59 protein-coding genes, 1 tRNA gene and 2 pseudogenes (1 of these 62 cut by a window edge) are annotated in these 53,764 nt (G+C 63.9%); 37 read left to right on the top strand and 25 right to left on the bottom strand.

All coding sequences use genetic code 11. The annotated features are described in order from the left end of the window. The 3 genes from NKJ18_RS13965 to NKJ18_RS13955 all read right to left on the bottom strand — a co-directional run. Positions 1–303: the 5' portion of an antibiotic biosynthesis monooxygenase family protein gene (locus tag NKJ18_RS13965; RefSeq protein WP_352758449.1), read on the bottom strand. Its footprint begins 42 nt before the window's first position; only the first 303 of its 345 coding nucleotides appear in the window; the start codon lies at positions 301–303; the stop codon falls past the left edge of the window. Then, on the bottom strand, positions 300–656 hold the full coding sequence (locus NKJ18_RS13960) for an NIPSNAP family protein (RefSeq protein WP_023692959.1): 357 nt from the start codon (positions 654–656) through the stop codon (positions 300–302). Before NKJ18_RS13960 ends, NKJ18_RS13965 begins: the two co-directional genes overlap by 4 nt. 85 nt (positions 657–741) lie before the next feature. Next, positions 742–945, bottom strand: coding sequence for a hypothetical protein (locus tag NKJ18_RS13955; protein WP_352758447.1), 204 nt, complete (start codon positions 943–945; stop codon positions 742–744). Positions 946–1,014: 69 nt separating this feature from the next. Here NKJ18_RS13955 and NKJ18_RS13950 point away from each other — a divergent pair, with 69 nt between their 5' ends. Continuing rightward, positions 1,015–1,719, top strand: coding sequence for an ArsR/SmtB family transcription factor (locus NKJ18_RS13950; RefSeq protein ID WP_352758446.1), 705 nt, complete (start codon positions 1,015–1,017; stop codon positions 1,717–1,719). Between the two features lie 232 nt (positions 1,720–1,951). Here the strand turns inward: NKJ18_RS13950 and ligD are convergent, their stop codons facing one another. Together ligD and ku are read right to left on the bottom strand one after the other, a co-directional pair. Beyond that, a complete protein-coding gene (gene ligD / locus NKJ18_RS13945) occupies positions 1,952–4,462 on the bottom strand; it encodes a DNA ligase D (protein ID WP_352758444.1) in 2,511 nt (836 codons plus the stop codon). A gap of 11 nt (positions 4,463–4,473) precedes the next feature. Beyond that, on the bottom strand, positions 4,474–5,340 hold the full coding sequence (gene ku, locus NKJ18_RS13940; protein ID WP_352758442.1) for a non-homologous end joining protein Ku: 867 nt from the start codon (positions 5,338–5,340) through the stop codon (positions 4,474–4,476). A gap of 346 nt (positions 5,341–5,686) precedes the next feature. Here ku and NKJ18_RS13935 point away from each other — a divergent pair, with 346 nt between their 5' ends. Beyond that, positions 5,687–5,836, top strand: coding sequence for a hypothetical protein (locus NKJ18_RS13935; protein ID WP_196813601.1), 150 nt, complete (start codon positions 5,687–5,689; stop codon positions 5,834–5,836). Positions 5,837–6,015: 179 nt separating this feature from the next. After that, on the top strand, positions 6,016–6,441 hold the full coding sequence (locus NKJ18_RS13930; protein ID WP_031199395.1) for a thiol-disulfide oxidoreductase DCC family protein: 426 nt from the start codon (positions 6,016–6,018) through the stop codon (positions 6,439–6,441). A gap of 279 nt (positions 6,442–6,720) precedes the next feature. On the opposite strand, the gene NKJ18_RS13925 is transcribed toward NKJ18_RS13930, so the two are convergent. Continuing rightward, positions 6,721–7,182: a RidA family protein gene (locus NKJ18_RS13925; protein WP_023687546.1), complete on the bottom strand. Its 462-nt coding sequence runs from the start codon at positions 7,180–7,182 to the stop codon at positions 6,721–6,723. A 235-nt stretch (positions 7,183–7,417) separates the two neighbouring features. Here NKJ18_RS13925 and NKJ18_RS13920 point away from each other — a divergent pair, with 235 nt between their 5' ends. Next, the gene (locus tag NKJ18_RS13920; RefSeq protein ID WP_023681239.1) at positions 7,418–7,786 is read left to right on the top strand and encodes a YciI family protein; all 369 of its coding nucleotides are present in this window, start codon (positions 7,418–7,420) and stop codon (positions 7,784–7,786) included. 7 nt (positions 7,787–7,793) lie between these two features. Continuing rightward, a complete protein-coding gene (locus NKJ18_RS13915) occupies positions 7,794–9,038 on the top strand; it encodes an RNA polymerase sigma factor (RefSeq protein WP_352500166.1) in 1,245 nt (414 codons plus the stop codon). A gap of 9 nt (positions 9,039–9,047) precedes the next feature. Here the strand turns inward: NKJ18_RS13915 and NKJ18_RS13910 are convergent, their stop codons facing one another. From NKJ18_RS13910 to NKJ18_RS13900, 3 genes are all read right to left on the bottom strand, one after another. Further along, positions 9,048–9,674 carry a glutathione S-transferase family protein gene (locus NKJ18_RS13910; RefSeq protein WP_352758439.1) on the bottom strand — a complete coding sequence of 209 codons (627 nt, stop codon included), beginning with the start codon at positions 9,672–9,674 and terminating at the stop codon, positions 9,048–9,050. Positions 9,675–9,873: 199 nt separating this feature from the next. Continuing rightward, positions 9,874–10,848, bottom strand: coding sequence for a cysteine synthase A (gene cysK / locus NKJ18_RS13905; RefSeq protein WP_023672045.1), 975 nt, complete (start codon positions 10,846–10,848; stop codon positions 9,874–9,876). Positions 10,849–11,025: 177 nt separating this feature from the next. Further along, positions 11,026–11,643, bottom strand: coding sequence for a LysE family translocator (locus NKJ18_RS13900; protein ID WP_352758438.1), 618 nt, complete (start codon positions 11,641–11,643; stop codon positions 11,026–11,028). Between the two features lie 177 nt (positions 11,644–11,820). On the opposite strand from NKJ18_RS13900, the gene NKJ18_RS13895 reads away from it, so the two are divergent. After that, positions 11,821–12,726, top strand: coding sequence for a hypothetical protein (locus NKJ18_RS13895; protein ID WP_352758437.1), 906 nt, complete (start codon positions 11,821–11,823; stop codon positions 12,724–12,726). A 24-nt stretch (positions 12,727–12,750) separates the two neighbouring features. On the opposite strand, the gene NKJ18_RS13890 is transcribed toward NKJ18_RS13895, so the two are convergent. The 3 genes from NKJ18_RS13890 to hrcA all read right to left on the bottom strand — a co-directional run bounded on the left by NKJ18_RS13890 (position 12,751) and on the right by hrcA (position 15,529). Next, entirely contained in the window at positions 12,751–14,100 is a 1,350-nt protein-coding gene (locus tag NKJ18_RS13890; RefSeq protein WP_352758435.1) for a PQQ-dependent sugar dehydrogenase, read from the bottom strand. Between the two features lie 106 nt (positions 14,101–14,206). Next, complete coding sequence (locus tag NKJ18_RS13885) at positions 14,207–14,407, bottom strand: hypothetical protein (RefSeq protein ID WP_023672050.1); 201 nt, start codon at positions 14,405–14,407, stop codon at positions 14,207–14,209. A gap of 36 nt (positions 14,408–14,443) precedes the next feature. Beyond that, the gene (gene hrcA, locus NKJ18_RS13880; RefSeq protein ID WP_023681233.1) at positions 14,444–15,529 is read right to left on the bottom strand and encodes a heat-inducible transcriptional repressor HrcA; all 1,086 of its coding nucleotides are present in this window, start codon (positions 15,527–15,529) and stop codon (positions 14,444–14,446) included. A 148-nt stretch (positions 15,530–15,677) separates the two neighbouring features. On the opposite strand from hrcA, the gene rph reads away from it, so the two are divergent. The 7 genes and pseudogenes from rph to NKJ18_RS13845 all read left to right on the top strand — a co-directional run. Continuing rightward, positions 15,678–16,394, top strand: a complete 717-nt coding sequence (gene rph / locus NKJ18_RS13875; protein ID WP_023672052.1) for a ribonuclease PH — start codon at positions 15,678–15,680, stop codon at positions 16,392–16,394. A 190-nt stretch (positions 16,395–16,584) separates the two neighbouring features. Next, complete coding sequence (locus tag NKJ18_RS13870; protein WP_023672054.1) at positions 16,585–16,995, top strand: VOC family protein; 411 nt, start codon at positions 16,585–16,587, stop codon at positions 16,993–16,995. Further along, positions 16,995–17,642, top strand: a complete 648-nt coding sequence (gene rdgB, locus NKJ18_RS13865) for an RdgB/HAM1 family non-canonical purine NTP pyrophosphatase (RefSeq protein WP_023692946.1) — start codon at positions 16,995–16,997, stop codon at positions 17,640–17,642. The genes NKJ18_RS13870 and rdgB overlap by 1 nt, the downstream gene beginning before the upstream one ends. Continuing rightward, positions 17,642–18,799 carry a radical SAM family heme chaperone HemW gene (gene hemW / locus NKJ18_RS13860; protein WP_023681230.1) on the top strand — a complete coding sequence of 386 codons (1,158 nt, stop codon included), beginning with the start codon at positions 17,642–17,644 and terminating at the stop codon, positions 18,797–18,799. The genes rdgB and hemW overlap by 1 nt, the downstream gene beginning before the upstream one ends. 68 nt (positions 18,800–18,867) lie before the next feature. Then, complete coding sequence (locus tag NKJ18_RS13855; protein ID WP_023672057.1) at positions 18,868–19,239, top strand: hypothetical protein; 372 nt, start codon at positions 18,868–18,870, stop codon at positions 19,237–19,239. A gap of 3 nt (positions 19,240–19,242) precedes the next feature. Beyond that, positions 19,243–19,548, top strand: coding sequence for a low molecular weight protein tyrosine phosphatase family protein (locus NKJ18_RS13850; protein WP_031197422.1), 306 nt, complete (start codon positions 19,243–19,245; stop codon positions 19,546–19,548). 205 nt (positions 19,549–19,753) lie between these two features. Continuing rightward, positions 19,754–19,888: pseudogene (locus NKJ18_RS13845) on the top strand (EamA family transporter); the annotation flags it as partial. Between the two features lie 79 nt (positions 19,889–19,967). Here NKJ18_RS13845 and NKJ18_RS13840 read toward each other — a convergent pair. Further along, complete coding sequence (locus tag NKJ18_RS13840) at positions 19,968–20,153, bottom strand: hypothetical protein (protein ID WP_023687558.1); 186 nt, start codon at positions 20,151–20,153, stop codon at positions 19,968–19,970. Positions 20,154–20,326: 173 nt separating this feature from the next. Between NKJ18_RS13840 and rsmI the strand changes: the two genes are divergently transcribed. Continuing rightward, the gene (rsmI, locus tag NKJ18_RS13835; protein ID WP_023816139.1) at positions 20,327–21,235 is read left to right on the top strand and encodes a 16S rRNA (cytidine(1402)-2'-O)-methyltransferase; all 909 of its coding nucleotides are present in this window, start codon (positions 20,327–20,329) and stop codon (positions 21,233–21,235) included. Further along, positions 21,228–21,605, top strand: coding sequence for a YraN family protein (locus NKJ18_RS13830; RefSeq protein ID WP_023745884.1), 378 nt, complete (start codon positions 21,228–21,230; stop codon positions 21,603–21,605). Before rsmI ends, NKJ18_RS13830 begins: the two co-directional genes overlap by 8 nt. Before the next feature lie 175 nt (positions 21,606–21,780). Here the strand turns inward: NKJ18_RS13830 and NKJ18_RS13825 are convergent, their stop codons facing one another. After that, positions 21,781–22,587, bottom strand: a complete 807-nt coding sequence (locus NKJ18_RS13825; RefSeq protein WP_023745885.1) for an undecaprenyl-diphosphate phosphatase — start codon at positions 22,585–22,587, stop codon at positions 21,781–21,783. Positions 22,588–22,756: 169 nt separating this feature from the next. On the opposite strand from NKJ18_RS13825, the gene NKJ18_RS13820 reads away from it, so the two are divergent. From NKJ18_RS13820 to NKJ18_RS13780, 9 genes are all read left to right on the top strand, one after another. Beyond that, positions 22,757–23,449: a glutathione S-transferase family protein gene (locus NKJ18_RS13820; protein ID WP_023672063.1), complete on the top strand. Its 693-nt coding sequence runs from the start codon at positions 22,757–22,759 to the stop codon at positions 23,447–23,449. Further along, on the top strand, positions 23,430–24,584 hold the full coding sequence (queG, locus tag NKJ18_RS13815) for a tRNA epoxyqueuosine(34) reductase QueG (RefSeq protein WP_023710341.1): 1,155 nt from the start codon (positions 23,430–23,432) through the stop codon (positions 24,582–24,584). Before NKJ18_RS13820 ends, queG begins: the two co-directional genes overlap by 20 nt. Next, positions 24,581–25,510 carry an SDR family oxidoreductase gene (locus NKJ18_RS13810; RefSeq protein ID WP_023710340.1) on the top strand — a complete coding sequence of 310 codons (930 nt, stop codon included), beginning with the start codon at positions 24,581–24,583 and terminating at the stop codon, positions 25,508–25,510. Before queG ends, NKJ18_RS13810 begins: the two co-directional genes overlap by 4 nt. A gap of 46 nt (positions 25,511–25,556) precedes the next feature. After that, positions 25,557–26,639 carry a penicillin-insensitive murein endopeptidase gene (gene mepA / locus NKJ18_RS13805; RefSeq protein WP_502906162.1) on the top strand — a complete coding sequence of 361 codons (1,083 nt, stop codon included), beginning with the start codon at positions 25,557–25,559 and terminating at the stop codon, positions 26,637–26,639. 152 nt (positions 26,640–26,791) lie between these two features. Continuing rightward, complete coding sequence (locus NKJ18_RS13800; protein WP_023710339.1) at positions 26,792–27,811, top strand: glucokinase; 1,020 nt, start codon at positions 26,792–26,794, stop codon at positions 27,809–27,811. Positions 27,812–28,090: 279 nt separating this feature from the next. Next, positions 28,091–29,950, top strand: coding sequence for an ABC transporter ATP-binding protein (locus NKJ18_RS13795; RefSeq protein ID WP_023681221.1), 1,860 nt, complete (start codon positions 28,091–28,093; stop codon positions 29,948–29,950). Continuing rightward, positions 29,947–30,768: a 4-hydroxy-tetrahydrodipicolinate reductase gene (gene dapB / locus NKJ18_RS13790; RefSeq protein ID WP_352758431.1), complete on the top strand. Its 822-nt coding sequence runs from the start codon at positions 29,947–29,949 to the stop codon at positions 30,766–30,768. Before NKJ18_RS13795 ends, dapB begins: the two co-directional genes overlap by 4 nt. A gap of 27 nt (positions 30,769–30,795) precedes the next feature. Then, positions 30,796–31,416, top strand: coding sequence for a 2,3-bisphosphoglycerate-dependent phosphoglycerate mutase (locus NKJ18_RS13785; protein ID WP_352758429.1), 621 nt, complete (start codon positions 30,796–30,798; stop codon positions 31,414–31,416). A gap of 299 nt (positions 31,417–31,715) precedes the next feature. Next, positions 31,716–31,800 (top strand) — tRNA-Leu (locus NKJ18_RS13780). A 102-nt stretch (positions 31,801–31,902) separates the two neighbouring features. Here NKJ18_RS13780 and NKJ18_RS13775 read toward each other — a convergent pair. The 3 genes from NKJ18_RS13775 to NKJ18_RS13765 all read right to left on the bottom strand — a co-directional run bounded on the left by NKJ18_RS13775 (position 31,903) and on the right by NKJ18_RS13765 (position 33,035). Next, positions 31,903–32,247 carry a low affinity iron permease family protein gene (locus NKJ18_RS13775; RefSeq protein WP_023672069.1) on the bottom strand — a complete coding sequence of 115 codons (345 nt, stop codon included), beginning with the start codon at positions 32,245–32,247 and terminating at the stop codon, positions 31,903–31,905. A gap of 200 nt (positions 32,248–32,447) precedes the next feature. Then, the gene (locus tag NKJ18_RS13770; RefSeq protein ID WP_023672071.1) at positions 32,448–32,756 is read right to left on the bottom strand and encodes a DUF1236 domain-containing protein; all 309 of its coding nucleotides are present in this window, start codon (positions 32,754–32,756) and stop codon (positions 32,448–32,450) included. A gap of 48 nt (positions 32,757–32,804) precedes the next feature. Beyond that, on the bottom strand, positions 32,805–33,035 hold the full coding sequence (locus NKJ18_RS13765; protein WP_033001362.1) for a hypothetical protein: 231 nt from the start codon (positions 33,033–33,035) through the stop codon (positions 32,805–32,807). A 206-nt stretch (positions 33,036–33,241) separates the two neighbouring features. Here NKJ18_RS13765 and NKJ18_RS13760 point away from each other — a divergent pair, with 206 nt between their 5' ends. The 6 genes from NKJ18_RS13760 to NKJ18_RS13735 all read left to right on the top strand — a co-directional run bounded on the left by NKJ18_RS13760 (position 33,242) and on the right by NKJ18_RS13735 (position 40,063). Continuing rightward, positions 33,242–33,541 (top strand): DUF1236 domain-containing protein, encoded by a 300-nt coding sequence (locus NKJ18_RS13760; RefSeq protein WP_023698077.1) that lies wholly within the window; start codon positions 33,242–33,244, stop codon positions 33,539–33,541. A gap of 74 nt (positions 33,542–33,615) precedes the next feature. Next, on the top strand, positions 33,616–33,822 hold the full coding sequence (locus NKJ18_RS13755) for a hypothetical protein (protein WP_023698078.1): 207 nt from the start codon (positions 33,616–33,618) through the stop codon (positions 33,820–33,822). Positions 33,823–33,839: 17 nt separating this feature from the next. Further along, positions 33,840–34,109: a hypothetical protein gene (locus tag NKJ18_RS13750; protein ID WP_156933261.1), complete on the top strand. Its 270-nt coding sequence runs from the start codon at positions 33,840–33,842 to the stop codon at positions 34,107–34,109. A gap of 554 nt (positions 34,110–34,663) precedes the next feature. Then, complete coding sequence (locus NKJ18_RS13745; RefSeq protein ID WP_352758428.1) at positions 34,664–37,855, top strand: amino acid permease; 3,192 nt, start codon at positions 34,664–34,666, stop codon at positions 37,853–37,855. A gap of 235 nt (positions 37,856–38,090) precedes the next feature. Further along, positions 38,091–39,758 (top strand): FAD-dependent oxidoreductase, encoded by a 1,668-nt coding sequence (locus NKJ18_RS13740; protein ID WP_352758427.1) that lies wholly within the window; start codon positions 38,091–38,093, stop codon positions 39,756–39,758. Beyond that, complete coding sequence (locus NKJ18_RS13735; RefSeq protein WP_023672079.1) at positions 39,758–40,063, top strand: UBP-type zinc finger domain-containing protein; 306 nt, start codon at positions 39,758–39,760, stop codon at positions 40,061–40,063. The genes NKJ18_RS13740 and NKJ18_RS13735 overlap by 1 nt, the downstream gene beginning before the upstream one ends. A gap of 29 nt (positions 40,064–40,092) precedes the next feature. Here NKJ18_RS13735 and NKJ18_RS13730 read toward each other — a convergent pair whose 3' ends face one another. From NKJ18_RS13730 to NKJ18_RS13705, 6 genes are all read right to left on the bottom strand, one after another. Beyond that, positions 40,093–40,284, bottom strand: coding sequence for a hypothetical protein (locus NKJ18_RS13730; protein WP_196814107.1), 192 nt, complete (start codon positions 40,282–40,284; stop codon positions 40,093–40,095). A 131-nt stretch (positions 40,285–40,415) separates the two neighbouring features. Next, positions 40,416–41,597 carry a trans-sulfuration enzyme family protein gene (locus tag NKJ18_RS13725; RefSeq protein WP_023706950.1) on the bottom strand — a complete coding sequence of 394 codons (1,182 nt, stop codon included), beginning with the start codon at positions 41,595–41,597 and terminating at the stop codon, positions 40,416–40,418. Further along, positions 41,594–43,027: a pyridoxal-phosphate dependent enzyme gene (locus tag NKJ18_RS13720; RefSeq protein ID WP_352758425.1), complete on the bottom strand. Its 1,434-nt coding sequence runs from the start codon at positions 43,025–43,027 to the stop codon at positions 41,594–41,596. Before NKJ18_RS13720 ends, NKJ18_RS13725 begins: the two co-directional genes overlap by 4 nt. A 225-nt stretch (positions 43,028–43,252) precedes the next feature. After that, positions 43,253–44,620: an FAD/NAD(P)-binding protein gene (locus NKJ18_RS13715; protein ID WP_352443641.1), complete on the bottom strand. Its 1,368-nt coding sequence runs from the start codon at positions 44,618–44,620 to the stop codon at positions 43,253–43,255. Between the two features lie 16 nt (positions 44,621–44,636). Then, entirely contained in the window at positions 44,637–45,113 is a 477-nt protein-coding gene (locus NKJ18_RS13710; RefSeq protein WP_023687576.1) for an RrF2 family transcriptional regulator, read from the bottom strand. Positions 45,114–45,529: 416 nt separating this feature from the next. Further along, on the bottom strand, positions 45,530–45,691 hold the full coding sequence (locus tag NKJ18_RS13705; RefSeq protein WP_023681206.1) for a hypothetical protein: 162 nt from the start codon (positions 45,689–45,691) through the stop codon (positions 45,530–45,532). A gap of 231 nt (positions 45,692–45,922) precedes the next feature. Here NKJ18_RS13705 and tauA point away from each other — a divergent pair, with 231 nt between their 5' ends. The 3 genes from tauA to NKJ18_RS13690 all read left to right on the top strand — a co-directional run bounded on the left by tauA (position 45,923) and on the right by NKJ18_RS13690 (position 48,746). Continuing rightward, positions 45,923–46,936, top strand: coding sequence for a taurine ABC transporter substrate-binding protein (tauA, locus tag NKJ18_RS13700; protein ID WP_023710332.1), 1,014 nt, complete (start codon positions 45,923–45,925; stop codon positions 46,934–46,936). Between the two features lie 161 nt (positions 46,937–47,097). Next, a complete protein-coding gene (locus tag NKJ18_RS13695; protein ID WP_023755920.1) occupies positions 47,098–47,889 on the top strand; it encodes a taurine ABC transporter ATP-binding protein in 792 nt (263 codons plus the stop codon). After that, positions 47,886–48,746, top strand: coding sequence for an ABC transporter permease subunit (locus NKJ18_RS13690; protein ID WP_352758424.1), 861 nt, complete (start codon positions 47,886–47,888; stop codon positions 48,744–48,746). Before NKJ18_RS13695 ends, NKJ18_RS13690 begins: the two co-directional genes overlap by 4 nt. Positions 48,747–49,114: 368 nt before the next feature. On the opposite strand, the gene NKJ18_RS13685 is transcribed toward NKJ18_RS13690, so the two are convergent. Beyond that, positions 49,115–49,432: a GIY-YIG nuclease family protein gene (locus tag NKJ18_RS13685; RefSeq protein WP_352758422.1), complete on the bottom strand. Its 318-nt coding sequence runs from the start codon at positions 49,430–49,432 to the stop codon at positions 49,115–49,117. 283 nt (positions 49,433–49,715) lie between these two features. On the opposite strand from NKJ18_RS13685, the pseudogene NKJ18_RS13680 reads away from it, so the two are divergent. From NKJ18_RS13680 to NKJ18_RS13665, 4 genes and pseudogenes are all read left to right on the top strand, one after another. Continuing rightward, positions 49,716–50,668: pseudogene (locus tag NKJ18_RS13680) on the top strand (sulfonate ABC transporter substrate-binding protein). Between the two features lie 70 nt (positions 50,669–50,738). Then, a complete protein-coding gene (ssuD, locus tag NKJ18_RS13675; RefSeq protein WP_352758421.1) occupies positions 50,739–51,908 on the top strand; it encodes an FMNH2-dependent alkanesulfonate monooxygenase in 1,170 nt (389 codons plus the stop codon). Continuing rightward, a complete protein-coding gene (locus NKJ18_RS13670; RefSeq protein ID WP_023672093.1) occupies positions 51,905–52,681 on the top strand; it encodes an ABC transporter permease subunit in 777 nt (258 codons plus the stop codon). Before ssuD ends, NKJ18_RS13670 begins: the two co-directional genes overlap by 4 nt. A gap of 7 nt (positions 52,682–52,688) precedes the next feature. Next, positions 52,689–53,492, top strand: coding sequence for an ATP-binding cassette domain-containing protein (locus NKJ18_RS13665; protein ID WP_023672094.1), 804 nt, complete (start codon positions 52,689–52,691; stop codon positions 53,490–53,492). Positions 53,493–53,566: 74 nt separating this feature from the next. Here the strand turns inward: NKJ18_RS13665 and NKJ18_RS13660 are convergent. Then, positions 53,567–53,764, bottom strand: a 198-nt coding sequence (locus tag NKJ18_RS13660; RefSeq protein ID WP_352557142.1) for a transposase, incomplete at its 5' end; no start/stop codon positions are given.

Raw genomic sequence — 53,764 nt, 5'->3', positions numbered from 1 at the left:
CTCCGTCAGCCCATAGTCCCGCAGCACATGCGCAATGCGCAGCCGGTAGCCGGCAAAGATTCCGCCACGGCCGGCCTTTTGCGCCTGCCGGTGCTCTTCCGTGTTGCGCCAGGCTTTCACCGCTTCCTCGTCGCGCCAGAAGGACAGCGACAGCACCCGGTTGGGATCGCCCAGGCTCTGAAAGCGCTCGATCGAGATGAAACCGTCTATGCCGTCGAGCAGCGGCCGCAGTTCCGCAGCGATGCCGAGATAGGCATCGCGCTTTCCCTCACCCGGTTGCACCTCGAAGATGACAGCGATCATATCTCCTCCTTGACCGCGGTCTGGAACAGCTGCCGCGGTCCATGCGGCCCCGACACCAGCTTCAGGAAGATGCGGTCCTCTTTCAAGATGAACTTTTCGCGGCGGGCGAATTCGTAATTGGCCTTGCCCGCCGGATCCGCGGCGAGACGGGCGCGATATGCTTCGTAGGCGGCGAGGCTGTCGATGCTGTAGGCGGCGTAGGCGGTGGTGGCCGAGCCCTCATGCGGGGCGTAGTAGCCGATCAGATCGGCGCCGCAGCGCGGGATCGCCTGGCCCCAGGCCTTGGCATATTGCTCGAAGGCCGGCTTGCCGAACGGGTCGATCTCATAGCGGATGAAGCAGGTGATGGTCATCGTGATCTCCTTGGGTTTCGCATCGATAGTTCGAGCGGCGTCGAAACGTTGTGCCGCAGGGTCTGCTAAGCAAAAGCGCTGGCGGTCAGGCCTGCCAGAAGGATTTTGCGCATTCGCGGCGCACATCCTCACGGGTCAGGTCGAGATCGCGCAGCAGATGGTCGTCGACCTCCGCGAGGTCTAGCCGCTGCAGATGGCGGTCGTACCAGCGGGCGAGAAGCCGCCGTTGCAGCCAGGTGACGAACGGGAACGGCCGGCGGCTGGCGAGTGGGGCGGAAGCGGTTGGCATCGGCGTTCTCCTTGATCCCGCCCGACAATAATGCTTATCTGACGAGAATGCTTCGATGGAGGCCTAACTATGCGTGAAGGACCCGACATTGCCCGCATCGCCAGCCTGGTCGGCGATCCGGCGCGGGCAAACATGCTGAATGCGCTGATGGGCGGCACGGCTTTGACGGCGAGCGAACTGGCGCTGGAGGCCGGCGTCTCGCTGCCGACGGCGTCCTCGCATCTGTCGAAACTGATGGAGGGCGGGCTTTTAACTTTGGCCAGCCAGGGACGGCATCGCTATTACGGCCTCGCCGGGCCGCAGGTTGCCGGCATGATCGAGGCGATCACCGGGGTGGCCGAAGCGGTCGGCCCCAAGCGGGTGCGGCCCGGCCCGCGCGACGGCGCCATGCGCGTGGCCCGCGTCTGCTACGACCACCTCGCCGGCGAGCAGGCGGTGGCGATGCTGGACCGGTTCGTCGCGCGCGGCATCCTGTTGCGCGACGACAATGAGATCAGGCTCGGGGAGACCAGGCCGGGGGAGATCCGGCTGGGGCCGTCGGCCGCATCGCATTTTTCCGCCATCGGCGTCGATGTCGGCGCCAAGGCGCGCCGGCCGGTCTGCCGCGCCTGCCTCGACTGGAGCGTGCGCCGCTCGCATCTTGCGGGAACGCTGGGCGCGGCTATTCTGGACAAGATCCTGGCGGAGAAATGGGCAAGACGGGAGAAGGACAGCCGCGCGGTGGTGTTTTCACCGCCGGGGAAGCAGGCGTTCGAGCGGGTGTTTTTGGCCTAGAGGTTCGGCGGCGCTAATTGGGCGACGCTGGCGGGACAGCACCCCCCTCTGGCCTGCCGGACATCTCCCCCTCAAGGGGGGAGATTAGGCGCTCAACAGCTTTCGCCAATCTCCAACGTTGCAACAATGAACGAAACCTCGAAGCTGCCCAATCTCCCCCCTTGCGGGGGAGATGTCCGGCAGGACTGAGGGGGGTGGGAAGGATCGCTACGTTTGCGAATGTGCCGATGGCTCACCCCCGCTTCAACACCTTCCCCTGCTTGAAGAAATCCGCCCACGGATCGGCCTGCGCTAGTTCCTTCAGCGTCGTCTTGCCCCCGATCGGGAAGGAATTCGGCGCCAACCCTTTTTCAACCTCCGCCCAGGTCACCGGGATCGACACCGTCGCGCCCTTCTTGGCGCGGGAAGAGTAGGGCGCGACCGTGGTCGAGCCCCTGCCATTGCGCAGATAGTCGACGAAGATTTTTCCGGTGCGCGCCTTTTTCGACAGCGTCGCCGTGTAGCGGTCGGGCGCGGCCTGCTCCAGCGCCTTGGCGAAATCATGGGAGAAGGTTTTGACTTCCTCCCAATCCGCCGAGGGTTTCAGCGGCACCAGCACGTGATAGCCTTTGCCGCCTGACGGCTTGACGAAGTTCGGCAGCGACAGATCGTCGAGCTTGCCTCTGATGTCGAGTGCGGCCTCGCGCACCGCCTTGACGTCGACGCCTTCATCGGGATCGAGATCGAAGATGATCTGATCCGGCTTTTCCAGCTCCTCGATCTTGCAGCCCCAGATGTGGACCTCGACCACGCCATACTGGACCAAGGCGGCAAGGCCGTCGAAATCGCGGATGAACAGGATTTCCTCGCCATCGGTTGGATCCTTCATCCGGGCGATCTTGTCGCTCATGCCGGCCGAAGCATGTTTCTGGAAGAAGCGCGGACCGCCGATGCCATCCGGCGCCCGGACCAGGCTGAGCGGCCGATTGACGACGAACTGCTCCATGCGCGGCCAGACCAGCGCGTAGTGCTCAAGCAAAGCCTGCTTGGATATTTTTTCCTCGGGCCACAGCAGCTTGTCGGGATGGGATAGTTTTACGCTGGTCGTGATCGTCGCGGGCGCCTTAGCCCCGGCGGCCTTGCCGGTGCCGCCTGCCGCCGGCTTTGCCTTGTTCGCCGCCTTCGATGGCTTTTCCTGCACGACTTCCTCCGCCGGCTTGTCCTCGCGCAGTCCCTGGAACGACGCGTGGCGTATTATACGGTCCGAGGTCCAGCTGCGGAACTCCACTTCGCCGACAAGTTCGGGCCTGACCCAGACCAGGCCCTTGCCCTTTGGCACCGCAGCGGCAAACGGCGAGGCGTCTGCCTTCAGCGCATCGAGTTTTTTCTTCAAATCGGTGGCGCTCCTGGCTGTGAAGCCCGTGCCGACGCGGCCGGCATAGTGGAGCTTGCCGCCCTCGTGGTAGCCGACCAGCAGCGAACGCAGGCCGCGGCCGCTCTTGTCCGAGGGCAGATACCCGCCGATGACGAATTCCTGGCGGGCCGTGCATTTCGACTTCACCCAGCTTGGGCCACGGCCGCTGCGGTAGGGCGCATCGGCGCGCTTGGAGACGATGCCTTCAAGGCCCATGCGGCAGGCGTGCTGCAGCATGATCTTGCCCGGTTCCGCGAAATGGTCGCTGAAGCGAACAGCGGCATTTTCGGCCGTCTCGCCGAGCAGCTCCTGCAGCGCCTGCTTGCGCTCGACCAGCGGCTCGCGGCGCAAATCCTTACCGTCAAGCCGCATCAGGTCGAACACATAGTAGGTGAAGCGGTTGGTTCGATTGGCGGAGAGATCCTGCTGCAGCAGCGAGAAGGACGAAACGCCGCTGTCGGCGAGCACAACGATCTCGCCATCGATGATGGCGTCGCTGCATTTCAGCTGGGCCAGTTCCGCGACGATCTCGGGGCCGAATTTCTCCGTCCAGTCGAGGCCGGTGCGGGTCAGCAGCCGCACCTCCGTGCCGGCGATCTGCGCCTGCATGCGGTACCCGTCGAACTTCACCTCATGCAGCCAGTCCTCGCCGGGCGGCGCCTCGCGCTCCAGCGTCGCCAGCTGCGGCTCGACGAAGTCGAGGCGCTTGCCGGCTTTCGCCTTGCTGGATGCCGCAGGCTTGTTGGAGTGCCAGACCTTCGGCTTCTTGCCGTCGGCGGTCTTGCCTTCCGCGACCTCTTCGATGGTCAGGCCGGACTTCACCGATTTCGGTGCGTCCTTCAGGATATCGTCGCCGGGGCGGGCGGCGGCATCGTCGGATTTGATCAGCAGCCAGTTGTCGCGCTTTTCGCCCGGGCGGGGTCTTAATCTGACCAGATGCCACCGCCCATTCAGCTTCTGGCCGTTGAGTTCGAAGTCGATATGGCCCTTCTTCATCGCCTTGGCCGGGTCGATCTCTGGCGTCCATGTGCCTTCGTCCCAGACGATGACGGTGCCGCCGCCATACTCGCCCTTGGGAATGGTGCCCTCGAAGCCGGCATAGTCGATCGGGTGGTCCTCGACATGCACGGCCAGCCGCTTTTCGTGCGGGTCGAGGCTCGGGCCCCTCGTCACCGCCCAGCTCCACAACACGCCGTCATGCTCGAGGCGGAAATCATAGTGCAGCCTGGTCGCATCGTGCTTCTGGACGACGAAGATGCCGCCGGGCTGCTTGCCGCGCGCGACCTTGCCCGCCGGCTCGGCCGTCTTCTTGAAATCGCGCTTGGACTGATATTGTTCGAGGTTGGCCACGGCGCCGACCCTCAAGCCGACTTGCGCTTGGGCGCAGAAGCTTTCACCTTGCCGCTTTTTGCCGCCGGCTTGGCCTTCTTCGCCGGGCCTTCCGCCTGGCCGCCATCGGACAGGCTCTTCTTCAGCGCGTCGAACAGATTGACGACATTGGACGGCTTGGGCGCGGCCTGCGCTTTCGGCGCCTTCTTGCCGGCCTTCTTGGCGCGGATCAGTTCGAGCAGCGCGTCCTCATACTTGTCCTCGAATGTCGACGGATCGAACTTCCCCTTCTTCTTGTCGATGATGCGTTCGGCCATATCGGTCATCTCCTGGTCGGTCTTCACCGCCTTGATGTCGCCGAAGATGCTCTCCGGCTCCCGCACCGTGTTGCCGTAGCGCAAGGTGGTCAGCACCATGCCTTTGCCGCGCGGCTCGATGACCACGGGCCGCTCGCGGCTATAGAGCACGACGCGCGCCAGCCCGGCCATCTTCTTGTCCGCCATGGCATCGCGAATGACGGCAAAGGCCTCCTCCGACACCTTGTCGGCGGGCGTGACATAATAGGGCGTGTCGAGATAGATCTGCTCTATCGAGGCTTTGTCGACGAAGCCGTCCAGCGCCATCGTGTGCGAGGACTCGATCTGCACCGCTTCGATCTCTTCGTCCTCGATATGGACGAACTCACCGGGGCTCACCTCATAGCCCCTGATCTCGTCGCCATCGCCCAGCGGCTTGCCGGTTTCAGAATCGACATAGATGCGCTTGACCGTGTTGCCGGTCTTGCGGTTGAGCACCCGGAACGAAACTTTTTCGGCGTGGGTGACGACGTTGGTCAGTTCGACAGCGCAGGTGACCAGCGACAGTTTCAGATAGCCCTTCCAGGCGGGGCGAGGTGCCATGGCGAACTCCTGCGCGATGCGGTTCAAGCGAGAACGGGCAAGGCCCGTTCCGGTTCCGGGCGCGCAGCCAGGGGCATTTCGGCAGCGAGCATGGAAATTTCGAGAGGCTCGCCAAATCTGAAACAGAACCGCGCTCAAGCGACATCCATACGAAACATATGTGATGCAAAAGTCACAATGCCGGAAATGGCGACGAACCACACCGAAAGACCCCCAAAACAGCCGCATTCCGGCCACGAAGCATGGGGTTTTCGACCAAAGATTAACATCGTGTTCACCGACTATTCACGCCTCGACGCTATGATCCCCGCAATCGGACGGGACATCCGAAAATCGGGACAGGGACTTGAGTAAAATGAAATTCTGGGGCCACATCGCCGGCTATGCCGCCGCCATCCGTGAGTTCATCGCGCCGACCTATCGGCCGGAGCGCTACTACATGCGCGGCCCGGGTCCGGCCTGCGCCCGTCGCGGCAGCTCGCTCGGCGCGCATTGATCATGACATTCGAAACGCGTCACGACAGCCGGATCTGCAGACCGGAGGCCGATCCCCGCGCAACCACCTATCGCGCCGAGCGCCCCGCGCTGGCCGCGAGAAGCCGTGCGACAACGCCGCGGCTTTGATCCCGCTGCCGGCGGGCTTAGTGTCTGAAGACACAAGCTGCCGGACGTCCCGTGACTTCTTCTCCTGAACCCTTCGATGCCAGCCAGCCATTGATCGTTTTCGACGGCGTCTGCGTGCTGTGCTCGGGCTTCGTACGCACGGTGGTCGGGCTCGACCGCAAAAACCGCTTCCGCTTCGCCACGGCGCAGTCGCCCTTCGGCGAGGCGCTGTTCCAGAGATACGGGCTGCGCACCGACAGCTACGAGACCAATCTGGTCCTTGTCGGCGGCGCTCCCTTCATGCGGCTGGACAGTTTCATCGCGGTGATGGCCGAACTCGGCTGGCCGTGGCGGGCGGCGAAGGCCCTGCTGCTCATCCCGCGCCCCTTGCGTGACTGGCTCTACGAACGCATCGCCAAAAACCGCTACGCCATGTTCGGCCGCAAGGACAGTTGCGAGATCCTGTCCGCCGCGATACGTGCGCGCGTGATCGGCTAATCGCCTGTCACCCAAAAGTGACCTCGGTTCCGGGAAAACGACATACGCAAAAAGAGCGGCGCCATGAGGCTTCTGGTCGTTGGCGGCTATGGCATTTCGGCGGCCGCATCGTGCAATTGCTGGAGAGCGAGCCACGCCTGATCCTGCTCGTCGCCGGGCGCTCACTGGCCAAAGCCGAGGCCTGGTGCAAAACCCGCACCGGCGCGGCGCCGCCGCTCGTGCCGACGCGCTTCGATCGCAACGGCGACGTCGCGCAAGGCCGGCCTGTTCGTTCGCGCCTCAGTCCGGCAGCGCCGCGACGGCGACGATCTCGATGACGATGTCTGCCTGGGCAAGCGCTGCGACGCCGATTACCTCCGAAGGCGGCGGATTGTTGTCGCTGCAATGCTTCGGACAATGCTCGGCGAAAAACGCGTCCAGCACGTCGAGACGAAAATTAGGCGAGCTGAGGACGCCGCCGTCGGGAAATGGCCCTTTGACGAAAAAGGTCAGCCTGATGAGATGGTCGAGCCCGCTGCCAAGTTCTTCCAGATCCGATTTGATGTTGCCGAGAACTTCCCGCCACTGCGCCGCGGCATCGCCGGCGAAGCCGCCACCCTTCTTGCCGGCCGGATCGTAGTCAGCCGATGTCGCGGTGTTGCCGCAGAGATAGACGGTGCCTTTCGCACCGCTGACGACCGTGCCTTTGCCCCATGGCATCAACCGGCCGTTCTTGAATTTCTTGTGGGTCACGAGTTCCATTCTCTTCTCCCACGCCTCGTGTGACGTGCCCGCCAACGACAGAGGATAGTGCTGTGCGGAGCCACGGCCAGTCCGCTGCCGGTCATCCGCCAGCAGACGAAGGAACATCTGGTCCTTGCGAAATCTCCTGGCGGAGGCGAAAGTTTTTTCTGAAGCCTGTCGAAATCGGCCGCCGCCGCGCGACATACGTCTGGCCCCGCTAGGACGCGGCCTTCGAAACCACGGGAGAAGACCCATGCGATACATGCTTTTGATCAACAGCGACGAAGCCGCGCAGGCGAACACGCCAATCGAGAAGGCTCAGCAGATGAGCGCAGCATATGCCGCCTATACCGAAGCGTTGAAGAAATCCGGCGCATGGCTCGCCGGCGAACGGTTGCGCCCGACCCAGGCGACCACCTCGGTGCGGATCACAGACGGCAAGACCAACGTGATCGACGGCCCCTATGCCGACACCAAGGAGCAGCTTGCCGGCTTCTACATGATCGAGGCGGCCGATATCGATACCGCCATCGACTGGGCGGCGCGCTGTCCGGCGGCGAGCGCCGGCACGGTCGAGTTGCGGCCGATCTGGGAAATGGCCGACTACATGCCCAAGAAATGAAACCGTGATGGACAATCGCCCGGAGATCGCGCGGGCGGCGGCCGAAGCGGCCGCCCGGCAGAGTTACGGCAAGCTGGTCGCCTACCTTGCTGCGCGCACCCGCGACGTAGCCGGCACCGAGGACGCGCTGGCCGAGGCCTTTGCCGCGGCCCTTGAGCGCTGGCCACAGACCGGCGTGCCCGAGAAGCCGGAAGCATGGCTGCTGGCCGTGGCGCGCCGGCGGCGCGTCGACGCGGTGCGCCGTCGGCTGACCAGCGAGGCGAGCCGCGACCATCTCAAGCTGATGGCCGAGGAGATGGAGGCGAGCATGGAAGACGAAGACCTTCCCGACGAACGTCTCAGGCTGATGTTTGCCTGTGCGCATCCGGCGATCGAAGCCAGCGTGCGGGCGCCGCTGATCCTGCAGACGGTTCTGGGTTTCGACGCGGCGACGATCGCCTCGGCCTTCCTGGTTTCGCCGGCGACGATGGGCCAGCGTCTGGTGCGCGCCAAGAGCCGCATCCGCGAGATCGGCATTCCGTTCCGCGTGCCGGATCGCGCCGAACTCGGCGAGCGGCTGGGAACGGTGCTGGAAGCGATCTACGCGGCTTTCGCCGAAGGCTGGACCGACCCGGCAGGGACCGAGACGAGAGCGCGCAATCTGGCGACCGAAGGCATCTGGCTCGGGCGGCTGGTGGCATCGCTGATGCCGGACGAACCGGAAGCGCTCGGCCTGCTGGCGCTGATGCTGTTTGCCGAGGCGCGCCGCCCGGCGCGGCGCGATGCGGCTGGAGATTATGTGCCGCTCGCCGAACAGGATTGCCGTCTTTGGGATCACGCGCTGATCGACGAAGCCGAGGCGCTGCTGGGCCACGCCGCCACCATGGGCGTCATCGGCCGCTACCAGCTCGAAGCGGCGGTACAATCGGTGCATGCGACGCGGCGACGGACCGGCCAAACCGATTGGGCGGCGATCCGTAACTTCTACGATGCGCTGTCGGCGATATCAGGTTCGCCGGTGATTTCGATCAACCGCGCCGTGGCGATTGCCGAGGGCGAAGGGGCGGCGGCAGGACTGGCGGCGCTCTACGTGCTGGGCGACGACAAGCGGCTCAACGACTACCAGCCCTACTGGGCCGCCCGCGCCGGCCTGCTGGCCAGGCTCGGCAATGCGGCGCAAGCGGTCGTGGCCTATGACCGGGCGATCGGCCTTGAACGCGACCCGGCCGTGCGCCGCTTCCTGCAGGCGAAACGGGCGATCCTGCGAAATTGAAGCGTTCGTTCAGGCCGGCCACATTTCATGTGTGGTGTTGAGCCGTTTCATCAGCGGATGCGCGCGCAGCGCCGACCATAAGCGTTCGATGTTCGGCCAGTCGGCTCGCGCCTTGTCCATATCGGGGTGCCAGGCCACCAGCATGACGAGGTAGATGTCGGCCAGCGACATCGCGTCGCCGACCAGCCAGCCGCGCCCCTCGAGGGCTGCATCGACAATGGCGAAGCCGCGGTCCATCTCGGCAATGGCTGCCTGCTTGACGGCTTTCTTGCCGTCGGCATCGGCGGTGTAGCGATGGGCATAGTAGAGGCGCAGGATGGCGGGGTAGAGCACCGATGACATGAACGCCATCCAGCGCAGGAAACCGGCGCGATCCGGCGATCCGGCGGCCGGCGCCAGACCCGCCTCCGGATGGCGCTCGGCAAGCAGGATGCAGATCGCCGCCGATTCGGTTATCGATTGACCGTTGGGCAAGGTCAGCACCGGAACCTGGTTCAACCGGCTGATGTCGAGGAAAGCCGGGTCCGGCGGATCCTTCTTGGGCACATCGATCTGGTCGAATTGCGCGTTTGCCAGCGCCAATGCGGCCTCGACGACAAAACCGCCGCTGCCTGGGCGCGTGTAAAGCTTGTACATGTGATTCTCCCCCTGCCCGCGCGAAGCAGGCCGGGGCGATTTGACCCTGAAGCCGCCTCCCGCTCAAGCCGGTGGCGGACGCCACGGCCGGGTTTTCTGCGGTCCAGCCATGAGACTTCCGATGTCGGAGGGACAGCACCCCCGATGCCCGGCAGGGCAGAGGGGGGTGCGAAGGATCGCCGCCTATCCAGTTAAGACGTTAAGCCCCCAGCCCGTCGAACAGGATCGTCGACAGATAGCGCTCGGCGAAGGACGGGATGATCACCACCAGGTTCTTGCCCTTGTTCTCCGGCCGCGACCCGACGGCGATGGCGGCCTGCAGGGCAGCGCCCGACGAGATGCCGACCGGCACGCCTTCAAGGCGGGCGACGAGGCGGGCGTTGGCGACCGAATCCTCGTTGGAGACCTTGACGATCTCGTCATAGATCGAGGTGTCGAGGATCTTGGGCGCAAAGCCGGCGCCGATGCCTTGGATCTTGTGCGGGCCGGGCTGGCCGCCCGACAGCACCGGCGAGGCCTCCGGCTCGACGGCGACGACATGCACCGAGGGCTTGCGTTGCTTCAGCACCTGGCCGACGCCGGTGATCGTGCCGCCGGTACCGATGCCGGCGACGAAGATGTCGACCCCGCCATCGGTGTCGTTCCAGATCTCCTCGGCGGTGGTGCGGCGGTGGATCTCCGGGTTGGCCGGGTTTTCGAACTGCTGCGGGATGACGGCGTCAGGCAGGGTGGCGGCCAGTTCGTCAGCCTTGGCGATGGCGCCCTTCATGCCTTTCGGCCCTTCCGTCAGCACCAGTTCGGCGCCGAGCAGCGCCAGCATCTTGCGGCGCTCCACCGACATGGTTTCGGGCATGGTCAGGATCAGCTTGTAGCCCTTGGCGGCGGCGGCGAAGGCGAGCGCGATGCCGGTATTCCCCGAGGTCGGCTCGATCAGCGTCGTCTTGCCGGGTTTGATCCGGCCCGACGCTTCCAGCGCCTCGATCATGGAAACGCCGATGCGGTCCTTGACCGAGGCGATCGGATTGAAGAATTCGAGCTTGGCAAGAAGGTTGGCAACGACGCCCTTCTCCTTGGCGAACTTGTCGAGCCGCACCAGCGGCGTGTCGCCGATCGTCTCGGTGATCGAGTTGTAGACACGGCCGCGGCCGGGCACGCGCGCGGAAGGCTTGTTCATTGGTTTCGCTCCCAAATCAGATCAGGCAATTGGCGTCGGCGGACAGAATAAGGCTTTCGTCCGCGCAAGATAGGCTGCCGGCCGAAAATATCGAGTGGGCCGCTTGCTGAAAACGCTTGCCTTCCGAAGCCGCATTTCCGGATGGACCGATCGGCGGAATGAATTGCCTGAACCGATCTACTGACGTGCGGCAATGGCTGCGGCCGCGCCCACCATGAAGCCGGCGGCGGTGCGGTTCAGCGCCTTCAGCGCGCGCGGCGATTTCAGGAACCAGCGCGCCTTGGCGGCCAGCGCCAGATAGGGCACAAGCACCACGAAGAGCACGATAACGGTGAGCGCGACCAGGATGCCGTAGTCGGCGAGCGTGATGGTCTTCAGGTCGACGATGGTTGGCGTGATGGCGAGGTAGAAGATCATCGTCTTCGGGTTGCCCAGCGTGACGGTGAGGCCGGCAAGGAAGCTCGATACCAGGCCGCCCTTGCCTTTCCTGGCCTCGACAGTCTCGGGCGTGATCCCGGCCGTCCAGAAACGCCAGCCGAGGAAGGCGAGATAGGCGACGCCCAGCCATTTGATGGCGAGAAACACCATGCCGAAGATTTGCGCGACAAAGGCAAGGCCGAGCACCACCGCGGTGAGATAAATGAGGTCGCCGAGCATCAGGCCGAACGACATCGCCAGCGACGAGCGGAAGCCGGATCCGAGCGCCCGCGCCACAAGCGCGGTGACGCCGGGGCCGGGAATGGCGGCGGCGATGCCCAGCGCAGCACTATAGGCAAGGAAGCCGGTGAGGGTCATGACGGTCGCACCTCCTGAGCCGCTCTGATGCCATGAAAGCCTGCAACGGCAAAACGGATTCGATTGCGCCAAGCAGGACATGAAAGCCGGTCATCCTCGCCTGAAAGCGAGAGATGGTTCACTTACGCCCCGAAGGCGGTCGGCTATCTCGCATGGCTCCGAACGGCAGGAGCACCCATGTTAGCCAAAAGACTTCACATCCAGCTCATGAAGTGGATGCCCAACAACTATTCCGAAGCACGCGGTCACGTCCACGAGCTGGAATGGTATCTGTGGTTCGAGGGGCGTCAGGCTTTCAGCCTGTTCGACAAGGGCGATAGCGATGTCGTTCCGCAGACTGGATATTTTACCGACAGCCGGAACCCTGGCGCCTACCCCGTTCGTCCGATGATCTATCCGCTGGTAGTCAACAACCGGTTCAAGGTGCGACTGGTGGCGATGGAGCGTGACGGACCGCAAAAGATAGACCCCGACGACACCGCCAAAGGCGAATTCTACATCGACCTCGACACCAAATATCCGCCGGTCTCCGACTGGCGCATCATCGCTGCCGATCCGCGCAGTACCGACCTCAACGTGGAAGCGTCGTTCCAGCTGCAATGGCTGGACTATGTCGATACCGCCGAGATTGCCGAGGATGGCCCGCCACGCATCATCGACAAGTCCAACTATCCCTATCCGTGGGGCGCCAATGTGATGGTGTTCGAGCACTGGCTCGGGCTTGGCCGCAAGGCGCCGCTCAAACTCATCGACCCGAACCGCGCATCGCGCCGCGAATACTGGATGATCAATGGCAATGCGGCCCGGCGCATGGTGCAGGACCTCTATCGCTTCAACGTCAACCAGCTTGGCGTCGCCAACGACACCATCAGCAGTGTTTACGTGCCGAAGCTCAATGCCGGCCACGTCACGGTGACGCTTTACGAACACGATTTCAGCGACGGCCGCTTCGCGCAAGGGGCGAAGAAGTCCTTCGGCTCGGTCGGCCTCTTCAATCTCAGGGATACCGGTTTCGATGACCGCGTCTCATCGGCCGAGGTGATCCATACCTATCCCAAGGTGATCCATCGGGACGTGCATTAGGGCCGGATTGCGCTGTTCGCCGGCTCAGGATGGGCCATCGACATGGGTGATGCGCCAGATGGTGCCGTTGCCATCCTCGGTTACGATAAGCGCGCCGTCCTTGGCCACCGCGACGCCGACCGGCCGGCCCCAGACGGCGTCGTCGGAGAGGACGAAGCCGGTGATGAAATCCTGGTACTCGCTGGTCGGCTTGCCGTCGCTGAATCTCAGCCGCACCACCTTGTAGCCGGTCCTCATACCACGGTTCCAGGAGCCGTGCAGGGCGACGAAAGCATCGCCCTTGTACTCGGCCGTAAAATTGTCGCCGTCATAGAAGGCGATGTTGAGCGGCGCCGAATGCGCCTGCATCAGCACGTCGGGCACGGCGACCGAGCCGGCGAGGTCTGGGCGCGCGCCCTCGTGACGCGGGTCCTCGTTGGCGCCGATATAATACCAGGGCCAGCCATAGAAGGCGCCGTCCTTGACTGAGGTGGCATATTCGAACGGCACATCGTCGCCGAGACCGTCGCGCTCGTTGACGACACACCACAGCGCGCCGGTGGCCGGTTGCACGGTCATGCCCGAACAATTGCGCAGGCCAGTAGCGAGGATGCGGCCATTCTTGCCGTCGGGGCCGAAGGCCAGCACGTCGGCACGGCCATCCTCGGAACCCCAGGTGGCGCCGAGTGGCTGTGATTTTGCCCAGGCGTCAAGGCCGCCCTTCGGTGCCTTCTGCATGCCCTCCGCGACGTTCGATCCGGAGCCGACCGAGAGATACAGCGTCTTCCCGTCCGGCGAGAAGGCGATATCGCGGGTCCAGTGGCCGCCGGTAGGGATGTCGGAGACAATCGTCTCCGGTTCGCCGGAGGCTTTAAGGTCGCCGTCGCGATAGGCGTAGCGGACCACGCTGTCGTTGTTCGCGACGTAGACCCATTGCGGCTTGTCGCCAGGCGGGTAGAAGGCGATGCCATAGGGCTGGTTGAGATTGTCGGCAAAAATGCCCTCTTCGGCCGGCTTCGCGCTACCCTTGGCCAGCCGATAGACGCGGATCTGGTTGGCGTCACTGTCGGCGACGAACAGGTCGCCGTTCGGCGCCACGCGCACGACCCGCGGATTGGAAATGCCGGAAGCAACCAGTTCGGCCGAAAACCCAGGCAGCAGGACGGGCTTCGCGCCCTCGGGTCGATCGCCAAGGCCGGCGCTGTTGGAGGCGGATTCGGTGATGTTGGGTCTTTTCAGATCATCCGGCCTAATCAGCCGGCGCACACCTGGCTTGTCGGCCTTCCAGTCGCCGAAAGCGTCCTTGCCGGTCAGCAGCAGTTGATCAGCCTGCTGGGCGAAGGCGCTGGTGGCCAGAAGCAGGGCAAGGCCTGCGAAGCCGGCAATCCGGATCATGCTGTTCTCCTCGAACTCGCGCCGGTCGGCGCGTCACGACAAGGGAGATATTGTGCGGCCGCCGCAAAAGAGAAGCGTGCGCGCGCAGATTCGACGAGAGAACCGCTCAACTTTCCTCTTCGACGTCCAGATCGTCGTCGAGACGCTTTTCCAATGCGACGAGATCTTCCGGCAGCGGCAAGCCCATGGCGCGCATTTCGCGCAGTTTTTCGCGCAGCTGCTCCTGGATTTCGTGCTCGTCCTCCGGCTGGTTGACCATTTCTTCGAGCAGCATGCTGATCTGGGCCTTGAACGATTCAAGCGCCATTCTGCGCCCTCCTTTACGGTGATCCCGGCTTCGGAATTATCTTAACATCCGGGTAATCAATTGCGCCGTGTAGTCGACCATAGGCACGATGCGGGCATAATTCAGCCTGGTCGGGCCGATGACGCCGAGCGCGCCGACGACGCGGGCGTCCTTGTCGCGGTAAGGCGCCACGACCAGCGACGAGCCGGAGAGCGAGAACAGCTTGTTTTCCGAGCCGATGAAGATCCGCACGCCGGGGCCGTCCTCGGCGAGGTCGAGCAGCTGGATCAGCCCGTCCTGCGTCTCCAGATCCTCGAACAGGTGGCGCAGCAATTCGATATCGGCCTGGGCGGTGACGTTTTCGAGCAAATTGGCGCGGCCGCGCACGATAAGGCGCGCCGGCAGGCCGCTATCGGCGCCGGCCCACACCGCCAGGCCTTTCTCGACCAGGTCCTGCGACAGCGTGTCCAGCGCTGCCCGGGTCTCATCCTTGATACGGGCGATCTCGATGCGCGCCTCGGCGAGCGTGCGGCCCCTGATATGGGCGTTGAGGAAGTTGGAGGCCTCGTGCAGCTGCGAGACGGTGATGCCGGCCGGCAGGTCGACGACGCGGTTCTCGACATCGCCATTCTGCGACACCATCACCGCCAGCGCCTTGGTCGGCTCGAGCTGGATGAACTCGATGTGCTTCAGCGCCACTTCGTTCTTGGTGGCGAGCACCAGGCCGGCGCCGCGCGACATGCCCGACAGCATCTGGCTGGCCTCGGTCAGCATGTGTTCCAGCGTCGCGCCCGAGCCGGAGGCGCGCACCTGCGCCTCGATGACGCGGCGTTCCTCGTCGGAGAGATCGCCAAGCTCCATGAAGGCATCGACGAAGAAGCGCAGGCCGGTCTGCGTCGGCAGGCGCCCGGCCGAGATGTGCGGGGCATAGATCAGGCCGAGATGCTCGAGGTCGCTCATCACGTTGCGGATGGTGGCCGGCGACAGCGACGACGGCAGGATGCGCGACAGGCTGCGCGATCCCACAGGCTCACCGTCCTTCAGATAGGACTCGACAATGCGCCGAAAGATGTCGCGCGAACGCATGTCGAGCGACTGCAGCGCGGGCGCCAGCAAACTGGGTTCGGTGACTGCCTTGGTCATTCGAGCCAAAAACCTCCGGCTCAAGGATATAGACTTCCATCGCCCCCGCGCAACCCGGCGTCTATCTGGGGGCCTTTTCCTTTGCGCCATGGGCTGCATGCGTCTACAAGCCGCCGACGCAACCATAAAAGAACAGAAAGAGGCCTCGATGCGCCCTTCCAAACGCCAAGCCGACGAAATGCGCGCCATCTCCTTCGAGCGCGGCGTCTCCAAACACGCCGAAGGCTCGTGCCTGGTGAAATTCGGCGACACGCATGTGTTGTGCACGGCGAGCCTGGAGGAAAAGGTGCCAGGCTGGATGCGCAATTCCGGCAAGGGCTGGGTGACGGCGGAATACGGCATGCTGCCGCGTTCGACCGGCGAGCGCATGCGCCGTGAAGCCTCGGCCGGCAAGCAAGGCGGCCGCACGCTGGAAATCCAGCGGCTGATCGGCCGCTCCTTGCGCGCCGTTGTCGACCTGCAGGCGCTGGGCGAACAGCAGATCACCGTCGACTGCGACGTCATCCAGGCCGATGGCGGCACCCGCACGGCCTCGATCACCGGCGGCTGGGTGGCGCTTTACGATTGCCTGCGCTGGATGGAAGCGCGGCAGATGGCCAGCGTTGCCAAGGTGCTGAAAGACCATGTCGCGGCAATTTCCTGCGGCATCCATGACGGCCAGCCGGTCATCGACCTCGACTACATCGAGGATTCATCTGCCGGCACCGACGCCAATTTCGTCATGACCGGCAAGGGCGGCATCGTCGAGATCCAGGGCACCGCCGAGGGCGAGCCGTTCTCGGAAGGGCAGTTCGCGGAGCTGATGGGCCTGGCAAAGAAGGGCATTCAGCGGCTGGTGAGCTTGCAGCAGATGGCTGTGGCCTGATTGAATTTAACGTGATGACGTCGGCGATCCTTCACACCCCCCTCTGGCCTGCCGGCCATCTCCCCCGCAAGGGGGGAGATCAGAGGTCGCTACCGTTTTCGCCAACCATCAACGTTGAGACGCCGCCAGCGGAACTGCCAATCTCCCCCCTTGCGGGGGAGATGCCCGGCAGGGCAGAGGGGGGCGCCTGATGCAACCCTCCGCTATTCTTGAGTCAGCGCTTTACGTCACGGATCTCGCCGCTGCCGAAGCCTTCTACTCCAACGTCCTCGGCCTCCCTCTCCTCGGCAAGGTCGACGGCCGCCATCTCTTCTTCCGCTGCGGCCCGGGCGTACTGCTCATCTTCAACGCCGAAGCCACCAAAATCCCGCCGGCACCGGATGCGCGGCTGAAAGTGCCGCCGCATGGCACGGTCGGCGAGGGCCATCTCTGCTTTGCCGCAAGTGCGGATGAACTCGCACAGAGGAAGGCGCAACTTGAGGCGAAAAACATCGCCATCGAAAGCGAATTCGAATGGCCGCAGGGCGGGCGTTCGATCTACATACGCGACCCCTCGGGCAATTCGATCGAATTCGCCGAGCCAAGGATCTGGGGCCTTTGATGCATTCTCTCGATGGAAAGAAGATCGTCGTTGCCAGCCACAATGAAGGCAAGCTGCGCGAATTCGCCGATTTGATGGGTCCGTTCGGCTTCGAGGCGAAGTCGGCCAAGGACTACGGCCTGCCGGAACCGGAGGAGACCGGCACCACCTTCGAGGAAAACGCCTACATCAAGGCCTTCGCCGCGGCTAAGGCGACCGGCCTGCCGGCGCTGTCGGACGATTCGGGCCTGTGCGTCGACGCGCTCGACGGCGCCCCCGGCGTCTACACCGCCAATTGGGCCGAAGCTCCCGATGGCAGCCGCGACTTCGGGATGGCCATGCAGCGCACCGAAGTGGCCTTGCAGGAGGTCGGCGCCGCCAAGCCAGCGCAGCGCAAGGGGCGGTTCGTCGCCGTCATCTGCCTGGCCTTCCCCAATGGCGAGGCTGAATATTATCGCGGCGAAGCTGAGGGAACGCTGGTGTGGCCGCCGCGCGGCGAACTGGGCTTCGGCTACGACCCGGTGTTTTTGCCCGACGGTTTCGACAAGACGTTCGGCGAGATGAGCGCTGAGGAAAAACACGGCTGGAAGCCCGGTCAGCCGACGGCGCTGTCGCACCGCGCCCGCGCCTTCCAGAAATTCGCCCGCGCCAGGTTAGGCTCAGCTTAATGTCGCTGGACCGCAGCCCGGGCTTCGGGGTCTACATCCATTGGCCGTTCTGCGCGGCCAAATGCCCGTATTGCGACTTCAACAGCCATGTCCGTCACCAGCCGGTCGACCAGGAGCGCTTTGCCCGCGCCTTCGAGAACGAGCTGAAGACCATGAGCGAGCGGACCGGGCCGCGCGAAGTGACCAGTATCTTTCTCGGCGGCGGCACACCGTCGCTGATGCAGCCGCAGACGGTGGCGGCGGTGCTGGACGCCGTGGCGAAGAACTGGACGGTGCCCGACGGCATCGAGGTGACGCTGGAAGCCAATCCGTCCTCGGTCGAGGCCGAGCGATTTCGCGGCTACCGCGCCGCCGGCGTCAACCGTGTGTCGCTCGGCGTGCAGGCGCTGAACGACAAGGATCTGCGCTTCCTCGGCCGGCTGCACAATGTCGACGAGGCGCTGCATGCAATTGGCCTGGCACGGGACATATTCCCAAGACTTTCCTTCGACCTGATCTACGCCCGCCCCGGCCAGACGCTGGACGACTGGCAGGCGGAGCTCGAACAGGCGATCGGCCATGCCGCCGACCATCTGTCGCTCTACCAGCTGACCATCGAAGAAGGCACGCCGTTCCATGCCCTTCATGCGGCGAACAAATTCATCATCCCCGATAATGACCGGGCCGCCGATCTCTATGCGCTGACGCAGGAGATCACCGCAGCGCATGGCCTGCCGGCCTATGAGATTTCCAACCACGCCAGGCCGGGCGCCGAGAGCCGGCACAATCTGACCTATTGGCGCTATGGCGAATATGTCGGCGTCGGACCGGGCGCGCATGGCCGCTTTATCGAGAACGGCCACCGCACCGTGACGATCGCCGAGCGGATGCCGGAGACCTGGGCCAATCTGGTGGAGGCCAGGGGCCATGGCGTCACCGGCGGCGAGATCCTGACGCGCTCCGAAGAGGCCGACGAGTTCCTGCTGATGGGGCTGAGGTTGGCCGAAGGCATCGACCTTTCCCGCTACGAGGCGTTTTCCGGGCGCGGCCTGTCGAGCGCCCGGCTGACCGTGCTGCAGGATGAGGGGCTGGTGGCGCCGATCGGCAATGCCAGGCTACGCGCCACGCCAGCCGGCATGATCGTGCTCGATGCCGTGGTGGCGGATTTGGCGCGGTGAGCCCACAGGGCAAATGGCCGGGCTGTTGGACGATTTATCGGCTTGAGCAAGGATGTTAGAAAGTCGACTTGTTGAACCGCTGGCGTGCCAGCGCCGCATCCGAGGTGACTCCTGCGATGACGTTCCTGATCCACGAGACCTTGATGACATTGAACACGGATGATGTGTTCGAGTTTGGATTGACCGAAATCTTGAGATCTCCAGAGCAAGACGACCTCTTTGAGGCTCAGGCGATTTTCATCAGGAACGCAACGGTCACATCGAAACTAAAATTGACCCACTTGAGCGAATTCAGCGTTGTCCTCAGTTTCATAACATATATTGGAAATAAACTTCGCGGGATCGCCAAGGATGAGTTGCTCGAGTTTGATCTGAATGGACTCACATTTGATCAGTACATCCCTCTCAGCAAAAATCTGCGTAAAATCTGGGATGAGTAGTCGGTGAAGAACGTCCTGTTCGTCTGCAGCCAGAACCGCTTGCGCAGCCCGACCGCCGAGCAGGTGTTCTCCAAACGTAGGGATATCGAGGTCGAGTCGGCCGGCACCAATCACGATGCAGACACGCCGCTGACGCATGAGCTGGTCGCCTGGGCCGACATCGTCTTCGTGATGGAAAAGGCGCACCGCACCAAGCTGCAGAAGAAATTCAAGGAGAGCCTGAAGAAGGCCCGCGTCATCTGCCTCGACATCCCGGATGATTACGGATTCATGGATCCGGAGTTGGTGCGATTGCTGGAGGTGAGGTGACGCGATACCTGGGCTGACTGATGTGGTTGGGGCGTTCCACGCCCGCGTTCGCCATCCTCGGGCTTCACCCGGGATTTGCCGCGAGGTTAAGGCGCTGCAGCGGTTCAGAATTCTGCGCCGCTGCATCCTTCGGCAGAGGTCACGGAATGGATCATAGGGTCTGCGCCGCGTCACTTCGCTCCTTGCTTCGCCCTAGGATGACGATGTTGCACCGATCGACAAACTAAGCGTCGTGCTTGAAGCGGCGCTTGCCGCGGTGTTTCTCGGCATGCGCCTCTCCGGTCCGGGCCGGCTTGGCGTCGCTCTTGTCCCGGCGGACGCTGTTCTGGTCGTTCATCGGATGCGGCGGCGCGCCTTCGCGGGCGCTCTTCGTTTCAAGACGGGTGATGAAGATATCGAAACGATTGGGCATCGTACGGTCAGTGCTCCGTCGTGCTGTCCGGTTTGTTGTCCGAAAGCCTGACATTCGTCGGCAAGGCGGTGGCCGCCCGACTGGCCAGGCCGGTGTCGCTTTCGGCGAGCGCACGCTTGCCCTTTCGCGCAGTGAAGCGCTTGCGCTCGGCATAATAGGGCTCGAAAACGTCCTGCAATTCCAGGCTGTCCATCCTGTCCTCCTCCTCAAGAGACTCAGGTATTCAATCCGCCAGCCACGCTTTCGTTCCCCACTGTGGCAAAGACATGGCCGCCGGGTTACATCGGCGTCAGGTTTGGCTCGATGTTCGGGAGTTTTGCAACCCGGCGCGCGCCGTGCCAAACAGGGCGAAATGGAGAGACCCCGGTGACCGGCGAGAAGCGCAGCTATGTGATCGGGCAGACCGAGATCGCGGTCCGGTCGCTGGCGCCGGCGCTGTATCTGGTGGCGACGCCGATCGGCAACCTCTCCGACATCACGCTGCGCGCGCTGGAGACGCTCGCCGCCGCCGACATCGTCGCCTGCGAGGACACTCGCGTCTCGCGCGTGTTGCTCGATCGCTACGGCATCCGGCGGCGCACCACCGCTTATCACGAGCACAACGCCGGCGAGGCCGGGCCGAAGCTGATCGCGGCACTCGAGGCCGGGCAGAGCGTGGCGCTGATTTCGGATGCCGGCACGCCGCTGATCTCCGACCCAGGCTACCGGCTGGTCGGCGAAGCGCTGGAGCGCGGCCTGCGCGTGGTGCCGATCCCCGGCCCATCGGCGCCGCTGGCGGCGCTGACGGCGTCGGGCCTGCCGTCCGACGCCTTCCTGTTTGCCGGGTTTCTGCCGGTGAAATCAGGGCAGCGGATGACAAAGCTGGAAACGTTCAGGGCGGTGCCGGCAACGCTGATCTTCTTCGAGTCGCCACGCCGGCTGGCCGAAACGCTGGTCGCCATGGTCGAGGCGTTGGGCGGCGCGCGCAAGGCCGCCATCGGCCGCGAGCTGACCAAGACTTTCGAAGAGATGCGGACGGGAACGCTGCAGGCGCTGGCCGATTATTATGCGGCGGCCGATACGCCGAAGGGCGAAATCGTCATCTGCGTCGGGCCCGCCGAGATCAAGGCCGACCAACCCGCCGACATCGACAGGCTGCTGCTGTCGCTGGCCGCCGAAATGCCGGCGTCCAAGGCGGCGGCGGAAGCGGCGAAGATGACAGGCGGGCAGAAGCAGTCGCTCTACCGCCGGCTGCTGGAACTCAGGGATGCGGTTGGAGAAGGCGAAGGTGGCTGAGCGCCCGGCCGCCAGCCGCCAAAAAGCCTATCGGCGCGGCCATCGCGGCGAGTGGCTGGCGGCGGCGGCGCTGATGCTGAAAGGTTATCGCATCCTCGCCCGCCGGCATCGCACCCGCTTCGGCGAGATCGACCTGATCGCCAGGCGCGGCGACCTGGTGCTGTTCGTCGAGGTCAAGGCGCGGCGCACGCTGATGGAAGCGATGGAGGCGATTGGCCACGAATCGGAGCGCCGCATCGAGGGCGCGGCCGACATCTGGCTGTCGCGCCAACCGGATTATGGCAGATTGTCGATGCGCTTCGACATGATCGCGGTGCTGCCCTGGCGCTGGCCTGTGCATGTCGAGAACGCGTTTTATGGGAGGAGTTAGCGGCCTTTACCCTCCCCCTTGTGGGGAGGGTCGGTGAGCAAGCGACGCGTCGTTGGCGAAACGGGGCGGGGGTGTGGCGCCGACCCCCACCCCGATCCGCTTTGCGGATCGACTGACCGGGGCGAGCCGCCTGTCTCGCCCGTCCTTCGGACCCCCACAAGGGGGAGGGTAAAGCTCACCCCCAGATCATCAGCGCCACCAACCCCACAGTGCCCACCACCAGGCGCCACCAGCCGAAGAGCGAGTAGCCGTTGCGCGAGACGTAATCGAGCAGGAAGCGCACGACGATCAGCGCGGTAACGAAGGCGGCGACGAAGCCGATGGCGATGATCGGCAGATCGGCGCTGCTCAGCACGTTGCGGTTCTTGAACAGATCGAAGGCGAAGGCGCCGACCATGGTCGGTATGGCGAGGAAGAAGGAGAATTCCGCCGCCGCGCGCTTGTCGACGCCCAGCAGCAGCGCGCCGACGATGGTCGAACCGGAGCGCGACGTCCCGGGGATCAGCGACAGGCACTGGAACAGGCCGATTTGCAAATAAAGCCTTGTCGGGAAGCGCTCGACGTCGCGGTAGACCGGCTGCAGCTTCATGCGGTCGACGACCAGCAGCACGACGCCGCCGATGATCAGCATGATGCAGATCAGCCTTGGCGATTCGAACAGCACCGTCTTGATGAAATCATGCGCCAGCGCGCCGATGATGGCGGCCGGCAGGAAGGCAATCAGGATGCCGATGACGAAATGCCGCGTCAGCCGATCATGCGGCAGGTCGAGCAGCATCTGCCACAGACGGCGGAAATAGACGCTGAGGATCGCCAGGATGGCGCCGAGCTGGATCAGGATCTCGAACGCCTTGCCGGTGGAATGGAAGCCGAGGAAATGGCCGGCGAGCAGGATATGGCCGGTCGAGGAGACCGGGATGAACTCGGTCAGCCCCTCCAGCAGGCCGAGCAGCAGGGCTTCGACGATGGTGTGGCTATCCATGGCAACCTCGGCATTCAAGGGACGGAAGGAAACGGCTGGCAAAAGGGCTTGCTTGTCACGGCACGGAAGTCCCCCTATAGGTCGCAGCACCGTGACGGCCGCATGACGGGCCGCCAAGACTTACCGGTGCGGACGGCGATTCGCCAGTGCGCCTTAATATCGCGGAATCATGCTGACGCTTTTCCATCACCCGATGTTCGCCACCTGCCGCTTCGTGCGCCTCGCCTTCGGCGAATATGGCGAGGAGCTGGCGCTGATCGAGGAAAAACCGTGGACGCGGCGCAAGGAGTTTTTGGCGCTGAACCCCGCCGGCACCTTGCCTATCCTGCTGGCCGAAGGCGACGTGCCGATCGTCGGCGCCATGGTGATCGCTGAATATCTCGACGAAACACGTGGTGTCCTGAAGCGCGACAAGCGCCTGTTTGCGGAAGACCCGATGCAGCGCGCCGAAATCCGCCGCCTGACCGACTGGTATCTCAACAAGGCCGAGAGCGAAGTGACCCGGCATCTGGTGCGCGAGCGCGTGCTGAAGCCGGTGATGCCGGAAACGGCGGGCGGCGGTTCCCCCGATTCGGCGGCGATCCGCGCGGCGCGCGCCAACATTCGCCAGCACATGAAGTACACCAACTGGCTGGCCGGCACCCGTCATTGGCTGGCCGGCAGCAAGGTCACCTATGCCGACCTGGCGGCAGCGGCGACGCTGTCGGTGCTGGATTATCTCGGCGAGATCGATTGGCGCGAGCATGCCGCGGCGCGCGAATGGTACACGCGGGTGAAATCGCGGCCGTCGTTCCGGCCGCTGCTCTCCGACCGGGTTCGCGGCCTGTCGCCGGTTTCGCATTATGCGGACCTCGACTTCTAGAAGCCAAACCCTGCGCGCGCTGATCGACGCCGAGGCGCGGCGCGCCGGCTTCGATGCGGTTGCCGTCACCACGCCTGACGCGATCCCGCTGGCGCCGGCCAGATTGGCAGAATTCGTCGCCGATGGTTTTCACGGTTCGATGGCTTGGATTGCGGAGACGCTCCAACGCCGCAGCGAGCCTTCGACGCTGTGGCCCGAGGTGCGCTCGATCATCGTGCTGGCAATGAATTACGGCCCCGACCACGATCCGCGTGCGCTGCAGGCAAGGCGCGATCGCGGCGCGATCTCGGTCTATGCGCAAAACCGCGACTATCACGAAGTGATGAAGGGCCGGCTGAAGGAGATCGCCGGCAAGATCGTCGCGCGGGCCGGCGGCGACGTGAAGGTTTTCGTCGATACGGCCCCGGTTATGGAAAAGCCGCTGGCTGAGGCCGCCGGGCTCGGCTGGCAAGGCAAGCACACCAATCTGGTCAGCCGCGAGCACGGCTCCTGGCTGTTTCTCGGCACCATCTTCACCACGGCGGAGCTCACGCCAGATGCGACCGAGGTAGACCATTGCGGTTCCTGCCGCGCCTGCCTCGACGCCTGCCCGACCGATGCCTTTCCGGCGCCCTACCGGCTCGATGCCAGGCGCTGCATCTCCTACCTGACCATCGAGAACAAGGGGCCGATCCCGCAAGAATTCCGCGAAAAGATCGGCAACCGCATCTATGGCTGCGACGATTGCCTTGCCGCCTGCCCGTGGAACAAGTTTGCCCGCGCCGCTTCGGAAGCCAAGCTTGCTGCCCGCGACGAACTGCGCGAGCCGCCGCTGGGCGAGCTGTTGCAGCTAGACGACACGGCGTTCCGGACCTTTTTCTCCGGCTCGCCGATCAAGCGCATCGGCCGCGACCGCTTTGTCCGCAATGTGCTGGTTGCCGCCGGCAATTCCGGCGATGTTTCGCTGGCCGGCCCGGTGCGCGATCTGCTTGGCGATGCCTCGCCGCTGGTGCGCGGCGCGGCGATCTGGGCGCTGTCGCGGCTGGTGCCGGCCGCCGAATTCAACAGGCAGGCGGCGATCTACTCGAACACTGAAACCGACACGACAGTGCGGGGCGAATGGCTGTCCGTATTGCCAATTGAGGCGCACGCATGAGCGAAAAACAGGTTTTTATCTTCGGCGCCGGCTATTCGGGCAAAGCCTTTGCACGGGCCAATGCGGAGGCGATTACGATCTTCGGCACCACGCGCTCGGCCGAGAAATTCGAGGCATTGCGTCAGGCCGGCATCGCGCCGCTGCTGTTTCACGGCGCCCTGACACCTGAAATCGGCGAAACGCTGGAGACCACCACCCATCTTGTCATCTCCGTAGCCCCGGAGGAGGCCGGCGACCCTGTGCTTCTCGCCGCGCGCAAGGCGATCGAGGCGATGCCGGCGCTTCGCTGGATCGGCTATCTCTCGACCGTCGGCGTCTATGGCAATTATGACGGTGCCTGGGTCGATGAAACGGCCGAATGCCGGCCGGTGTCGAAACGCTCGTCGATGCGAGTGGCGGCCGAGCGGGGCTGGCTGCAGCTTGGACTCGAGACCGGCAAGCCGGTGGCCATCCTGCGGCTTTCCGGCATTTACGGGCCGGGTCGCAACGCGCTGGTCAATCTGGAAAACGGCACGGCCAGGCGGCTGGTCAAGCCCGACCAGGTGTTCAACCGCATCCATTGCGACGACATCGCCGGCGCGCTCTGGCACCTCATCGGTGGCAATAGAGGCGGCATTTTCAACATCACCGATGACGAGCCGGCGCCGCCGCAGGATGTCGTCACCTATGCCGCTTCGCTGATGGGCGTCGAGCCGCCGCCGGAGATTCCTTTCGAGACCGCCCAACTTTCGCCCATGGCGCGGTCCTTCTATGGCGAGAACAAGCGCGTCGCCAACGCCGCGATCAAGGCAGCGGGCTACCGGTTCCGCTATCCGGACTACCGCCAGGCGTTCGATCGGATGTGGGCCGACGGCAGCTGGCGCGACGGCGAGCCGCGCAGCCCGATGAAGGTAGATAATCGAAACGCGAGCCCGAGGGTGATATGATTCGATTGTGTTGCGGACTTTTGCAGTGGGGTTCATGACGATTTCGATGCGATCCTTGACCGGCAGACGGCCGTTCCTGACGGCGGCGCTGGCGATCGTGGCGCTGGCCGGGCTGGTGGCGGGCGCAATCACGGCCGAGCCACGGGCAAAAGACCTGTTCGGCGCCAAGAAGCTGCCGGCGGTGGCTGCGGCGCAATCCTTCGGCTTCTATTCAAAGGGCTGCTTCACTGGCGGCGTCGCCATTCCGATGGACGGCCAGAACTGGGAGGTGATGCGTCCCTCGCGCAACCGGCGCTGGGGTCATCCAACGATGATTGCGCTGATCGAGAAACTGTCGCGCGATGCCGCCGCCGACGGCTGGCCGGGGCTTCTGATCGGCGACATTTCGCAGCCGCGCGGCGGGCCGATGCTGACCGGGCACGCCTCGCACCAGATCGGCCTCGACGCCGACATCTGGCTGACGCCAATGCCCGACCGCAAGCTCACCACCCAGGAGCGCGAAAACATCAGCGCCACGCTGATGGTCGACGACAAGACGCATCTGGTGAAGGACAGGCTGTGGAAGCCGTTGCATACCAAGCTGTTGAAGCGCGCGGCGAGCTATCCGGAAGTCGAGCGCATCCTGGTCAATCCTGGGATCAAGAAGAAGCTGTGCGACACCGTCACCGGCGACCGTACCTGGCTGAGAAAAATCCGGCCGTTCTGGGGCCATGACTATCATTTCCACATCCGCATCGGCTGCCAGCCGGGTTCGCCCAACTGCAAGGGACAGGAAGCGACGCCCGACGATGACGGCTGCGGCAAGCCGCTGGCCTGGTGGTTTACCGAGGAGCCGTGGCGCCCCAACAAGAACCCGGATGCGCCCAAGGCGCGCGACCTGATGACGATGGCGAACCTGCCGAAACAATGCCAGTTCGTGCTTGACCAGCCCGACGCGGACTCGGCCGAAGCCGTCACCTATCGCGGCGGCGGCGTGCCGATCGCCGCCAGGGCGCCGGAACCCGACGCGCCTCCGCCTATTGCGGGCAATGCGGGCGGCTTGCCAAACGCAGCCAACGCCTTCACCGCCACGCCGGAGATCGGCATTCCCCTGCCAAGGCGACGGCCGCCGGCAAACGTCGGACAGTGATGGCGAACTGACGCTTTCCCTTTCCGGGGCCATGCGCTAGTCAATCGATTGAACACCGGGCGATTGAACACCGGGCGATTGAAAAACCGGGCGATTGAAAACCGGGCGATTGAAACGGTCGCAACGGCGCCGCAAAGGGGACGAGCAAGAGCATGTCAGGCGACGACGACACCGCGTTGCGGTTTCCAGTGCTGATCGGCGACATCGGCGGCACCAATGCGCGCTTTTCGATCGTGCTCGACGCAAATTCGGAAGCCGGTGAGCCGCATATCGTGCAAACCGCCAATTTCGCCACCATAGACGAGGCGATCCAGGCGGCGGTGCTCGACCGGTCGTCCATCCGGCCGAATTCGGCAGTGCTGGCCATCGCCGGACCAGTCGATGGCGACGAGATCCCGCTTACCAATTGTCCCTGGGTGGTGAAGCCGAAGCAGATGTTTGCCAATCTGGGCCTGGGCGACATCGTCGTGCTCAACGATTTCGAGGCGCAGGCGCTGGCCGTCGTGGCGCTCGGCGAAGAGCACATGGAAAAGATCGGCGGCGGCACGCCGGAGGAGAATGCCGGGCGTGTCGTGCTCGGTCCCGGCACCGGCCTCGGCGTCGCTGGGTTGGTTCATGCCCTCCACCACTGGATACCGGTGCCTGGCGAAGGCGGCCACATGGATATCGGTCCGCGGACGCCGCGCGATTTCGAGGTGTTCCCGCATATCGAAAAGCTGGACGGCCGCATTTCGGGCGAGCAGATCCTGTGCGGGCGCGGTCTGGTCAATGTCTACCGGGCGGTCGCCAAGGCCGACGGCAAGCCGGCGCCGTTCACCACGCCGGCCGAAATCACCGGGGCGGCCCTGGCCAAGACCGATGCGGTCGCCGAGGAAGCGCTGGCGCTGTTCGTCACCTGCCTCGGCCGCACCGCCGGCGACCTCGCGCTGGTGTTCATGAGCCGCGGCGGCGTGTTCTTGACCGGCGGCATCGCGCAAAAGATCGTGCCCGCGCTGAAGGAAGGCAATTTCCGCGCCGCCTTCGAGGACAAGGCGCCGCACAGCGCGCTGATGGCCTCGATGCCGGTCTATGTCATCACCCACCCGCTGGCGGCACTTCTGGGCCTTGCCGCCTATGCCCGCAACCCTTCGCTGTTCGGCGTCCAGACCGCGGGGCGGCGCTGGCGGGCATGATCCATTTCGTCCCGAAAACGGGTATTTTCTTGGAAATGGCTGCCGCTTTCGTGACCCCAACCTCGGGCCGCGACGAAGTTTCGCCATAGGCAAGCCGTAGCCGGGGCGCTAAGAGGGGCCGAATTCCAGCCTGGCATCCCTAGGGCCTGATGATTTCGGATCGAATCGACCTGAAATCTGAATCCGGCTCTAAATCAAAGAGATAGAGCATGATGTCGTCCGAAAACCGCTTCACACTTTTCGGCATCATGCTCTAGCAAACCACGAAGCGCCCGCGATTTGACCGCTCAAAGTCCACTCAAACTGAAAGTCCAGCCAGCTGAGGTCACTGCGGTGCTGCGCCGCATCCTGGCCGAAAACGGCAGTGAATATCGCTGGACCTATGTCGTTGCCGTCGGCTGCCTGCTGATTGTTTCCGCCACCACCGCCTTCACGGCGTGGATCATGGCCCCGATGATCAACGAGATCTTCTACGAACGACGCGGCGACATGATCGTCTGGATCTGCGCCGGGTTCATGGCCGCCTCCGTGCTGCGCGGCTTCGCCGGTTACGGCCAGGCGGTCGCGTTGGCCAAGATCGGCAACAATCTGGTCGCCCGCTACCAGAAGCGCAGCTTCGACCACCTGATGAAGCTCGGCGTCGACTTCTTCAACGATACGCGTTCCGGTCGGCTGGCGGCACAGGTCAACGAGAATGTCGGCGGCGTTCGCGATCTGCTGTCGCTGACGCTGACCTCCATCAGCCGCGACGCGGTCTCGCTGATCGCCCTCGTCGGCGTCATGATCTACCAGGATCCGGTGTTGTCGCTCAGCTCGCTGCTGATCGGGCCGCCGCTGATCTGGGCCGTCGTCTACATCACCCGCCGATTGCGGCGCATCAACCGGGAATCGGTGCTGATCAACTCGCGGCTGAACGGGTCCGTACAGGAGGCCACGCAAGGCATCGCCATCGTCAAGGCCTTCACCCTGGAAGCCGAGCTGGCGCGCCGGATCGGCATCATGGCCGATACGGCCGAGCAGCGTAACAACAAGATCGCCCGGGTCGCGGAGCGGCTGTCGCCGATTTCCGAGATTTTGGGCGGTCTCGCCATTACCTCCGTCCTTGCCTATTCCGGCTACCGGGCGCTGGTGCTCGGACAACCACCAGGCGCTGTGTTTTCCTTCATCACCGCGCTGATCATGGCCTACGATCCGGCACGGCGCCTGGCTCGTACGCAGGTCGGTATGGAACGTGCCCTGGTCAACGCCCGGATGATTTACGAGCTGCTCGACCTGGAGCCTAAACAGGGCGATGCGCCCGACGCGGTCGAAGCCAGGATCACCACCGGCGAGGTTCGCTTCGACAATGTGACGTTCGGCTACAGCGCCGACATGCCGGTGATCAGGAACCTGAGTTTCACCGCCGCGGCCGGCAAGGTTACGGCGGTGGTCGGGGCCTCGGGTGCCGGCAAGACGACGCTCGTGGCGCTGCTGCAGCGCTTCTACGATGTCGACAAGGGTTCGATCGAGATCGATGGCCAGGACATTTCCAAAGTCACCAAGCACTCGCTGCGCGGCTCGATCGCCTATGTCTCGCAGGCGCCCTATCTGTTCGAAGGCAGCATACGCGACAACATCCGTTTTGGCCGACTTTCGGCGACCGACGCCGAGATCGAGCGGGCGGCGGTGCTGGCGGCGGCCGACGAGTTCATCCGTCAGCAGCCGCAGGGCTACGACACGCCCGTCGGCGAGGGCGGCTCGACCCTTTCCGGCGGCCAGCGCCAGCGCGTCTCGATTGCGCGGGCGATCGTGCGCAACGCGCCGATCCTTTTGCTCGACGAAGCGACCTCGGCGCTCGACAACGAGGCCGAGGCGCGCGTCCAGGAGGCCCTGACCCACGTGATGGAAGGGCGCACCACCATCGTGATAGCGCATCGCCTGTCGACGGTCGTCAACGCCGACCACATTATCGTGCTTGAAGAGGGGCGCCTGGTCGAGGAAGGCACCCATGCCGCACTGATGGCCGATCCAAACAGTGTCTACGCCCGCTTCCACCGCATTCAAGGCAAGAACGGACTGGGGCTTGTCGACGACTCGAAGCCCGTCCAAACTCCGGTCCGGCGCAGCCGCGCCAAGAAGGCGGTGGGGAGAACAGCATGAGCGAATCCAGCGAAATGGGCCTGGTGGTGGTGGGGGCGGCCGGCCGCATGGGCCAGACGCTGATCCGCGCCATCCATTCGATCCCCGGCGCCCGCGTCGTCGGCGCGGTCGAACGAACCGGATCGCCCTATCTCGGCAGGGATGCGGGCGAGCTTGCCGGCATCGGCATCATCAATGTGACGGTCGGCGACGATCCGCTGCCGGTGTTCGCCAAGGCCGACGGCGTGCTCGATTTCACCATGCCGGCAGCCACCGTCGAATTCGCAGGCTATGCCGCGCAGGCACGCATTGCCCATGTCATCGGCACCACCGGCTGCTCGGCGGAAGACGACGCCAGGATCGAGGCCGCGGCGCGCCACGCGACGATCGTCAAATCCGGCAATATGAGCCTCGGCGTCAATCTTCTGGCGGTGCTGGTCGAGCAGGCCGCGCGCGCGCTCGGTCCAGAGGATTTCGACATCGAGATCCTCGAAATGCATCACAAGCACAAGGTCGACGCGCCCTCGGGCACCGCCTTGCTGCTCGGCGAAGCGGCGGCGGCGGGACGCGGCATTTCCCTTGCCGGCAACGATGTGCGGTCACGCGACGGCCATACCGGCGTGCGCAAGCCAGGAACGATCGGCTTTGCCAGCTTGCGCGGTGGCTCGGTGGTCGGCGACCACAGCGTCATCCTGGCCGGGACCGGCGAGCGCATCACGCTGTCGCACCATGCCGAGGACCGCGCCATCTTTGCCCGCGGCGCGGTCAAGGCCGCGCTCTGGGCGCGCGGTAAAAAGCCCGGACTTTATTCCATGCGGGACGTGCTCGGCTTGAGCTAAACTATCCATAATTTTGAAGGAGCAAACATGTCGGGAACTCTCGTGCTCGTGCGCCACGGCCAGAGCGAATGGAACCTGAAGAACCTGTTCACCGGCTGGCGCGATGTCGACCTTACCGAGCAAGGCCACAAGGAGGCCAAGGAAGCCGGCCAGAAGCTCAAGGCACGCGGCTTGAAATTCGACATTGCCTTCACCTCGGCGCTGATCCGGGCGCAGAAGACCTGCCAGCACATTCTCGACGCGGTCGGCCAGAGCGATTTGAAGACGATCCGAGACCAGGCGCTGAACGAGCGCGACTATGGCGACCTCTCCGGTCTCAACAAGGACGACGCGCGTCAGAAGTGGGGCGAAGAGCAGGTGCACATCTGGCGCCGCTCCTACGACGTGCCGCCGCCCGGCGGCGAAAGCCTGAAGGACACCGGCGCCCGCGTCTGGCCCTATTACCTGCACGACATGCAGTCGCATGTGCTGAAGGGTGGCACCGTGCTGGTCGCCGCGCATGGCAATTCGCTGCGCGCACTGATCATGGCGCTGGACGGCAAGAGCGGCGAGCAGATCGTCAAGCTCGAACTCGGCACCGGCGTGCCGGTGATCTACAAGCTCAACGCCGATTCCACCGTGGCGTCGAAGGACGTGCTGGAGGGGTGAGGTTTTCGGCCAACTCATTCGCCAAGTCGGCGCTGCCCCTCATTACCCTGCCGGGCATTTCTCCCCGTATAGTGACGGGGAGAAAGGGCTGGCCGCAGCCTCGGCGCTCTTCTTGTGACGCAGGTGACTGGCGAAATTCATCGATGAGAGCGCCCCTCTCCCCGTCACTGTACGGGGAGAGGATGCCGGCAGGCAGGTGAGGGGCGGCGCTGACCCCCGGGAAACTAAGCCGGCAGGCAGCGGCCCTCGAAAAAGCGCGTTGACACATATCGTTTGCCCGCTTACATGAGCCCGCACCAGCCCAGATGGCGGAATTGGTAGACGCGCACGGTTCAGGTCCGTGTTCCGCAAGGAGTGGAGGTTCGAGTCCTCTTCTGGGCACCAAATTCCCGTTTCGGATAAGTCCGAAATGATTTAGACGCGAAGCAAAAAAGCCCGGTTTCCCGGGCTTTTTTGCTGATGGATGACAGATAGTCCAGCGGAGGGTCAATGCGGCGGGCGAACCGCTTTCATTGCTTCTTCTTCGAGTGTCTGGAGCTTCTCCCGAATCTCCTCCGGCTCGGCATGCTCCAAGCCGACGACATCGTTTCTGGTCTCATTCAGCGAAACGATAATCTCATCAAGCTTGGCGTGGATGGCGGCCGTGTCGCGGTAACCCTGGATCAGCACAACGCCGGTGATCACGATGGCCGCTACCGACAATGCGTAGGTGACCACATTGGTCAGGCCGAATGGCACCAACGCAGTACAGAGCAGCATGGCTACAAGAAGGACATAGAAGCCCGGTGGCCGGGATAGAAAGTCGCCCATCACAAAGAGGAAGCGGTTCATATCCAGGCCGCGGTCAAAAATGCCACGAGTGCGGTGACGGCTACGCAAATTGGAATTGCTGCGAGTAAGGCAGCTTCCAGGACCCAAGTTTCCTTGTCGCTAAACATCAGACATCCTCCCGTTCAGAAAACGGCTGCCCGTAGAGCCTTCACAGCGCAGCCAAAGCCCGCCGCTCCTGATCGGAGCGGCGGGCTCGCGCGTTACTCGATGATCTGCACGACCTTGCGCGTGTCGGGATCGACGAGAACCGCATGATCTCCGACAACCGTATACTTGTAGCGGACATCCGGAACGTCGATTGCGTGGAGCTCGACAGTGTCGGGAAGTGCCGTGCCGACGTTGAGTTCGACGCCGAGCAAACTGACTGATGCCAGCTTCTGCTTATGGATATATTCGCGAACGACCGTCTGTTGTTCGGGCTTGAGAACAATAACGTCCTCGGCAAACGAGGTGCCGATGCCCGCCATAAGGACGAGGGCGCCGGCGGCGCTGACGAAATATCTGGTCATGGGAATTTCCTTTTCATAGGTCAGTTCGGAAGCGTGGATACGAGCAGATCAGCCGCCACTCGCAGGGGCTGGGGCAGGTGCCGCAGGCTTTGCGGGTGCAGCCGGAGCTTCCACCTTTGGCGCTTCAACCTTGACGTTGATATCCTTGCCGCCGTCGCCGCGGATATTGATGACGCCGGTAAAAATAAGCAATACTACGACTGCAATAAGTGCAAGAACAACAGCAATCGCAGTGCCGCCCCCACCACCAGAATTAACAACAGTTGGGCCGTCGGCCATGTGTTCCTCTCCTGTTTTATTTAGTTGCATTTGGGAAACGCCTGCCCCGCTTGAACGTTCCGCCTCGGGACTTGGGTCTTAGCTGATATCCGACTTTGGTCTGGTTCGCCGCGGACTGAAGTCATAGGAACAATCTGGCTGATCTCAAGTTCGGTCCCTCGGCGAACAGGCGTGGTGCCGTCGCCGGATTACGCGAGGAGAAAACCATGAAAATCCACTTTGCAAGTGCCGCTGCAGGCTTGTTGCTTTTGGCTGGCGTCGGCGGCGCCGCAGCTCAGGATGTCGTCATCACACCGGAGCAGGATACGGTCGTCCGCGAATATGTGAAAAAGCAGCCGCTGGCTTCGGTGAAGATCCCGGGCGTGGAGCTGAACGTCGGCAGTGCCTTGCCTGATACGGTCGAGCTGCACGAAGTTCCCAACGTCAAATACCGCTATGTCGTGGTCGACAACCGCACCGTCCTGGTCGACCCCGGCACCCGGAAAATTGTGAAGGTCTACGACTGATCGAATAGCTGCAGCCCGCCGCCGACCATGGCGGCGGGCTGCGGATTTAACATTGCGCTCCAGGATGATCGAAGATGATCGATGACGTCGAGACATCGCCAGCCCTCGATGCCCGCCTGGGTTCGCTCAGGGCGAGAATGCGCGATGCGCGCATAACAGAGGCCGACATGAAGACCTTTCAGAAAGTCGCATCCATCATGGTTGGCGGCAGTGGCCGCATCAGCGGCGATGACCTGATTGCAGCTTCGTTCGTCCTCGAGGACCAGCCGGAAGGCTTGTAAGGGCGAAGTACTCACGTGTGCAGGCTCCCGCAACGCTGATCCCAAGTGTTCTGGTGCTGAACACATTCCTGCTGCGGGCCGGCGTCGAAGGCGTGCCCGCTGGCGAGGTCGCGTCGCGCTCAAGCATCGTCCAGAACACCATGTCGCTGCATGTGAAGATACCCGGCCATGCGAGCCGATGCCGGCGCCGTATCAGCGCGGCCGGCAGAACAGGCAGGCCGGTCCAGAGCGTCGCCACGCCTATGGTCACAAATGTCACCGAGGCCAGTTTGGTCCAGATCGGATGATGGTAGCGGGCGATCGCCATCTCGACCGTACGGGCGCCGGCCTGGGAAGGACCCACCAGCGCGCCAAGGCCGACCGCCGCGCCCAGCGTGGTCGGCGCGCTGTTTGCCCTGCAACGCGGGGCTATGCGGCATGCTCGCACAAGTTAGCTCCAACTTGAGGCACGGCGTGAAGTCTCGGTGCTTGCCCCCACGATGGCGAGGTACGAAGTCAAAGGCGGTCACGCTCCGCAATCACGAGATTTGTCGATAATAAGCGATATTAGGCTGTATTCGCGACTATTCGATCGCTCTTCCATAGTGGGCGATTAGATAAAATTGGAAATGATATCCCGGATCGGAGGAGATCGAGCCATTCGGACCGGCATCAGCATGATTGAACCGCAGCCACCGGAAGTTGACAGTGATCATCAGCGGGATCGGATTTGGTACGAAGTCTTAATACGTCTCACCTAAGGTCCAACTTTGACTTCGGGAGCGCGACGTTCGACAGACATATCTCCGCAGGTTACATTCGCCAGTCAGACAGCGCTCCGCACTCGAATGGATGTCTCTGAATGCCGGGCCTCACGCCTTCACGACCGCACCCGAGAACCTTGGGATGGATGGGCACGACAGCGCTCGCCATGGGTGGCAGCAATCAAAGCCTGTTTCTGATTGCCGCCCTTTTTGTCGGCCAGGGGAATATTCCCGGGCAAGGAAGCGCCGCGGTTCCTTTGCTCGTTGTTGGTCTGCTTCTAAGCTGGGCCGCCGCACCGGCGTGGACCGAATTGGTTCTCATGTGGCCAAACCGCGTCGGCGGTATCTCCGCAGCGTGCGCCGAAGCCTTCCGACCTTACAGTCCCGTTCTCTCGGCTCTGACGGGCACCTGCTATTGGTGGGGTTGGGTGCCGACCTGCGGACTGACAGCGGTTCTTTCAGCGTCTGCAATCCAGCAATGGTACCTGCCGGGCCTCCCCGTGGAGGCGGTCGCCTGCGGGCTTATCGCATTCTTTACGGCGGTCAACCTGTGTGGAATCAAGTGGGTGGTCCAACTGGCGATCCCGATCGCCACGGCCTCCGCGACGCTTGCGTTTCTCTCATCCCTCGTCCCGGTCATCAGTGGCTCGGTCGACTGGCGGCAGGCGACGGATTTTGCCCTGACCAGCCCGTTTACCGGCCTGTTCGGCGACATCACGTCGGTGATGGCGGGACTGTACCTGATCGGGTTTGCCGCACCGGCATTTGAGGCTGCAGCCTGCCATGTTGGCGAAACCATCGATCCCAACCGCAACATTCCTCTGGCGATGTGGGCCAGCGCCGCAATGGCCGGCGTCTATTTCCTGGTCCTGCCGGTTGTCTGGCTGGGTGTGCTCGGGCCGGAGCCGCTCGGCACCGACCTCGCCATAGCTCTTGGGCCTACCTTTGCGCCCTTGTTGGGGAGTTTCGGCAAGGCGGCCGCCATCTGGCTCATCATGCTGAACATGTTCCATGGAACGTTGCAGCCATTGGCAGGCGCCGCGCGGACCCTTGCGCAGCTGAGCGAAGACGGCCTGCTGCCGAGCTTCCTGGCCAGGCGCACCTCAACAGATTGTCCCTGGGCGGCAACGCTGCTCACAGCTGCCGCGGCAATCGGCTTCATGCTGTGCGGGTATCCGCTCTGGATGATCGCCGCGGCCAATTTCACGTACCTGATCAGCATCTGCATGCCAAACATCGCAGTCTGGCTCTTGCGCCGTGACAGTCCCGAAGCCGAGCGACCCTTCCGGGCTCCCAGGGGAACGATCATCCTTGGCGTAGGCGCGGCTGCAATATGGCTGTTGACTGCCATACTGGGATTTCAGCAATTTGGCCTTCCTACCGTCCTGTTCGGTCTGGCTTTGGCATATTCGGGTGCTGCGCTCTACGCCTGGCGCACGATGGAGGATCGATACGCACTCGGTCTACCCTTGCTGCCACATACGCTTCACCTGAAGCTTACCGGAGCCATGCTTTTTGTGCTCGTGCTTGACGGTGCCGGCTATTTCCTGGCGATCGGCAGCGTTCCCCAAGGCGACACTTCATTGGTCGCCGCGCTGGAGGACATTTTTGTCGTTGTCGCGCTGCTGACCATCAGCGTTGGCTTGATCTTGCCGGGAATGATCACCCATTCGGCAACCGAGGTGAGCAACGCGGCAAAGCGTCTGACATCCGGAACGCTGAAGGATTTCTCTCTTGCCATGGTCGCCCTGGGGCGGGGAGACCTCGCTGCGGCGCACGCCTCCGTGAACATCATGCCGGTTACCGTAAACTCTCGTGACGAACTTGGAGAGATGGCCGAAAGCTTCAACCTGCTCCAGGACAAGGTGAGGGAAGCCGCCCACGGCCTGGACGACGCGCGCGAGAACATGAACGTAGCGCGCAGCGAACTGATGGCACGGCACGAGGAAATCGCGCATCTCGCGCACCACGATCCGCTTACCGGCCTGGCGAACCGAGCCGCGCTTGCAGCACACCTGGCCACGACGCTCGAGCGTGCAAAAGCAACGCACGCCAGCTTTGCCGTCTTCAGCATCGACCTTGACCATTTTAAAGAGGCGAACGACGTTTTCGGGCACGCCGCCGGCGACGATCTGCTTTGCACCATTTCCCGGCGTCTCCAAACCGCGGCGCCTGAGGCCTTTATCGCGCGCATGGGCGGCGACGAATTCACGGTTGTCCTGGCCATGGATGACCGGTCCGCGAGTGCCAAGGACGTTGCGGACCGTCTGTTCGAATCGGCGGCAGGCAAATTCGAAATCCGAGGCCAGCACATTTCGATCGGGGTGAGCATCGGCGCGGCGATCTATCCGAAAGACGGAGAGAATGCCGCGGCGCTGATGGCAAATGCCGACGCAGCGCTGTACCGGGCCAAGGCGGACGGTCGTCGAATGGTGCAATTCTTCGATCCTGAGATGGATAAGAGGCTAAGAGAGCGCTACGCCTTGCAGCGAGATTTGCGCTCTGCGGTCGCCCATGGCGAACTTGTGCTTCATTATCAGCCGCAAGCCAGGATGGACGGCGAAATCTTCGGTTTCGAGGCACTCGCCCGATGGCACCATCCAAAGCATGGGCTCATCTCGCCAAACGCGTTTGTCTCGCTTGCCGAACAGGATGGCACGATCGTTGAGATAGGTGAATGGACGCTCAGGCAGGCGTGCAGAGACGCGGCCTCCTGGCCCTCACCGCTGCAGATCGCCGTCAACCTCTCTCCCGTGCAATTCCGTTTCGGCGACCTGGTAGGCCTCGTTCATTCTATCCTCTACGAGACCGGCCTTGCTCCGGGGCGGCTGGAACTGGAAATCACGGAAGGGGTTCTCATCCGCGACCGGGCAACCGCCTTGTCGGTTTTGCGGAGGTTGAAGGCGTTGGGCGTCAGGGTCTCGATGGATGATTTTGGCACGGGGTATGCCTCGCTGTCCTCGTTGCAGGCGTTTCCATTCGACAAGATCAAGATCGATCGCAGTTTTGTTTCGGGTGTCGGTTCGAATGTCCAATCGGCGGCCATCGTGCGCACGATACTCAGCCTGGGGAGTGCGCTGGCCTTGCCTGTCATCGCGGAGGGTGTCGAAACAGAGGACGAGCGTGCCTTCCTGATGAAGGAAGGATGTCCCGAAATCCAAGGATATCTGGTGGGGCGCCCGCATCCGATAGCGCTCTACAAAGATGTGACGAATGGGATTTCGCCAGGATCTGCCTTCGGGGAGCCCAAGGATACAACCGCACCTCAGGCGCTTGGCGTAACGCGATAGCCCGGCGCCGACCGTCGGCGCGCTGCTCTTGCAGCATACTGGTGAGCGAGGACTGCTGGCGGTACTGCTCGGGCTCGCCCTTATAAAGGTCGCACTTGTCGGCGCACTGTTTGCCTTGCAGCGCGGGGCCATGTGAGGCATCCGCACGAGTTGGTGCGGGAACCAACCTGCCCTCCCGGCCAGGCGCTTAACAAACCACTTCAAACCCGGCCGTCTCGGCGCTACGCTCGCACCTATGGCCCCACCCACCCAGCCGATCACCGTCACCCGCCGCGACCAGATGTTTCCCATCCTGGGCGACGCCGATATCGAGCGCATGCGCCGGTTCGGCGAGGCGAGTTCCTATGCCGCCGGCGAGCATATCGTCACCGCCGGCACCGTGGCGCCGGGGCTGATCGTCATCCTGTCGGGCACGGTCGATATCACCCAGGATGTCAGGCCCGGCCGGCGCGAGACCATCGTCACTCATGGTCCCGGCAATTTCATCGGCGAGCTGGCGCAGCTTTCCAGCCGGCCGTCGCTGGTCAATGCGGAGGCGGCCGAGCCGGTCGAGGCCTTCGTCATCCCCTCGCAGCGGCTGCGCGACCTGATGGTGCAGGAGGCAAGCCTTGGCGAGCGGATCATGCGGGCGCTGATCCTGCGCCGCGTCGGGCTTCTGGAAAGCGGCTCGAGCGGGCCGGTCGTCATCGGCCCGGCCGGCAATGGCGACACGCTGCGGCTGCAGGGATTTCTGCGCCGCAGCGGCCAGCCGCACCGCGCGCTCGATTCCGACAGCGACCCGTGCGCCAAGACGCTGATTGAGCATTTTCATGTCGACCCGCACCATCTGCCGATCGTGCTCTGCCCCAACGGCAAGCTGATGCACAATCCCGGCGAAACCGAACTTGCCCGCTGCATCGGCCTGCTGCGGCCGATCGATCCCAACATGGTCTATGACGTCGCCATTGTCGGCGCCGGACCGGCGGGGCTGGCGGCCGCGGTCTATGCGGCATCCGAAGGGCTGTCGACCATCGTGCTCGATTGCCGCGCCTTCGGCGGCCAGGCCGGCGCCTCCGCGCGCATCGAGAACTATCTGGGTTTCCCCACCGGCATTTCCGGCATGGCGCTGATGGCGCGCGCCTACAACCAGGCGCAGAAATTCGGCGTCGAAATAGTCATCCCCGACGAGGCCAAGCTGCTCAGTGCAGCAGGCGAGGGCTACACGCTTACCGTCGGCGACGGTGAAAGCCTGCGCGCACGCACGGTGGTGATCGCCAGCGGCGCCCGCTACCGCCGCCTCGACATCGCCAAGCTGGCCGAGTTCGAGGGCACGTCGGTGCATTACTGGGCCTCGCCGATCGAAGCGCGGCTATGCACAGGGCAAGAAGTGGCGCTGGTCGGCGCCGGCAATTCGGCGGGGCAGGCGGCGGTCTATCTCGCCAGCCAGGTCCGCAAGGTGACGATGCTGGCGCGCCGCGGCGGCCTCAGGGAAACCATGTCGCGCTATCTGGTCGAGCGTATCGAGGCGCAACCCAACATCGAGGTGCTTGGCGAGACAGAGATCGAGGCGCTGGAAGGCGAAGGCGGCAATCTCACCCAGTTGCGCTGGCGCAACCCCGGCGGCGTCGAGACGCGCCCGATCCAGCATCTCTTCCTGTTCATCGGCGCCGACCCCAACACCGATTGGCTGGCTGGGTGCGATATCGCGCTCGACGCCAGGGGCTTCGTGCGCACCGGCGCCGACATAGGGGCGGGCCAGATGGAGACCAGCCGCAGCGGCGTGTTCGCCATTGGCGACGTGCGCTCCGGCTCGGTCAAGCGGGTCGCCGCCGCCGTCGGCGAAGGCGCCCAGGTGGTGGCTGCCTTGCACGCCTATCTCGCGCGACCCGACGCAGCAGCGCCCGAACTGGCCAGGAGAGCATAATGGATGAATGCAAACACACGCGCGACATCAAGACGGTGACGCCGAGCGCGCTCGGTTGCGAGGAGTGCCTGAAGAGCGGCTCCATGTGGGTGCATCTCAGGCTCTGCCGCACCTGCGGCCATGTCGGCTGCTGCGACGACTCGCCCAACCGCCACGCCACCAAGCATTTCCACGCCACCAAGCACCCTATCATCGAAGGCTACGACCCGCCGGAAGGCTGGGCCTGGTGCTTTGTCGACGAGGCGTTCATCGACCTGGAAGGCGACGTGACGCCGCAGAACGGCCCGATCCCGAAGTTTTTCTGAGGCGGCCGACTGTCGGCCGACCGCTGCGCCTATTTCACCGAGCCAGTAACCGTGCGGTCTATGGCATTGGGATTGTGGTCGTTGCCGGCAAGTGCGGCAATGATCAGAAGACTGGCGACGACCGGGACGAACAGGATGGCCACGCGGGCCTGCACATAAAAGATGGCGCGCCATTCGCTGCGCTTTTCCGGGTTGTTGTCCATCACACTCACTCTCGCCATGCCTCCCCAGGCGGGACATAGCGGCGAAGGGTTAAGCAAAGGCTGCTGAATGTGTTAACGCGCGGCGGATTGGGATTTACTCTCGACGGTCATCGCCGCCCCTCATTGTCATCGGTACGCATCCGGTACGCCTACCCCCGCAGCGCCTGGTCCAGGTCGGCGATCAGATCATCGCCATCCTCTATCCCCGCCGACAACCGCACCAGCGAATCCGAAATGCCGATTTCCGCGCGCTTTTCCGCCGGGATCGAGCCGTGCGTCATCAGCGCCGGGTGTTCGATCAGGCTTTCGACGCCGCCGAGGCTTTCAGCCAGCGTGAACAGTTGCGTCCGTTCGAGGAAGCGTTTGGTGCCGGCGAGGTCGCGGTCGAGGTCGACCGAGATCATGCCGCCGAAGGCATGCATCTGCTGGACGGCGATGGCGTGCTGCGGATGGCTGGCCAGGCCGGGATAGACGACGCGGCGCACATCTTTTCGCGCCTCCAGCCACTGCGCAATCTTCAGGCCGTTCGTGGAATGCCGCTCCATCCTGAGCGCCAGTGTCTTGATGCCGCGCAGCGCGAGAAAACTGTCGAAGGGACCGGAGATGGCGCCGATGGCGTTCTGCAGGAATTTCAGCTGGGCCGCCAAATCCTTGTTGTCGCCGACGATGGCGACGCCGCCGACCATGTCGGAATGGCCATTGAGATATTTCGTCGTCGAGTGGACGACGATGTCGATGCCGAGTTCAAGCGGCCGCTGGATGTAGGGGCTGCAGAACGTGTTGTCGGCGACCGTCAAAACCCCTTTGCGCCTGGCGAGTGCCGCAACGCCTTCGAGGTCGACGATACGCAGCAGCGGATTGGTCGGAGTTTCGACCCAGAGCAGTTTTGTCTCCGGGCGAATCGCTGCTTCCACCGCCGCCAGATCGGTGAAGTCCACAAAACTCACCTGCAGATTGGCCGAGCGCTTGCGCACCCGCTCCATCAGCCGGAACGAGCCGCCATAGATGTCGTCGGTTGCAACGATATGGGCGCCGCTGTCGAGCAATTCCAGCACCGTCGAGATCGCCGCCAGGCCGGAAGCAAAGGCAAAGGCGGCCGAGCCGCTTTCGAGATCGGCCACCGCGCGCTCGAAGGCAAAGCGGGTCGGGTTTTGGCTGCGGGCGTACTCAAACCCCTTGTGCACGCCGGGCGACTGCTGGCCATAGGTCGAGGTCGCGTAGATCGGCACCATCACCGCGCCGGTCAGCGGGTCATGGCTCTGGCCGCCATGGATGGTGCGCGTGGAAAAAGCCAGGCGGTTCTTGCCCGATGGGGATGTTTCAGCAGTCATCGTGCGCGCCTCAAATGGTTGATCAGGTCGATACGGGTTATCAGGCCGACGAACTCGTCGCCATCGAAGATGATGGCGACCTCGTTGCGGTCGAACACCGGCAGCAGCGCATCCAGCGTCTGGCTGGCCTGCAGCGTGTGCAGATTGGAGGTCATGGCGGTGCGCACCGGGGCGTTGAAGCGGTCCCAGCGGCCGTCATAGGGGCCGTCGACCTTGGCCAAGATGTCGCCCTCATCGATAATGCCGACCAGCTTGCCATTGTCCAGCACCGGCAGCTGCGAGACATCGGAGCGGCGCATGCGGCCATAGGCGTTGAGCAGGCTTTCGTCGGGGCCGACATAAACGGTGTCGCCGGTGCGGTGCGAGCGCATGACGAGGTCGCGCAGATCGCCATGCTGTTCCTGTTCGGCCAGCCCTTGCTCGGCCAGCCAGAAATCGTCGAACACCTTGGACAGATATTTGTTGCCGCTGTCGCAGACGAAGGTGACGACGCGTTTTGCTGTCGTCTGCTCGCGGCAATAGCGAAGCGCGGCCGACAGCAGCGTGCCGGAAGACGAGCCGGCGAGAATGCCTTCCTTCGAAAGCAGGTCCCGCACGGCCAGCATGCTCTGCTTGTCTGGGATGGAATAGGCTTTCCTGACCAGCGACAGATCGGCATTGGGCGGCACAAAATCCTCGCCGATGCCTTCGACGGTCCAGCTGCCGGCCTCTTCCATCTTGCCGGTCTTGATCAGCGGCGCCAGCACCGATCCGACGGGATCGGCCAGCACCATTTCGGTTTTCGGCGATGTTCCGGCGAAGTAGCGGCCAAGCCCGGTCAGCGTACCGCCGGAGCCGACGCCGACGACCACGGCGTCGAGGTCGCCATCGAGCTGGGCAAGGATTTCCGGTCCGGTGGTGGTCTCATGCGCCTCAGGGTTGGCCGGGTTGGCGAACTGGTTGGCGTAGAAGGCGCCGGGCGTTTCCGATGCGATCTTCTCGGCCATGTCCTGGTAATATTCGGCATGGCCCTTGCCGACATCGGAGCGGGTCATGCGCACTTCGGCGCCGAGCGCGCGCAGATGCTGGATCTTTTCGCGCGACATCTTGTCGGGCACGACGAGGATGATGCGGTAGCCCTTGGGGATGCCGACCTGGGCGAGGCCGAGGCCGGTATTCCCGGCGGTCGCCTCGACGATGGTGCCGCCGCGCTTCAGCTTGCCTTCCTTCTCGGCCGCGGCAATCATCGACAGCGCAATGCGGTCCTTGATCGAGCCACCGGGATTCTGGCTTTCAAGCTTGATGAACAGCCGGCACTTGCCGGTGTCGAATTTGGTCAGTTCGACCACCGGCGTCTGGCCGATGAGGTCGAGCACCGAGGCGTATGGCGGACGCAGGCGCAATAACGTGCCGTCCGAACTGCCTGGCGCAGCTTTTCTGTGCTCGCTCATGTCGATGTGCTCCCTTGAACAAGCGACCGCCTCGGGGGCAGAGCGGCAGCGTAGCTTCTTTTCCGGCCGTTTGCAGTCGGAAAGAAGGTAGAACGTGCCAATCAACCGGCGAGAGGGGGAATGGAATTCCAGTTTGAGGCGGGCTTTGGACTCAAGCCCAACACCTCCGTAGCGATCCTTCCACTCCCCTCTGAGGGGAGTGCTATCCCGCCGACGTCAACAGCTTTACCCCAGCAGCTGCTTGCTCAGCCTAGCGCATTGCACGCGGATGTCGGGGATGGCGTCGATCTCGAAGAAGGTGCCGCGGGTCAGCGGCCCGACGGCGAGGATCTTGGCCGATGCGGTGCCGTCGCCGGCGATGATTTCGCACTTGGCCGTTACATCGAGGCCAAGCCGCAGCGGGTCGGGCCGCGCCAGGCCGCGGTCGACCAGCGAGCGCACGACGCTGTTCGACGTCGTCGAGATGTCGCGGGCGATGCCGGTGCAATCATAGATGCGGGCGACCTGCAGCGTTTCCAGCGCCTTTGTGTGGCGAGACTGGATGCCGACGGTGAATCCATCGCCAGCCTCGATGCCGACGACACGGCCGGCGACCGGGCGGATGCGGCCGGTGCGCACCGCTTCGGTGACGCGGGCATGCACCTCGGGCGCCAGCCGATGGCGATGGATGTCCCACCAGGCCTTGGTGTGCTCGACGAAGCGGCGCTTGGCCGAGGACGGCCAGTTCTGCCAGATCTTCTGGTTGAAGGGTCGCAGCCCATCGACGACGTCACGCCAGTCGATGCCGGCCTTCTGGTTTTCTCGGATCAGGTCGCGGAACCAGCCGACGAAATAGGAGAGCTGCGTGCCGAGCGGAATGTCGGCGACGTCGAGCTTGATCGGGTTGCCCTTGCGGTGCGGCGACGGCAGCAGGCCGCGCCGCGACACGGCGACGATCTCGCCGCGATGGCCGCGCTGCTCGAGCGACAGGAAGGCGTCGACCATGCTGAGCCCGGTGCCCAGCACCAGCACGCGGGCTTGAGGATCGAGCGCGGTGTCGGCCTCGGTGCCCATGCGGATGGCGTGGCCCTGGCCGGCGCCGGGCTGCTCGTCATGGCCGGTGGCAAGCACCGCCAGATGCGCGACGACGCTGGTGCCGTTGGCCAGCACAACTTCGACGCCGGACGATGTCGGCGAGATCGACAGGCTTTCCTCGCGAATCAGCCTGAGACGGCCGGTTTCCTTTTCGCGCGCTTCGAGCTCGTCGAGCACTTCCTTGAGGTAGCGGGCATAGACGCTGCGCGGCGCATAGAAGGGTGTCTGCGGCGTCTGTTCCTGGCTTATCAGGCCGCGCCCCTGCAACCAGCGCCAGAAATTCAGGGGATCGTCGGCATAGGCGCTCATGCCGGCAGCACTGACGTTCAGCACGTGCGCCGACAAAAGCGTCGAATAGGCGATGCCCTGACCGAAATGCGGACGCTTTTCGATCAGCGTAACGCGCAGGTCCGGATTGGCCGATTTGAGCAGATGCGCGGCCAGCACGACGCCGCTGGCACCGCCGCCGACGATGATGATCGAGCTGGGGATGATCGAATTGGCGCGCGCGACGCTCATGCGAGCAGGCTCAGGATCAGGCGGGGACCTTTTGCGCCGGCGCAAGCTCGTCGATGTCCCTCGCGACCGGAAGGTCGTCGAGGACGATGTCGCGCATCTCGGCCAGCGTGCGCTGGTCGAGCACCTCGGCGATCGCCTGCCGGACCTCGAGCATCAGATGTCGGACTTGGCATGTCGCCTCATTGCAGTCTTCACAGCGCTGATACTGGGTGCGGCTGGCGCAGGGGATGGGCGCCAGCGGTCCGTCGAGCACGCGCACGACATGGCCGACCTTGATCTCGTCGGCCGGGCGCGCCAAGCGATAGCCGCCATCCTTGCCCTTGCGGCTCTGGACGAAACCGGCATTGCGCAATTCGCCCAGAATGGCGTCGAGGAATTTCTTCGGAATGTTGTTGCCGCTGGCGATGTCGCCGACAAAGGCGAGCTGTCCCACCGGCAGTTGCGCCAGATGGACCAGCGCCTTGAGGCCGTACTTGCCTTTTTTGGTGAGCATAGACCGAATGTTTCTCTGTCAGGCGATGGCCCAAAACCATCGGTTTCGAAACGCCTGACGTGCCTCCCCGCCGCGTGCAAGCTGCTTCGACACATAAATTCTACTGACATGATATACAAGCCGAGAAACCTTGATTTTGCTTCGTTTTCACGCCGCAGGGGCCACTTTAGCAAGGCTTTGTGCCGTTAAGGTCACAGCCAGCCGCGAGCGATTGCGGCGATGAGCGGCGGCTCCTGCTCCCAATGTCGATAAGATTACTATACTTACCCTCGAACACGCGGAACGTGTTTTCAAATCAACCGTCTTTTACAGCATGGATTTGCGCCATTTGGGGCTTTGCCGGGAATTTTGGGTCGCAGCCCGCGGATCGGCGAAACATGACTCCCGACAACTCGGGCGCCGCCCTGCGCCCGATATCAGGACGCCGCCTTGCCGCTCTGAGGCCGGGCGGCCTTGGCGGCCACCGGCACGCCGCTTGACCGCAGCATCCAGCGGTGGCCGTCGCTGCGGAAGTCGGTGAGGCTCAACGGCTCGACATCGATCCTGCGGCAGGCCGCAAGCGGCGCGCCGAGCACCAAATCAGGCCTCTTCCGTAGGAGGGTTGGCAGGACCACCAACTCTTCAGCACCTTGGGGGCGCCGTTTGCGTTTGCGCACGGTTCGGCACGGGCCGGTCACCGCGCCCGCATCAGCCGGTGGTTTTTTTCTAACAAGTGCTTCTTGCTTGGAAGGATTTAACTCTACAAGAATGATAGAATTAGCTGACTATGAACAGGCATCCGGTTTTTCTCATTTTTCATGGAGCCTTTCATGTCCAGCATTTCGCGACGCATTGTCCTCCTGTCGTCGGCAGCTTTGGCGGGTGCGGCCTTCCTCGGCCCGGCCCAGGCGCAGGACCTCAACATCACCATCGGCTACCAGACGGTGGTCGAACCTTCCAAAGTAGCGCAGGCCGACGGCGCCTATGAAAAGGCGACCAAGGCCACGATCGACTGGCGCAAATTCGATTCCGGCGCCGATGTCATCGCCGCCGTCGCATCCGGTTCGGTCGATATCGGCTATGTCGGCTCGAGTCCGCTGGCCGCGGCCGCCAGCCGCGAACTGCCGATCCAGACCATCTTTGTCGTCGGCCTGATCGGCCAGTCCGAGGCGCTGGTCGCCCGCAATGGATCCGGCATCGAGAAGATCGCCGACCTCGCCGGCAAGAAGGTGGCGGTGCCGTTCGTGTCGACCACGCATTACAGCCTGCTTGCCGCGCTGAAGCACGAAAACGTCGACCCGAAGTCGGTCGAAATCCTTAATCTCAGGCCACCGGAAATAGCCGCCGCGTTCGCTCGCGGCGACATAGACGCGGCCTATGTCTGGGATCCGGCGCTCGGCCAGATCAAGACGACAGGCAAGGTGGTGCTGGATTCCTCGCAGGTTGCCGCCTGGGGCGCGCCGACCTTCGACGCCTGGATCGTGCGCACCGACTTCGCCGAAAAGAACCCGGACGCCGTGCGCGATTTCGTCAAGGTGACCGGCGAATCCTATGCCCAGTTCCTGGCCAAGCCCGAGGCATGGTCGGTTTCGTCGCCGGAAGCGGCCAAGATCGCCAAGATCACCGGCGCCAAACTGGAAGAGGTGCCGCAGCTCCTCAAGGGTTACGTCTTCCCGACATTGGAAGAGCAGGCTTCCGACAAATTCCTCGGCGGCGGCACGGTCAAGGCGATCGAGGCAGCTTCGGCCTTCCTCAAGGAGCAGGGCAAGATCGACGCCGTGCTGCCCGACTATTCGAAATACGTGTCGTCGAAATACGTGACCGAGGCTCTGGCCTCGAACTGATCTTCAGTTTTACGCAATTCCGGACGGAAAACCGCTTCACACTTTTCCTGGAATTGCTCTGAACACGCGCGGTTTCCTCTTCCCTGACGCCGCGTGCTGCCTGTCCCGGATCCGCTCAACGAGGGCCGGGGCAGGCTGATTTTCTTCCGGAGCCCCTTTTCATGCCGCATCTCGTACTCCACCCGCATCTCGTACTCGACAAGGTCTCGGTTCACTATGACGGCCAGGCAGCGCCGGCGGTCGACCGAGTTTCCATCGATGTCGCCAAGGGCGATTTCGTCGTGCTGGTCGGCCGCTCCGGCTGCGGCAAGACCTCGCTGCTCAATGTCGCCGCCGGCCTGGTCGAGCCTGCGCGCGGGGTCGCCACGATCGGCGGCCGGCCGATCACCGGCCCAGGCTCCGACCGGGCGGTCGTGTTCCAGAACGATGCGCTGTTTCCCTGGCTGACGGCCCGTGAAAACGTCGCCTTTGCGCTCAGGCTGCGCGGCGTGCCGCAAGCCGAGCGGGCGCGCCGCGCCGACCAGTTGCTGGCGCTGGTCAAGCTTGACGGCGTCGGCGACAAACGCATCTGGGAATTGTCCGGCGGCATGCGCCAGCGCGTCGGACTCGCCCGTGCACTCGCCGCCGAACCGGAATTCCTGCTGCTCGACGAACCGCTCGGCGCACTCGATGCGCTGACGCGCGAGCGCATGCAGACGACGCTGCTCGACCTGTGGACCGCAAGCCGGGTTGGCGTGCTGATGGTCACGCATGGCATCGAGGAGGCGCTGGTGCTGGCCACAAGCATCGTCGTGCTGGCGCCCGGACCGGGCCGCGTGGTGCGGACATTCGAGACCGGTTTCAGCCGGCGCTATGCCGCAGGCGAGCCGATCCGCGCCATCAAGGCCGATCCGGCCTTTGCCGCGGCGCGCGGCGAGCTGACCGATGCGATCTTCGAAGGAGAGGCGGCATGAGCGTCACCTCCTACAGCGAGCGGCCGGCCGCCGGGACCGGCGAGGCCGATGCCATTTCGGTGCCGTGGTCGCGGCCGGTGCGGAAGCGGCGCGGGGTTTCCTCGCGGGCGATCAGCGCCGTCACCATCCTGGCCGCGCTGGCGGCATGGGCGCTGTCTGCGCGCCTGCAACTGGTGTCGCCGGTGTTCCTGCCGTCGCCCGCCGCCGTGTGGACCAAGTTCATCGTGGTGATCAAGGACGGCTTCGTCGACGCGACTTTGCTCCAGCATATCGTCGCCAGCCTCGGCCGCGTGTTCGCGGCGCTGCTCGCGGCCATCGTCATCGGCGTTCCGGTTGGGCTGGCTATCGGCATTTCGACGGTCGGGCGTGGCATCTTCGATCCGTTGCTCGAATTTTTGCGGCCCATCCCGCCGCTCGCCTATCTGCCGCTGGTCATCATCTGGTTCGGCATCGGCGAGCCGTCAAAGATCCTGGTGATCGCAATCGCCATGCTGGCGCCGGTGGCGCTGTCGACGGCCTCGGGCGTGCGCGGTGTCTCAAAGGAGCGCATCGATGCGGCCCGTTCGCTTGGTGCGACGCAGCGCCAAGTGGTGCGCCATGTCATCCTGCCCAGCGCGCTGCCGTCGATCCTCACCGGCCTGCGCATCGCGCTCGGCGCCGGCTGGTCGACGCTGGTTGCAGCCGAGCTGGTGGCGGCAACGCGCGGCCTCGGCTTCATGATCCAGTCGGCCGCCCAGTTCCTGGTCACCGATGTCGTGGTGATGGGAATAGTGGTGATCGCGACAATAGCCTTCGTGCTGGAATTCATCATCCGCCGGATCGAGCGTCAGCTGGTTCCGTGGGCGGGAAAGGAATGACAACAAGTTTCTGCCGGTTTGACCGGCTGCTTCCCTTCGCAGCACGGCGACCGCCGACCCCGGAACAGAAGGAGTGATGTCATGACCCAGTCCACCGCGGTGCTGTTCGCCCATCTCGGCAATGGCTGCTCGCCTGGCGAAAGAACTCGTCGTCGCAGCCGCAACCGAAATCGCCGGCCCCGGTGCAACTCGACGCCGAACGCGACCGCCTGCCGCCACGCGACGAGGGATTTTACTGGGCCTGGCAGTATTGGTCGCAGTGAGGTGATGGTGATTAGCGCCAGCCTTCGCGATTTCGTCATCCTAGGGCGAAGCAAGGAGCGAAGCGACGCGGCGCAGACCCTAGGATCCATGCCGAGACGCTGATGCTACGCTCCAGGGGAGCAACAAACCGGGCGCCTACCACCCGGTTCCGCGAACAGCTCAAACCACTCCGGATTGGCCTTCTCTATCAGTTCGATCTTCCACTGTCTCGGCCATCGCTTCAGCGACTTCTCGCGTTGAATGGCATCGGTGATGTCGAAGAATTCCTCATACCAGACCAGCCGTTGAACACCGTAGCGGCTGGTGAAGCCTGCGCCCTGGCTGGATTTGTGTTCAGGCATGCGGCGGGCGAGATCGTTGGTGACGCCGATGTAGATCGTGCCGCGTTTTTGGCTTGCAGTCATGTAGACGTAGCCGGTCATGGTTTCAGGGTATCGAGCCTCGGTTCGCGCACAAGCGACATTCTGATCCGTTTCACTCTACGCCAAACGTCACGGCATGGATCCTAGGGTCTGCGCCGCGTCGCTTCGCTCCTTGCTTCGCCCTAGGATGACGAGCGCTGGGTTCTGAAGAAAATATTTCCACGTCAAGCAGCCAACTCGCAAAATCGTTTCTCTACTAAATTTATAGACCTACCTAGCCTTGTCTCTCATCCACGGCAGGGAGCCCTTCCCGGCGCCGGTTCGCAGCGAAGGAAGAGGGATCATGTTCAGCCTGACCAGACGCGTTTTCGGCCTTGGCCTGTTGGCGGCGGGCATTGCTGCCTCGCTCAGTGCCTCGGCGCAGGAGTTGAAGCAGCTCAACATCGGCTATCAGAAGACCGGCCTGCCGGTCATCGCCCGGCAGCAGCAGGTGATCGAGAAGGCGCTGAGCGACAAGGGTGTCGTGGTGAAATGGGTCGAATTCACCGCCGGCCCGCCGCTGGTCGAGGCGCTCAATGTCGGCGCCATCGATGTCGGCTGGACCGGCGACGCACCGCCAATCTTCGGCCAGTCGGCCGGCGCCAACATCGTCTATGCGGCGGCACTGCCGGCCAATGGCGACGGCGAAGCGATCTTCGTCAAGCCGGCATCGCCGATCCAGTCGCTCGCCGGCCTCAAGGGAAAGCGCATCGGCGTCGGCAAAGGCACCAGCGCGCACAATCTGCTGGTCGCGGCGCTCGAAAAAGCAAACATCCCCTTCGACCAGATCACCCCGGTCTATCTCAGCCCGCCGATGCCGCGGCGGCTTTCGCCAGCGACCAGATCGATGCCTGGGCGGTCTGGGACCCGTTCTACGCCATCGCCGAGACGCGCTACCAGCCGCGCGTGCTGGCGCGCTCCAGCGAGGTGCTGAAGGTGAACACCTATTTCCTCGCCAACAAGGATTTTGCCAAGGCGCATCCGGAGACGATCACCACGACGATAGCGGCGCTCGGCGTGGCGGCGAAATGGGCGGACCAGAATCGCGACAAGGTCGCCGCCGCCCTGCATGAGGTGACCGGCGTGCCGCTCGACGCGCAGACCATCGCCGCCAATCGCACCAAATTCGGCATCTTCCCGATCACCGACGAGATCATCGCCGGCCAGCAGGCGACCGCCGATCGCTTCTACAAGCTCAAACTGATCCCGAATGCGGTGCGCATCTCCGACGCCGTGTGGACCGCACCGGGCAATTGAACTTTCACGTGCGGCGCCGGGCGTAAAACGCCCGGCGCCTTTTTGCCGTTTCCGCTTCAGGGATTTCGCCATGACCGCTCCAGCCAATCCGCAAGCCAGCCCGCTCGATTTCTTCTGGTTCATTCCAACGCATGGCGACGGCTCCTATCTCGGCTCCGAACAGCAGCAGCGGCCGCCGGAGTTCGCTTACTTCAAGGAGATCGCACAGGCCGTCGACCGGCTCGGCTTTCCCGGCGTGCTTTTGCCGACCGGGCAGAATTGCGAGGATTCCTGGATCACCGCCTCCGGCCTTGCAGCGCTGACGGAAAAGCTCAAATTCCTGGTGGCGCTACGGCCCGGCGTGACGTTGCCCACCTTCGCGGCGCGCCAGACGGCGGCGCTCGACCGGCTGAGCAATGGCCGCCTGCTGCTCAATGTCGTGGTCGGCGGCAACCCGACCGAGCTTGCCGGCGATGGCGTGTTCCTGCCGCATGACGAGCGCTATGCGCAGGCGCAAGAGTTTCTGACCATCTGGCGCGCGCTGGTGTCGGGCGAGAGCGTCAACTTCAACGGCAAATATTACCGCGTCGACAATGGCCGTCTTGATCTTCTGCCGCAACAGGAGCGGCCGCCGCTCTATTTCGGCGGCTCGTCCGATGCCGGCCAGGAGCTCGCCGCCGATCTCGTCGACATGTACCTGACCTGGGGCGAGCCGCCGGCGCAGGTGGCGGAAAAACTCAGCGCGGCGCGCAACAAGGCTGAACGGCGCGGCCGCAAACTGCGTTTCGGCATCAGGCTGCATTTCATCGTGCGCGAGACCGAGGAAGAGGCCTGGCGCGCCGCCGACCGGCTGATCAGCCACGTCACCGATGCCCAGATCGAAAATGCCCAGGCCCGCTTCACCAAGGAGATGGACTCTGTGGGACAGCGGCGCATGGCCGAACTGCATGGCGGCCGCCGCGACCGGCTGGTGGTGTCACCCAATCTGTGGGCCGGCGTCGGCCTGGTGCGCGGCGGCGCCGGCACCGCGCTGGTCGGCTCGCCGGAGCAGATCGTCGAGCGCATCCGCGAGTATCAGGCGATCGGCATCGACACCATCATCGGCTCTGGGTACCCGCATCTCGAGGAAGCCTACCGTGTCGCCGAGCTTCTGTTCCCGCGTCTCGGCCTGGGCACCAGGCGGGCACGGGCGCATGAGAACATCGCCAATGAATTCGCCGTCGGCTTCCACGGCGCCAACCGCCTGCAGGCCTCGTCGTGAGTTTTGCCCGGCGCGTCAAACAGAACGGCATCGGCTGGCTGCTGCCGGCGCTGGTCATAATTGGCTGGGAAGCCGCCAGCCGCGCCGGCGTGATGCCGGCCAATGTGCTGCCGGCGCCGAGCGCGGTGGCCGAGGCCTTCTGGCGGCTGACGCTGTCGGGCGAGCTGATCGAAAACATCGGCGTCAGCACGCTGCGTGCGCTGGCCGGCTTTGCCATCGGCGGCTCGATCGGCTTTGCACTCGGCCTTGCCAACGGGCTGTCGGCGCTCAGCCGCGGCCTGACCGACACGACGCTGCAGATGATCCGCAACATCCCGCATCTGGCGCTGATCCCGCTGGTCATCCTGTGGTTCGGCATCGACGAGGAAGCAAAACTGTTCCTGGTGGCGCTCGGCGTGTTCTTCCCGATCTACGTCAACACGCTGCTCGGCATCCAGAGCGTCGACCCGCAGCTGGTCGAGATGGGCCGGGTCTACGGCATGGACCGCCGCGCGTTGTTTTTTCAGGTGATCCTGCCCGGCGCGCTGCCGGCGATCTTCGTCGGCCTGCGCTATGCGCTGGGCATCATGTGGCTGACGCTGATCGTTGCCGAAACCATCTCGGCCAGTTCCGGCCTCGGCTACATGGCCATGCAGGCACGCGAATTCCTGCTGATCGATGTGGTCGTGCTGTCGATCCTGATCTATGCGCTGCTCGGCAAGCTTGCCGACAGCTTCGCCCGCCTGCTCGAGCGGCTGTCGCTCGGCTGGCATCCCGCCTTCCAGAACGCCTGAGGGTTCGATGCCAACCGCCAGCCTGACCGCCATCCGTTCCTTCGTCGCCGCGCCGGAACCGTCACGGCCGGAGGAGGCCGTCGAAAGGCAGCGCGCCTTTGCCTTCAAGGGCATGGAAAAGCGCTTTGGCGACAAGGTCGTGCTCGACTGCATCGATCTCGACGTGCCGGTCGGGCAGTTCGTTGCCGTCATCGGCAAGAGCGGCTGCGGCAAGAGCACGCTTTTGCGGCTGCTGGCCGGGCTCGACCGGCCGACGGCAGGATCGCTGACATTCGGGCCGGAAGCCAAGGCCGGCGCTGGCGAAGAGAGCCGCTTCATGTTCCAGGAGCCGCGGCTGTTGCCCTGGGCCAGCGTGGTGAAAAACGTCGAGGTCGGGCTGACCGGGCTTGCCACCGGTGCGGAAGCCAGGCGGCGCGCGCTCGCCATCCTGGGTGAAGTCGGCCTCGCCGACCGCGCCGACGAATGGCCCTCGGTGCTGTCGGGCGGCCAGAAGCAGCGCGTGGCGCTGGCGCGTGCACTGATCGGACAGCCTCGGATCCTGGCGCTCGACGAGCCGCTCGGCGCGCTCGATGCGCTGACCCGCATCGAAATGCAGCAGCTTCTGGAACGTATCTGGCTGGAGCAAAAATTCACCGCCGTGCTGGTGACGCATGACGTCGCCGAGGCGGTTGCGCTCGCCGACCGGGTGGTGGTGATCGACGAGGGCCGCATCGCGCTCGATCTCGACGTGTCGGTGGCGCGGCCGCGCCGGCGTGGTTCGGTCGAGCTTGCCAGGCTGGAGGGCAGGATTCTGGATCAGCTGTTCGGGTAGAGCCTATCGCGGGCAGGGCATTCTATCCGGTTGTGTGCGTCAAGTTCTGCAAAAAGGGGCGGCCATGATGCTGGTCATGCGGCTTGGCGCAGAGCGAGCTTCTTGTGCTCGCGCAGGTCGTCCATGTTGATGTATCGGTTGGCCTCCATCCAGTTTTCATTGGTCTCGACGGCCAACGCCCTGACCAGGCGCAGGCAGCTTTCGGTATTGGGGAAGATGCGCACGACATAGGTGCGCCGGCGGATTTCCTCGTTGAGCCGCTCCAGCATGTT

Origin of the sequence: Mesorhizobium sp. M0217 (assembly GCF_040321955.1) — a bacterium.
GTDB lineage: Bacteria > Pseudomonadota > Alphaproteobacteria > Rhizobiales > Rhizobiaceae > Mesorhizobium.
This window is presented reverse-complemented; position numbering and strand designations above follow the sequence as displayed.

Coding starts and splice junctions, on each gene's coding strand:
- NKJ18_RS13925 (WP_023687546.1), bottom strand. CDS start 7,182: ATGGAACTCGTGACCCACAAGAAATTCAAGAACGGCCGGTTGATGCCA.
- NKJ18_RS13825 (WP_023745885.1), bottom strand. CDS start 22,587: ATGGATAGCCACACCATCGTCGAAGCCCTGCTGCTCGGCCTGCTGGAG.
- NKJ18_RS13920 (WP_023681239.1), top strand. CDS start 7,418: ATGCGATACATGCTTTTGATCAACAGCGACGAAGCCGCGCAGGCGAAC.
- NKJ18_RS13710 (WP_023687576.1), bottom strand. CDS start 45,113: ATGCTCACCAAAAAAGGCAAGTACGGCCTCAAGGCGCTGGTCCATCTG.
- NKJ18_RS13715 (WP_352443641.1), bottom strand. CDS start 44,620: ATGAGCGTCGCGCGCGCCAATTCGATCATCCCCAGCTCGATCATCATC.
- NKJ18_RS13695 (WP_023755920.1), top strand. CDS start 47,098: ATGCCGCATCTCGTACTCCACCCGCATCTCGTACTCGACAAGGTCTCG.
- NKJ18_RS13665 (WP_023672094.1), top strand. CDS start 52,689: ATGCCAACCGCCAGCCTGACCGCCATCCGTTCCTTCGTCGCCGCGCCG.
- NKJ18_RS13820 (WP_023672063.1), top strand. CDS start 22,757: ATGCTGACGCTTTTCCATCACCCGATGTTCGCCACCTGCCGCTTCGTG.
- NKJ18_RS13950 (WP_352758446.1), top strand. CDS start 1,015: ATGCGTGAAGGACCCGACATTGCCCGCATCGCCAGCCTGGTCGGCGAT.
- NKJ18_RS13765 (WP_033001362.1), bottom strand. CDS start 33,035: ATGGCCGACGGCCCAACTGTTGTTAATTCTGGTGGTGGGGGCGGCACT.
- rph (WP_023672052.1), top strand. CDS start 15,678: ATGCGCCCTTCCAAACGCCAAGCCGACGAAATGCGCGCCATCTCCTTC.
- NKJ18_RS13955 (WP_352758447.1), bottom strand. CDS start 945: ATGCCAACCGCTTCCGCCCCACTCGCCAGCCGCCGGCCGTTCCCGTTC.
- NKJ18_RS13890 (WP_352758435.1), bottom strand. CDS start 14,100: ATGATCCGGATTGCCGGCTTCGCAGGCCTTGCCCTGCTTCTGGCCACC.
- NKJ18_RS13840 (WP_023687558.1), bottom strand. CDS start 20,153: ATGGACAGCCTGGAATTGCAGGACGTTTTCGAGCCCTATTATGCCGAG.
- NKJ18_RS13770 (WP_023672071.1), bottom strand. CDS start 32,756: ATGACCAGATATTTCGTCAGCGCCGCCGGCGCCCTCGTCCTTATGGCG.
- NKJ18_RS13730 (WP_196814107.1), bottom strand. CDS start 40,284: ATGGCGAGAGTGAGTGTGATGGACAACAACCCGGAAAAGCGCAGCGAA.
- ku (WP_352758442.1), bottom strand. CDS start 5,340: ATGGCACCTCGCCCCGCCTGGAAGGGCTATCTGAAACTGTCGCTGGTC.
- NKJ18_RS13895 (WP_352758437.1), top strand. CDS start 11,821: ATGTTAGCCAAAAGACTTCACATCCAGCTCATGAAGTGGATGCCCAAC.
- NKJ18_RS13745 (WP_352758428.1), top strand. CDS start 34,664: ATGCCGGGCCTCACGCCTTCACGACCGCACCCGAGAACCTTGGGATGG.
- mepA (WP_502906162.1), top strand. CDS start 25,557: ATGCGATCCTTGACCGGCAGACGGCCGTTCCTGACGGCGGCGCTGGCG.
- hemW (WP_023681230.1), top strand. CDS start 17,642: ATGTCGCTGGACCGCAGCCCGGGCTTCGGGGTCTACATCCATTGGCCG.
- hrcA (WP_023681233.1), bottom strand. CDS start 15,529: ATGACCAAGGCAGTCACCGAACCCAGTTTGCTGGCGCCCGCGCTGCAG.
- NKJ18_RS13885 (WP_023672050.1), bottom strand. CDS start 14,407: ATGGCGCTTGAATCGTTCAAGGCCCAGATCAGCATGCTGCTCGAAGAA.
- NKJ18_RS13740 (WP_352758427.1), top strand. CDS start 38,091: ATGGCCCCACCCACCCAGCCGATCACCGTCACCCGCCGCGACCAGATG.
- cysK (WP_023672045.1), bottom strand. CDS start 10,848: ATGAACAAGCCTTCCGCGCGCGTGCCCGGCCGCGGCCGTGTCTACAAC.
- NKJ18_RS13960 (WP_023692959.1), bottom strand. CDS start 656: ATGACCATCACCTGCTTCATCCGCTATGAGATCGACCCGTTCGGCAAG.
- dapB (WP_352758431.1), top strand. CDS start 29,947: ATGAGCGAATCCAGCGAAATGGGCCTGGTGGTGGTGGGGGCGGCCGGC.
- rdgB (WP_023692946.1), top strand. CDS start 16,995: ATGCATTCTCTCGATGGAAAGAAGATCGTCGTTGCCAGCCACAATGAA.
- queG (WP_023710341.1), top strand. CDS start 23,430: ATGCGGACCTCGACTTCTAGAAGCCAAACCCTGCGCGCGCTGATCGAC.
- NKJ18_RS13785 (WP_352758429.1), top strand. CDS start 30,796: ATGTCGGGAACTCTCGTGCTCGTGCGCCACGGCCAGAGCGAATGGAAC.
- NKJ18_RS13725 (WP_023706950.1), bottom strand. CDS start 41,597: ATGACTGCTGAAACATCCCCATCGGGCAAGAACCGCCTGGCTTTTTCC.
- NKJ18_RS13800 (WP_023710339.1), top strand. CDS start 26,792: ATGTCAGGCGACGACGACACCGCGTTGCGGTTTCCAGTGCTGATCGGC.
- NKJ18_RS13755 (WP_023698078.1), top strand. CDS start 33,616: ATGATCGATGACGTCGAGACATCGCCAGCCCTCGATGCCCGCCTGGGT.
- NKJ18_RS13685 (WP_352758422.1), bottom strand. CDS start 49,432: ATGACCGGCTACGTCTACATGACTGCAAGCCAAAAACGCGGCACGATC.
- NKJ18_RS13910 (WP_352758439.1), bottom strand. CDS start 9,674: ATGTACAAGCTTTACACGCGCCCAGGCAGCGGCGGTTTTGTCGTCGAG.
- NKJ18_RS13775 (WP_023672069.1), bottom strand. CDS start 32,247: ATGAACCGCTTCCTCTTTGTGATGGGCGACTTTCTATCCCGGCCACCG.
- NKJ18_RS13870 (WP_023672054.1), top strand. CDS start 16,585: ATGCAACCCTCCGCTATTCTTGAGTCAGCGCTTTACGTCACGGATCTC.
- NKJ18_RS13760 (WP_023698077.1), top strand. CDS start 33,242: ATGAAAATCCACTTTGCAAGTGCCGCTGCAGGCTTGTTGCTTTTGGCT.
- NKJ18_RS13690 (WP_352758424.1), top strand. CDS start 47,886: ATGAGCGTCACCTCCTACAGCGAGCGGCCGGCCGCCGGGACCGGCGAG.
- tauA (WP_023710332.1), top strand. CDS start 45,923: ATGTCCAGCATTTCGCGACGCATTGTCCTCCTGTCGTCGGCAGCTTTG.
- NKJ18_RS13720 (WP_352758425.1), bottom strand. CDS start 43,027: ATGAGCGAGCACAGAAAAGCTGCGCCAGGCAGTTCGGACGGCACGTTA.
- NKJ18_RS13915 (WP_352500166.1), top strand. CDS start 7,794: ATGGACAATCGCCCGGAGATCGCGCGGGCGGCGGCCGAAGCGGCCGCC.
- NKJ18_RS13900 (WP_352758438.1), bottom strand. CDS start 11,643: ATGACCCTCACCGGCTTCCTTGCCTATAGTGCTGCGCTGGGCATCGCC.
- NKJ18_RS13735 (WP_023672079.1), top strand. CDS start 39,758: ATGGATGAATGCAAACACACGCGCGACATCAAGACGGTGACGCCGAGC.
- ssuD (WP_352758421.1), top strand. CDS start 50,739: ATGACCGCTCCAGCCAATCCGCAAGCCAGCCCGCTCGATTTCTTCTGG.
- NKJ18_RS13810 (WP_023710340.1), top strand. CDS start 24,581: ATGAGCGAAAAACAGGTTTTTATCTTCGGCGCCGGCTATTCGGGCAAA.